The sequence below is a fragment of the Enterococcus raffinosus genome, assembly GCF_018917525.1.
In the GTDB taxonomy this organism is placed as follows: domain Bacteria; phylum Bacillota; class Bacilli; order Lactobacillales; family Enterococcaceae; genus Enterococcus_A; species Enterococcus_A raffinosus_A.
The window spans coordinates 1-57,671 of the sequence record NZ_JAHLOS010000011.1 but is presented as its reverse complement, the minus strand read 5'-3'; the positions used below and the strand labels follow the sequence as shown (position 1 = coordinate 57,671).

Here is a 57,671-nt window from a genome sequence, read left to right as displayed (position 1 = left end):
TGGAGTTTTTTAAATTGTATTGGATGAAAAATTGATTTTAACACCTGGTTTATCTAATGCAATCTCTGTTATTTCATAAACCATGCGTTCGATCAATCTTAGTATCGGTCGAATCATCTCATTTGCTTCCGCTTCTGTCAAATCGTTTTGTTGTTTGACTTGACGATCAATCACATGAATCACTTGAGAAAGAACGCCGCCGATGATAAATTCTTCGAATGGAAGAACGAATTCAATCCTTACGCCCATAATGCTATTCTCAGGTGGGTATCCAGGATCCACTGCTTCCAATGGACTGAAATTAATCAGCAATTTTTGTTTCACTACCTGATCTTTTGGAGGAATTCCGTAGTTAAAAGATTCTACGACCTCCTGATCGCGTTGTAATTTCATTTTACACCTCTCGCTCAAGTTGAAATAATGTCTTTAATAAACAGTTTACTTATTAGTAGCCTTTCCCTAATTATAGCTTTCTGCTCAGAAAATTTGTACCATTTCTTTTAAATTATTTATAAAATAAGTCGCATTAACAACTTGATTTAAATGATCCAAATCAAAAAAAACTGTCTGTACACCAGCATTATTTCCAGCTTCGATATCTAGTTTACGGTCGCCGATCATCACAGTTTTTTCAGTCTCTAACTGATATTTATCAATAAAATAGTTAATTGCACTTGGATCAGGTTTCCTTGGAAAATTCGAATCACTTCCAATGATATCAACGATAAATGGATCTAACCCATCTCTTTTTAGCAATTGCCAGGTTGAATCCACTGTGCGATGTGTCAAAATAAAATGTCTTCCACCCTTATTTTGTAATTTTTCCAAAGTCTCCTTGGTCTCAATAAAAGGAAAAGAGTTCCTATTTTTCTGTGCCTCATAAACATGATACTTTCGATCGAAATCTGGTACAGGTAAACGCCAGTCAATAATCATTTGACGGATCGATTCGGTCTTTATTTTCCGATAAACCTCTTTTTCATCTTTTTCAATCTTAAACTCCTTAAAAGTTTCCATCAACGCTTTTAACATGATTGGATACGTATCATATAACGTGCCATCAAAATCCCAAATGTAATTCATGACATACCTTTCTAAATTAATCTATTATTTTTATAAAATTTCTTTTTGTATAATTTTTAATTGTGAATCAAAAGCATAAACCATTGGCGTAGCATTAGGTATCTCAATTTGATCCACTTGATTAGTAGGAATATCTTCCAGAAATTGTACTAACGCACGTAAACTATTTCCATGTCCGCATACTAAAACAGTCTTTCCATCGAGCAAGCTCGGTGCGATTTGATCCTGCCATAAAGGAATCACTCTCTGTGATGTCATATGTAAGCTTTCTCCAGTCGGTATCAATCGTGGGTCCAAATGATTGTATCGACGATCAAAATGATTGTCTTTAGTTAGCGGAGGAACTTCATCAAAGCCTCTTCGCCATTTTTTTACTTGCTTTGCTCCAAAATGCTCTGCAATAATCTCCTTATTTTTGCCCACTAATGCGCCATAGTGACGTTCATTTAAGCGCCAGGTTTTGTATTCAGGAACAAAACTCGCTTCTGCTTCCTGTAAAATCATTTGTGCCGTTTTAATTGAACGTTTTAAAACTGATTCGAAAGCAATATCAATCAGTAATCCGTATTTCTTTATCTTATTACCAGCTGCTTTAGCTTGCTCAATTCCTTTTTCAGTCAAATCTACATCCAGCCATCCAGTCCAATAATTTTCAAAATTCGCTTCACTTTCACCATGGCGGACTAATACTAAATTCATTTTCTCACCTTCTCATTTACAAGAATATCAGAAAAAGCCTAGTTTTAAAAACTAGACCTTTTTCACGAATTGTGTATGACAATGTTTGCAGGTCACCTTGATTTTCCCTCGACCTTTTGGCGCACGCATCTTTTGTTTACACTCTGGACATTTAAAATAACGGTAAGTTCCATTTTTGCCTTTCAAGAAATCTTTCACACGAGCAAGCCACTGAATAAATTTTTGGTTTTCGTTGCTACGCGGATAAATCTTTTTCGAGCAAAAACGATAAACCACCAACACGAAAGCTGTAATTGCAAGAATATTTCCAATGTAAAACGGAATCCAACGGTCAAAAATCATCATCACAGCCCATACAATCAGTAAGGCTTTATTGATTTGATCCAATCTACCATAACGCCCGCGCATTAAATACGCGTATTTTTGATAAAACTTTGTCAATCGTTGCATCCAAATATTTCCCAATGAAATTGCTCCTTTCTAAGATTCTACTTGTTATAAATCTTTGGTCCTTTACGCATATTTTTGCGATCATTTTTAGGTGTTTCCATCTTCTCAGAACGACCGCCGCCCTGTTTCTTTTTGATTAGTTCTAGCATTTTCTCTTTTTGATTCATCTTTACACCGCCTTTACAAGAAGCGTTACTGATTCAACGTGGTATGTTTGTGGAAATAAATCTACTGGCTGAACCTTCACAGCATGATAACCAAGATCTTCATATCTTCTCAAATCTCTAGCTAACGTAGCTGGATTACAAGAAATATAAATAATTTTTTCAGGATTAACCGCAACGGATGCTTCAATAAATTTTTCATCCAACCCTTTTCGTGGTGGATCAACAAAAATCACAGAAGGCTCGATTCCTTCACGTGCCCAACGCGGCATAATCTTCTCAGCTTTACCAACTTCGTAATTAGCATTTTCAATCCCATTTTTCTTCGCATTTGCTTTCGCATCTTCGATAGCCTGCGGCACGATTTCTACACCATAAACATGTTTAACTTTTTCAGCTAAGGATAAACCGATTGTTCCGATTCCACAATAAGCATCAACTACAATGTCTTCAGCATTCAAATCAGCGAATTCAATCGCAGTTTGATATAACACCTCAGTTTGTTCTGTATTTACTTGATAGAATGATTGGGGAGAGATTTGATAAACCTTACCTAGCAAGGTATCATTGATTGTCGATTTACCAAATAAGACCTTTTCCTCTCGACCCATGATTACATTAGTCTTTTCTGGATTGATATTCTGAATAACCGAAACAACTTCCGGTAATTCTGTTTTGATCACTTCAGCAATTTCGGTTCCCTTAAAGAAACGTTCCGTTCGAGTAACTAGGGTCACCATCATTTCATGGCTATAGTGCCCTCGACGGATGACAATATGACGAATAAACCCTGTGTTTTCTCGTTCATTATAAGCCTTTACGTTAAAACGTCGTAAAATATCTCGCACTGTAATAATCGCTTGATCAATTTCAGGGTCTTGGATGTAATAATCCTCAATCGGCAATAATACATGAGAATTTTTACGATAAAAGCCTGTCATTAACTGACTATCGACTTTTTGAACTGGAATCTGAGCTTTGTTTCTATAACCAATCGGATTTTCCATTCCCAAAGTAGCCGCTACACTCAGCTCTGGTAGTTTTGCGATTGTTTTTAGAACCTTTTCCACTTGCTGCTGTTTAAAACGTAATTGATAATTGTAGGTCATATGGCTTAAAGGTGCAATACCACTTCTTAATAAATCTTGATTCTTGACTTCTTGGCGTTCCGGATTTGCGTTAAACCGTTCGATCACTTTTCCGTATCCAAATTTTTTACCAACTTTAACAGCTTTAACTGTCATTTCTTCCTCAGGTAAAGCATTTTCGATAAAAAGTGGGTATCCATCAATATGAGCTACGCCTAACCCTTCATGCGACAAGTCATCGACTGTAACGGTATATGTTTGATTTTTCTCTACTGTGGTCATGTTATTCTCCTTTAAGGCTGATTTACTTATTCTAATGAATTCTATTAGAAAAAGCAAGGCACCCCCTACTATATCTCCCTTAAGACTTTTGTAAGAATAGAAGAATTATTTTCAAAAAAAACAATCCCGCCAAATTGAAGCGAGATTGTTTTCCAAATTATTCTTCTGAGTCTTCTTCGTCTTGAATTTTCTCATATTCCTTAACGAGTTCTATGCCTGCTTCTATTTTTTCGTTATCAGGACCTAAGATAGCTGCATCATCAATCTCATCAGTGTTCGCATAAAACTCGATGTGCTGATGTAGATTTTCAAAACGCATTGGTGCATCTCCGCCGTATTCGCCATCCAAATTGATCATCATTTTCTTGTCAGTATCAATTAAGCTGGCATCTAAAAAACTGGTTTTCACGTACAAAACTTTTGAATCGTTCACGTGTTTACCACCATTCAATACTAACGTAATCAACCGGACGATTTCAAAAAGATTTGCTGTTTTTACAACAATCAGTGAAAATTTTCCATCATCCAACTTTGCATCTGGCGCAATCGTTTCAAAACCGCCGATCGAGTTCGTTAAGCCTAAGAAAAACATTGAAGCATTGCCTTCATATTCTCCACCTTCATAAACTAAACGCATTTTGGTTGGTTTGATTCGTGGGAGCATTTCTGCTCCTTTAGCTAGATATGCTAAGTATCCAAAAATACTCTTCAATTCAGAAGGAACCTCATAGGTCAACTCAGTCAGTGATCCGCCTGCTGCAATATTGATGAAGTAAGTATCAGCTGCCTTACCGATATCCATTTTAACAGTTTGCTGCTTCTGAATAACCTCAGCAGCAGCCTTAACATTGTTGCGAGGAATTTTCAATGCGCGGGCATAGTCATTGGTTGTTCCAGCTGGGATGATTGCCATTTTAGGACGTTTTTCCAATCCGGCAATTCCATTTACAACTTCATTGATGGTCCCGTCCCCACCTGCTGCGACAACTAATTCAAAACCAGCCTTTGCGGCGCGAGTCGCTTCATTTTTTGCTGAATCAGGCTCGGGAGTCGTGGCAAATGCACTTGCTTCATAACCTGCTTTTTCAATAGCATCTAAAATATCCGCCAAATTAGTGCGCATAATTTCTTTTCCAGATACTGGATTATAAATCAGTCGTGCTTTTCTCATGATCGAGCTCCCTCTAACGTTTCGCTAATTCCTCTTGAAGTAACTTGTTGACTACTCCCGGATTCGCTTTTCCTTTAGTTGCTTTCATAATTTGTCCAACTAAGAAACCAACAGCGCGATCTTTACCATTCTTAAAGTCTTCAACAGATTGTTCGTTATTATCAAGTACTTCATTGATCATTGGCAATAATTGGGCTGGATCGGAAAGCTGAACCAAACCTTTAGCTTCAACTACCTCTTTCGCGTCTCCACCATTTTGGATCAATTCACGGAAGACTTTTTTGGCGATCTTAGAGCTAATCGTACCATCTGCGATTAATGTAATCATACCTGCTAAATTATTCGGAGTTAATTTCGTATCGGCTAATTCTAGTTTTTCACTATTCAAGTAAGCAGAAACTTCACCCATCAACCAGTTAGAGGCTTGTTTTGCATCCGCGCCTTCTTTCAAAGTATCTTCAAAGAAATCAGACATTTCACGACTCATGGTTAAGACCATTGAATCATACTCTGGTAAACCTAAGTCATTCACATAACGTTCACGACGAGCTGCCGGCATTTCAGGCAATGTCTCACGAACTTTTTCAATCCACGCATCATCGATTTCGAAACGTGGAATGTCTGGTTCTGGGAAATAACGATAGTCACTTGATCCTTCTTTGACACGCATCAAGATCGTTTTGTTCGTTCCTTCATCGTAACGACGAGTTTCTTGTTGAATCGTTCCACCAGAAAGTAAAACTTTAGTTTGGCGTTGTACTTCAAAGGTCAATCCTTTTTTGACAAAACTGATCGAGTTCAAGTTTTTCAATTCCGTTTTTGTACCGAATTCTTCTTGCCCGTAAGGACGCAAAGAGATATTCGCGTCACAACGCATTGACCCTTCTTCCATCTTCACATCACTGACGCCAGTGAACTGGATGATTGAACGCAATGCTTCCAAATAGGCATTAGCTTCTTCAGGAGAACGCATGTCTGCTTCAGATACAATCTCGATCAACGGTGTTCCTTGGCGGTTTAAATCGACATAAGAGTAGCCACCGATACCATGCATATTCTTACCAGCATCTTCTTCCAAGTGAACACGTTCAATGCGAATTTTTTTCTTTTTACCATTTACATCAATTTCGATCCAACCATCGTGACCAATCGGCTCATCAAATTGTGAAATTTGATAAGCTTTTGGATTATCTGGATAGAAGTAGTTCTTGCGGTCAAAGTGCATGTTTTTAGAAACTTCACAATTTAGTGCAAGTGCTGCTTTCATTCCAAACTCGATCGCTGCTTTATTCATGACTGGTAAAACGCCTGGATAACCCCAGTCGATAATATTTGTATTCGTATTTGCTTCCGCACCAAAGTGAGCGGGCGCAGGTGAAAAGATTTTAGAGTTTGTTTTTAATTCAACATGGACCTCTAGCCCAATGACTGTCTCTAAGTTCATTATTTGTCCCCCCCTAAAATCACTGGTTTTTGCTTATGAAAATCTGTTGCTTGTTCAAAAGCGTAAGCCGCTTTATACATAGTTGATTCGTCGAAATGTTTTCCGATGATTTGTAATCCAACTGGCAACCCTTCTGAGAAACCTGCAGGAACAGACATACCTGGTAAACCAGCTAAGTTTACAGGAATAGTCAAGATGTCATTTAGATACATAGTGATAGGATCATCGATATTTTCGCCGATACCAAAGGCAACTGTTGGTGATGTTGGTCCAATGATTAAATCATAATCAGCAAAGACTTTATCGAAGTCTTGTTTGATTAAGGTCCGTACTTGTCCAGCCTTCTTGAAGTAAGCATCATAGTAACCAGCAGAAAGAGAGAATGTTCCTAACATGATCCGACGTTTAACTTCATCGCCGAAACCTTCCGTACGAGTGTTTACGTACACATCTTCCAAGTTTTGGACATCTTCTGAACGGAAACCATAACGGATACCGTCAAAACGTTGTAGATTTGAGCTTGCTTCAGAGGAAGCGATGATGTAGTACACTTCTACACCATATTTTGAATGTGGTAAGCTGACTTCTTCAACCGTCGCACCTAATGCTTTAAAGGTTTCAACGGCTTTCGTGATTGCTGCTTTAACACCAGGTTCGATTCCTTCAGCCATAAATTCTTTCGGTAAAGCAATTTTCATTCCCTTAATGTCCCCTGTTAAGCCAGCAGAAAAATCAGGAACAGAGACGCCGGCAGAAGTACCATCCTTTGGATCATAACCACTGATAGCATTCAGAGCCAAGGCGTTGTCTTTAACCGTACGCGTAAACGGTCCGATTTGGTCTAACGAAGAAGCAAATGCGATCAAGCCAAAGCGAGACACACGACCATAAGTAGGTTTCAGCCCAACAACACCGTTGAAGGCCGCTGGTTGGCGAATACTTCCGCCAGTATCACTACCTAATGAAACAGGAACTTCACCAGCAGCAACAGCTGCAGCAGAACCACCTGAAGAGCCCCCTGGAACTTTTGTTTGATTCCAAGCATTTTTTGTCGTCTTAAAATAAGAAGTCTCACTTGAGCTTCCCATTGCGAATTCATCCATGTTAAGCTTTCCAACTGGAATTAAGTCAGAGCCGTACACTTTTTCCATAACAGTTGCATCATAAATAGGATCGAAGTTTGATAAGATCTTAGATGCCGCAGTTGTCAAAAGCCCTTTCGTTACAATGTTGTCTTTGATTCCGATTGGAATACCAGCCAACGCATTGTCATCGGTAATTCCTTTCGCATCAATAGCTTTTGCCATTTCCATCGCTTTTTCTTCATTTAAAGTAATGAAAGCATCAATATCCTTTTCTGTTTCTTTGATGCGAGCAAAGGTTTCACTTGTTAAATCAGTGGCTGTAATTTCTTTTGAAACTAACAGACTGTGTAATTCTTCAATTGATTTATCGTATAATTTTTCCATTATGCACCAGCCTCTCCATTGTCAATGATAGCCGGAACCTTAATGAAGCCATCTTCGCTTTCCGGAACGTTTTTCATTAACTCATCGCGTGACCAGCCTTCATCAGCTACATCCTCACGCATGACGTTGATTGTTTCTAATACATTGGAAGTAAATGGCACACCTTCTGTATCAACTTCCCCAAGTTGTTCGACCATGTCGATTATTTTGCCTAATTGATCCGTGAAACCGGTCAATTCATCCTCTGAAAAAGAAAGCTTCGCAAGTTTCGCGACATGTTTCACTTGTTCTTCATTGATTGCCATAATATCCCTCTTTCTTTTGTCAATTTTCAATCATTTTATCATATCTCTGTTAGAATTCACGGCTTTTTCTTGAAATTTTTTGAAAAATTGTTCAATTCAAACAATTCAAGAATAAACACCGTCTAATAGATTTAACGTCTTTTATAATACCCGCTGACTAATCGAATCGTCAACAAACTTCTAGACAACTTTGCCTAATCTGTATGGCTTTCTTCAATCGCTTGGATCATTTGTTTTTCATCCCAGATTTCAATACCTAGATTTTGTGCTTTGGTCAACTTGCTCCCAGCATCTTCACCGGCGACTACTATATCGGTCTTTTTAGAAACACTACCGGTAACTTTACCACCAAGATTTTGAATTTTTTCTTTAGCGTCTTCTCTTGTATAATCAACAAGTTTGCCAGTCAAAACGACTGTTTTATCTTTAAAAGGCGATTCGATCTCTGCCAATTGGCTTGCACGAACTCCTTTGTATTCAAGGTTCACACCACGTTCAGCTAATTCCTGCATTAGTTCATGAACTTCTTCATTTTCAAAGTAAGTTACAAGACTATCTGCAATCGTTTCGCCAATCGTATTCAGATTAACAATCTCTTCTTTAGTCGCTTGACTGATCGCCTCAAGATTTCCGAAATGTTCAGCTAAAATTCCCGCTGCTTTTGCACCAACATGACGAATTCCTAAACCAAAGATCAATCGTTCGACAGAATTCTCGCGACTAGCATCAATCGCCTGCAGAATATTTTCCGCTGATTTATCTTTAATCTTATCCAAGGTTAATAATTGTTCTTTTTCCAATGCATAAAGATCTGCAACATCAGTAACCAACCCTTTATCGAACATTTGTGCCAACACACGTGGTCCGAGGCCCTCGATATTCATTGCGTTCCGAGAAACAAAATGACTCAATCCTTCTTTAATCTGTGCTGGACACTTTGGATTAATACAACGCAAAGCAACTTCTTCATCTAAATGAACGAGCTCACTGTCACAGATTGGACAATGCGTCGGTACTGGATAAGGTTCGCTGTCAACTGGTCGTTTTTCTAAAATAACTTGCGCAACTTCAGGAATAATATCCCCAGCTTTATAAACCAAAATCGTATCATTCAAACGAATATCTTTTTTCTCAATGTAATCACTATTATGAAGGCTTGCCCGTCCTACTGTTGTTCCAGCTAAACGTACTGGCTCCATAATCGCAGTAGGTGTCAACACACCAGTCCGACCAATTGTCCAGTCGATGTCTAATAGTGTCGTTTGTGCTTCTTCAGGCGGGAATTTATAGGCTGTCGCCCATCGCGGTGCCTTTACCGTAAATCCTAGCTCGTCCTGTAATGAGAACTCATTTACTTTGATGACAATTCCATCGATCTCATAGGACAAGTCATCTCTTGTTTCATGAAATTTCTCGATATATTCCCAAACCTCATCGATTGTTTCACAAACTTGGTGTTCAGGGTTTGTTCGAAATCCAAGACGAGACATTTCGTTCAATGCATGATCTTGGGTAGTTGATTCCAAGGGGCCGAAATCAGCTAGCGTATACAAAAAGGTACTTAAATTTCTTTGAGCGGCGATACGGGTATCCAGTTGACGTAAGCTCCCTGCTGCTGCATTACGCGGATTTGCAAAGACTTCTTTTCCATCTTCTTCTCGCTGCTGATTCAGTTTGATAAATGAAGCTTTCGGCATGTAGCACTCGCCACGAACCTCGATTGTTAAAGGCTCTTTTAATCGTAATGGAATTGACTTCACGGTTTTTAAATTCTCCGTGATGTTCTCGCCAACTGTGCCATCTCCGCGAGTTGCGCCTTGAACAAAAAGGCCATTTTCATACTTTAATGAGATCGACAAACCATCGATCTTTAATTCCACACAATAAGAAACCGGATGTCCGACCGCTTTCTTCACCCGTTCGTCAAAGGCGATTAATTCTTCCTTGCTAAAGACATCATTCAAACTATATAAAGGAATATCGTGAACAACTTTTTCAAAGCCCTCTAATACTTTTCCACCAACACGCTGTGTAGGTGATTCAGGCGTAATCAAGTCAGGATATTCCGTTTCGATTTCTACCAATTCTTGATATTTTTTATCGTAAACAAAATCCTCCACCGAAGGCTGATCTTGTACATAGTATTCATAGGCATATTGATTCAGTTCATCGCGGAGCTCTGCTGAACGCTTTTCCGCTGCTTGAAAGGTCATTGGTTCCAAGAAGATTCCTCCTAATTATTACTTATACTTTTTGAATTGGCGCAAAAGCCGCCAATAAACGTTTGACGCCTTGCTGTGGAAATGCAATATCTAACTCTACATCTTTTGCATTGCCGCTAACTTTCACTACTGTTCCAGTTCCCCATTTTTTATGCTGAACTTTATCGCCAGGATTCCAATTCTCATTTTCACCGCCAGATGCTGTCTTATTCGTCACTGGTTCGCGCGTTGCATGCTGGTATTTAGGCTTCATGGCATTTGGATTTGAAGTAAATGGATTGTTGTATGCACTTTTAGGTTGTGGCTGCATTCCCACAGCATTCAACAAGCTGTCATCTATTTCAGCAACAAATCGGGAAGGTTGATTGTATTGCGTTTTCCCGTAAAGTGTTCGAGAAAAAGCATTCGTTAAGTACAAGCTTTCCTCGGCGCGAGTAATACCGACGTAAGCCAAACGACGTTCTTCTTCTAGTTCTGCCTCTTCCATCAATGAACGAGAGAGTGGGAATATCTTTTCTTCCATCCCAATCAGAAAAACGATCGGAAATTCTAACCCTTTAGCTGCATGTAATGTCATCAAGGTTACTTGGGCACTCTCTTCTTGATAATCATCCAAGTCTGAAACCAAAGCTAAATCGTTTAAGAAAACAGCTAGTTTTTCTTCTGGGGCATCCGTTTCCTCATCATCCTGTGCTTCATTTCGTTTATCAAATTCCTTTGTAACTGTCCGAAATTCTTCCAAGTTCTCTAGACGTGATTCCGCTTCTAAGGTTCTCTGATTCTTTAGCTCATCTAAATATCCTGTCCGTTCTAAAACTTGATCAACTATATCTGTTACTGGTAAATAAGTTACCATTTCTTGGAATTGAGTAATCATTGTGCCAAATTCACCAATCATCCGGCCAGCCTTGCCGGAAATATTTGCCAAGTCAACATTTTGTGCCGCTTCAACCATTGACCAATCATGCATTGCAGCAAAATTTCGTAACTTCTCAACTGAAGCAGCGCCAATGCCCCGTTTTGGTGTATTGATCACTCGTTCAAAACTGACACCATCCCGGGGATTATTAATGATGTTTAAATAAGCGATGATATCTTTTATTTCTTTACGATCATAGAACTTATGACCACCAACCATTGTATAAGGCACATTGGATTTGACCAACGTATCTTCAATTACCCGTGATTGGGCATTTGTCCGATAAAGAACAGCAAAGTCATTATAACTACGATTATTAGTTTGAATTTCTTCCTTTATTTTGCTGATGATGAATTGCGCTTCGTCACGTTCGCTATCGGCACGATAATAAGTGATTTGTTCTCCAGCCTGATTATCCGTCCAAAGATTTTTATCGCGACGATTACTATTATTTTTAATGACTTGATTGGCTGCGTCTAAAATACTTTTAGTCGAACGATAATTTTGCTCTAATAAAATAACAGTTGCATCATTATAATCCTTTTCGAAATCCAAAATATTCTGCATATCGGCCCCACGCCAACCGTAAATACTTTGATCAGCATCACCGACTACGCATAGATTACGGAAACGTGCAGCCAGCATATTGACCAATGTGTATTGTGCATGGTTAGTATCTTGATACTCATCCACGTGTAAATAATGAAACTTATTCTGATAATATGTCAAAACTTCCTCATTATCTTCAAATAAGCGGATCGTGTTCATGATCAAATCATCAAAATCCATGCTTTGATTGTTGCGTAATGCTTTTTGATAAGCATCATAACAACGAGCAACGATTTCTTCAAAAAAAGAACCTTGACGTTCAGCATAAGTTTCTGGCGTCAACAATTCATTTTTTGCGTTGCTGATACTCCCTAAAATCGAACGTGGATCATATTTTTTAGGATCGATATTTAGTTCCTTTAAAATTCTTTTCATCAATGTTAATTGATCTGAGCTATCCAAAATAGTAAAGTTCCGATCATAACCAATCGCATCGACATCTCGACGCAAAATCCGTACACACATGGAGTGAAAAGTTGAAACCCAGACGTCTTCTCCGCCTTTACCTAAAATCCCATTTACCCGTTCTTTCATTTCTCGTGCTGCTTTATTAGTAAATGTGATCGCTAAGATATTCCAAGGATTCACATTTTTTTCTTCTATTAAATAAGCAATTCGATGCGTCAAGACTCGTGTCTTTCCACTTCCTGCTCCCGCCATAATCAATAACGGTCCTTCGGTATGAAGCACCGCTTCTTTTTGCTTAGGGTTTAGTCCTGCTAACAACTCCTGTTTGTTTGGCATGCAAAACGTCCTTTCTTTATTCAATCTTTTTCATTATAGCATCTCAGAAAGTTTCGCGACACTAGCAACATTTTAAAAAAGCGAATTCATTGATTCATCCTTGTATTTCTTGGAAAAGCGCGTTAAATTTAATAGGGATATGGGAGGAAATCATGAAAAACGAACATGAAATCAAACGTTTAGATAGTACAAAAGTAATTTTTATATTGAAAGGAATTCTGATCGGAGCAATTGCGGGGATTATTGTCAGTCTGTTTCGTTTACTGATAGAGAAAATGATGGAACACATCGTCATGCTTTATCTTTGGCTTCGCGGAAACCCATTTTGGGTTATTCCTTGGGCTTTAGTTATGTTGGCTTGCGCCTTTATTGTTGGCAGTTTAATTAAATCAGAACCTAATATCAAGGGAAGCGGAATTCCCCAAGTCGAAGGAACACTTCAGGGTGAGATCAAGCTAAATTGGTTTTCAGTTCTATGGAAGAAATTCGTGGGTGGCGTCCTATCAGTGGGAGCGGGATTATTTCTAGGTCGTGAAGGTCCTTCGATTCAGTTAGGTGCGATGGTCGGTCAAGGTTTCAGTGAATATACAAAGGCATCTACCTCTGAAAAAAAGATTTTTATTTCTAGTGGGGCTGCTGCGGGCTTAGGAGCTGCTTTTAATGCCCCGATTGCTGGACTGTTATTTGTGATTGAAGAGGTCCATCATCATTTTTCTCCTTTAATTTGGTTGACCTCTCTAACAGCAGCATTGACCGCTAACTTAGTTTCCTTGAATTTTTTTGGATTGAAGCCCGTTTTATTTATTGCTAATGTCCCTTCATTACCTTTGAAATACTATGGCTTATTGATTATTTTGGGAATTATTTTAGGTGTTCTGGGGTATGTGTATCAAGTCGTGCTTTTATCTTTGCCACAACTTTATAAACGCAGCCATTTGCCAGAACATCTGTATGGCATTATCCCATTTTTATTGATTATTCCAATTGCACTTTTATTCCCCCATTATTTGGGTGGCGGCAATCAAATCGTATTATCGCTTGGTGAACAAGTTTTTCCGTTGATTGTTTTAATATCTTTATTCGTTTTACGATTTATTTTTTCAATGGTCTCTTACGGCGCAAATCTTCCAGGTGGTATTTTCTTACCAATCTTGACGCTGGGTGCTTTGATCGGAGCAATTTATGGAACTGTCTTGCATCGCTGGTTCGGAATGGACCCAATGCTGATCAGAGATTTTGCTATTTTTGCGATGGCAGGATATTTTACCGCTATCGGAAAGGCACCCTTAACAGCAATTATTCTTGTGACTGAAATGGTGGGGAATATTACTCATTTAATGCCGCTAGCGGTTTGTTCTTTAACAGCATATGTCGTCAACGATTTGTTAGGTGGTAATCCTATCTATGAATCATTGCTTGAACGTTTATTAAACGGACATCTCCCAAGTATTACCGGAAATAAAACCATCATCGAATTTCCAGTGACTGCCGAAAGTACTCTTGATGGTACAATGGTTCGCGATTTTAATTGGCCAAAAGAAATGTTGTTGATTTCGATTAGACGTGGTTCTTCTGAGATACTCACTCATGGAGATACAGTCATGAAAGTCGGCGATTTGCTGATGATCCTGACAGACGAGGGTTACACTAAAAAAATTAAAAAACAGATTCGCGAACGTTCCGACGCAGCGATCGCAAAAATACAAGATAAAACAATAAAAGACTAACCATAGCTTTTTTAGAGCGTACTAAAAAAAGAAAACGAATCGTCATAAAACTCTCCATACGGAAAAGAGATATGATTGTTCGTTTTCTTTTATTTTTTATGGCTACTTAAAAAATTTAACTATGGTGACACATTCTTCTTATTAGTTATCCTCGTATTTTTTGGACCAATTTCTCATTGACATAAACAGAAACTTGTCCATCATTTACTGGGAACACACCTTGTCCATTTTCATCTAAAACTACTTTTGCATCGTTATTTCCGAGCAAGTCAACGAATGTTTCTCCCTCATGAATGGCGCTGATAGTCATTTCTTTCTCGCCGCCTTTGGCATTCGTCATAATTACGGCAGCTCCAGAGTTGCTATCGTCAAAATCACCAGTTAATGTCCAACCAATAATATCTGGGTCATCAAAATAGTCCGCCTGATTTCCAAAATTTAATTCTTCCCGTAACTTGATTAGGCTAGTCAGACCGGAGCCCACTGCATCAGCATTTTCAGTTCCGTACAGGTCACCCCAGAAAACAACAGGTGTTCCTTCATTTCTCAATAAAATCAATGAGTAGGCATGTAGCTTGAACCAGCCCTCTATCCAAGACTCCAAACTTTGCCCATGTTGAGTATCATGATTGTCAACGAAGGTAACCGCCCAGTCGGGTCGAGTCTCAATCAAGGTTCCAGCAAATATTTGCCGCATATCAAATCCGCCCATCGTTGAAGCGGCCTGAAATAGATTGAAGTGCAATGGTACATCGAACAGTGAAATCAAATTTCCTGATGAATCAAGATATTCCTGTAACTTATCCAGCTCATCAGACCAATATTCACCCACTACAAATAGCTCTTCGCCCTTTTCCTCTCTGCGATGCAACAACCAGTCAACAAACAAATCAAAACGGATATGCTTTACCGCGTCCAAGCGATAGCCATCAACATCCGTTAATTCTTGATACCATTTCCCCCACTTATCTAGTTGCTCTATCGTATCGGGATTCTCCATGTCCAGATTACATCCCATTAAATAGTCAAAGTTGCCATTCTCATCATCAACTTTCGGTTCCCAACCTTTATCTGCAAAATTAAAAATCGCATGGTCCTTTTCGCGAGCATCATAATCAACACCTGAAAAATTTTTCCAATTCCATTGATAGTCGTTGTATTTACCTTGACGACCTGGGAAAGTAAATTTCGTCCACGCTTCAATTTCTTCTTCGCCAGAACTTGGTTGTGTTCGATCATCAAATTGATATGAAACGGCTGAGACCACTTCCGTTTCGTCAGCTCCCATAAAATGATCGAAAACAATATCCGCGTAAATTTTCAAGCCAGCTTTCTTCAATGCAGTAATACTGCTTAAATATTCTTCTTTTGTACCATATTTTGTCCTAACACTGCCCTTTTGATCGAACTCACCAAGATCATAAAGATCGTAAGTTCCATAGCCGACATCATTTGCGCCTTCTGAGCCCTTATAAGCTGGCGGCATCCAAACGGCATCAATACCAAATCCACTCAATTCTTCTGCTTTTTCTGCTAGTGTTTTCCAATGGTTCCCATCATTAGGTAGATACCATTCAAAACCTTGTAAAATTGTTTGTTTTCCCATAACCTTCACCTCTTAACATCTATCATACCGAAATTAATGGGTCCTTCAAAATAAGATGAACTACATCACTATATTTAAACGCTTTTGAATGTTTTTGGATGTTTATGGTTGTATTACAAAAACAATTATGGTATTATTTCAAATGAAGGAGGATTGAAAATGCTTACAGAAGAACGACACAGAAAAATAATCGAATGGCTGGAACGCGATGGATTAGTCAAATCTCAGGATTTGATTCAATGGCTGGATTCTTCCGAATCGACTATACGTAGAGACTTGCAAGAATTAGAAAATTTAGAAATGCTAGAACGTGTTCACGGTGGTGCTAAACGTCCACAGCATCTTGAACAAGAACTAGGTATGATCGAAAAATCATCCAAAAACGTTCAGCAAAAGAAAATGATCGCTAAATACGCAGCTGAAAGCATCACTGATGGCGATGTCATTTATTTAGATGCTGGAACGACAACCTCTGAAATGATTCCTTTTCTTAAAAATCGAGCAATTACTGTTGTTACAAACTCAGTTGGTGTAGCTGCTCGTCTAGTTGAAGCCCAAATCGCGACAATTGTATTAGGCGGACGTATCAAGCTATCAACTGATGCAGTTGTTGGTTCACAAGCTTTAGAACAATTGAAACAGTATCGTTTTAACAAGGCATTTATGGGAATGAATGGGGTCCACCTAGATAGTGGTTATTCCACTCCAGATCCTGAAGAAGCTATTTTGAAAAGAGTAGCTATTCAGCAATCTGAAGAAGCATTTGTTTTAGTCGATCACAGTAAATTCAACCAGACAAGTTTCGTTAGTGTTGCTCATTTGTCGGCGGCTTCAATCCTCACCGATACCTGTCCTTTGGTTATCCATGATCAAATCACAGAACAAACTACCTTGAAGGAGGTTTCTGTATGATTTATACAGTGACACTAAACCCATCAATTGACTACATCGTCCATGTCGATCAATTAACTATTGGCGATGTTAATCGAATGAAAAGCGATTTGAAACTACCAGGAGGAAAAGGAATCAACGTTTCGCGAATTTTGAAACGCATTGATAATGATTCTACTGCTTTAGGATTTCTTGGCGGATTTACTGGACATTTTATTGAAGAATGGTTAAAAAAAGAAACTATTCAATCAAACTTCACCCCAGTTTCCGGCGATACACGAATCAATATTAAATTGAAAGCAAACGAGGAAACTGAGATCAACGGGCTAGGTCCAGTCGTTTCAACTGACGAAATGATTGAGCTGAAAAAAGTTCTAGGAGGCTTGAACTCAGAAGATATAGTGGTTCTGTCAGGGAGTAAACCCGCTAGTGTTCCAACAGGTTTTTATCAAGACCTAATTGAAATTATTAAATCACAAGGAGCTTCATTTGTTATTGATACCACTGGTGCGGATTTGATGGATGCATTAGAGAAGAAGCCTTTATTAGTCAAACCAAATAATCATGAACTGGCCGATCTATATCAAACGACTTTCACATCTGTTGAAGACATTTTTCCGTTTGGTCAACGTTTACTAGACGAAGGTGCACAGCATGCTCTAGTTTCAATGGCTGGTGATGGCGCATTATTATTTACTAACGAAGGAATATACCGTTCAAATGTACTAAAGCGGACAGTTAAGAATTCTGTTGGTGCTGGAGATTCAATGATTGCTGGGTTCGTTGGTAACTTTACCAAAACTCAAGATCCTGTCGAAGCCTTTAAATGGGGAGTTGCTTGTGGTAGTGCTACCACTTTTTCAGATGATTTAGCCACTGCAGATTTTATTCGAGAATTACTACCAGAAGTTGAGATCACCAAAGTAAAATAAATTCAGATCTCCCCTTCTGTTGAACATATTTTATAACAATTGGAGGAACTATAATGGATATTAAGGACTTATTGATCAAAGATGCCATGATTATGGATTTGCAGGCGACAACTAAAAAAGCTGCTATCGATGAAATGGTTCAAAAAATGTATGATGCTGGGCGAATTTCTGATATTAATGTTTATAAAGAAGGTATTCTAAATCGCGAGGCCCAAACTTCAACTGGTTTAGGTGATGGCATCGCAATGCCTCACGCAAAAAACAGTGCAGTTAAGGAAGCAACCGCTCTATTTGCAAAAAGTAAAAATGGCGTGGACTATGAATCACTAGATGGTCAACCCACCTACCTGTTTTTCATGATCGCTGCTCCAGAAGGTGCTAACGATACACACCTGCAAGCTTTGGCTGCCTTGTCTAGACTTTTGATCAATCCTGACTTCGTCGCTAAATTGAAAGCTGCTGAAACACCTGATCAGGTTCAGGCAACATTCGACTCAGCAGAAAAAGCAAAGAAAGCTGAAGAAAAAGCAGAAGCTCAGGCGGAGGCTGAAGAAAAAATCAAAGATACTAACCGTCGATATATCGTAGCGGTTACAGCCTGCCCTACCGGAATTGCTCATACCTATATGGCCGAAGATGCTTTGAAGAAAAAAGCAAAGGAAATGGGCGTTGATATCAAAGTAGAAACAAATGGATCTGAAGGAATCAAACATCGCCTAAGTGATGAAGATATTGCCCGAGCAGATGGCGTCATTGTAGCTGCCGATAAAAAGGTTGAAATGAATCGTTTTAATGGCAAAGAATTAGTCAATCGTCCAGTCAGTGATGGTATTCGGAAGCCAGAAGAACTCATTAACTTAGCATTAAGCGGAAAAGCTCCTGTCTATCATGGCAATAACGAAGATTCCTCAGCTACAGAAGAAAAAAGTGATAATGGTACTTTAGGTCAACGTATCTACAAGGATCTAATGAACGGTGTCTCACATATGCTGCCATTTGTAATTGGTGGCGGAATCATGATCGCTTTATCATTCATGATTGACCAATTTATGGGAGTTCCTCAATCGGAATTGGCCAACCTTGGTAATTACAACCAAATCGCTAGTTGGTTCAACCAAATCGGTGGTGCTGCATTTGGATTCATGCTTCCTGTACTTGCAGGTTTCATTGCATCGAGTATTGCTGATCGTCCTGGTTTAATCGCTGGGTTTGCCGCTGGATCGTTAGCCAATGCCGGTGGTGCTGGATTTTTAGGCGCACTAATAGGTGGTTTCTTAGCTGGGTACGTGATCATTTTCTTGAAAAAGATCTTTAAAAACTTACCTAAATCACTTGAAGGTATTAAAGCGATTCTTTTCTATCCTTTCTTTGGTTTGATGATTACTGGATTCTTAATGCTCTTAGTCAATGTTCCGATGAAGGCAATCAATGATGGGTTAAATGGCTTTCTAACTGGGTTAAGCGGATCAAATGCCATTTTACTTGGCGCCTTACTAGGTGGCATGATGGCTGTCGATTTAGGCGGTCCTATCAATAAAGCAGCCTATGTATTTGGTACAGCAACACTTGCAACAAGTGTCGCTCAAGGTGGATCAATCGTAATGGCAGCTGTTATGGCTGGTGGAATGGTTCCTCCTTTAGCCATCTTTGTTGCCACTCGTTTATTCAAAAACAAGTTCGAGAAAAGTCAAGTAGATGCAGGATTAACGAACATCGTGATGGGACTCTCATTTGTAACAGAAGGTGCCATTCCATTTGCAGCTGCCGATCCAATTCGTGTAATTCCAAGTTTCGTAGTTGGTTCAGCTTTAGCTGGCGGTTTAGTTGGTGCTGTTGGTATTAAGTTACTCGCTCCTCACGGTGGTATCTTTGTTGTTCTTTTACTAAGCCACCCACTACTTTATCTTTTGTTTATCATTATTGGGGCAATTGTTTCAGGCGTTATTTATGGTTTAGTTAAAAAACCAGTCACTAAATAAATAAAAAAGAATCCACTCTCAAAATTTCGAGAGTGGATTCTTTTCTACATCCAACGATCTTTTCTACGGGCCCTGACTGGCTGAGGTTTTGGCTTAATAGCAAAAAGGATCATTCCAATAAAGAGAACGATAATTGACAAAGGTATTTCTAGTGACGGAAGTGGCAACGCAAAAATTACTCCAACAATCAGTAAGCAACTACCCATAATCTTAATATACCTGTGATCCATAGATAACCTCTCCTTTTCGTATTCGTATGAATGAAATAATTTTCTTTAGCTACATACCAACCATCATTTTTTACCATAAAATTCAAGTTTTTCTATATTTCAAGTATGTCTAATTGATTTTTTGCTGAGACTTTCTTTTGGTCAATAAATGAAACAATTAGGTGCTTCGCTTCCTTTTCCAAAGAAAATGTCAATGAATCATTTTTACGACTAACTTGATGAATCGTCATATCTTTTAGTGCGGACTTCAACTCTTCTAAAGGAAAATCCAAAAAGGCTTTTTTCGGGATAAACAGTTGTAAAACAGCAGTATAATCCTTATAGCGCATATCCTGAATTTCAAACTCGATTGAATCACGAATATAATATTCAAAGGCTGCTAAGCCCTTGTCCAAGGTCAGCTCAGGATATAAAATATGATAATTCATCATTCGTTCACTCTCATCATCAATCCATGGAAAATAGGCCAGAGCATTTAGCCCACCTTTCATTCGATTTACGCGATATTGGTTCGTCAAAAAGTTATAAGTGCGTGTCACAAAATAGGACGCCTCACTCTTTTCTGTTGGTTGAAATTGTTCATTTTGATATTGAACAGTTTGAATCACGGTATCTTCAAAAGCAAACTCAATATAAGGCTGTTTCAATAAACCAACTCCATTAGTATAGGATAATTGTGAAATTCCTAATTGATCTCGAAATAATTGTTGAAACTTTAAGTTTGCCTCTTCTTGCCATTGAAATGGATCTTTGTATAGTTCAAAAAATACACCTGATCCTAACTCAGCTACCCGTTCAACTTGCTGAATCTCTAACAATAGTTGCTTAGCAAATAATTTTTTATAAGGAGCTCCTAAAAATAACCACCAACAAGCGGTTAAACACACTCCCTTGTAAAAAACATCGTAGCCCGGAAATGCATTACAGTCGATGACTATATCTCCATTAAGCCCTTTCATTTTTGGTAGAGCATTTGTTTCTTCCGCAGTTTCAAAAGAGCGACGTTTGGATAACTCGCTTGTATTATGATAAAGATACTCGTCGTAGGAACGAATATAGGCAAAAAATCCATGTTCTGTTAAGCGGTTTTTTAGGTAATCTAGATAGACTTTTTCCCAATAATAAAAATTCTTTTCATTGATGATATATTTTTCAAATAACGTATCGCTTAAAAGATGTAGTGTTGTTTCCTCTTCAGAATTTTTCAACTGCAGCCAGAAATCTTCCTTCATGCCAAAATTTGAAATCACCTGTTCCAATTGACTCTGATCAAATGACTGCTCTTTCCCATTAATCAACATCTTGTCTGGTTCCAGCAATAGGCGACTCATGACTAACCAATCACTTATCTTTGATTGGATGTCGGCTTGCTTCAAATCGTAAAGCTGGCTGACACTGTAAATCTTTTGATTTTTTTCCATTGCCTTCCCCTTTCTCATCACTCTATTATAATTATATCGTAAAGATTTAAAAAACCCTATGAAATTGATTACTAAGTTTTAAAAAATTGTATACTATAGTAGAATGTGATAAAACTAAAATGGAGGTGTTTAGATGGGCCTAAAATTTGAAAAAAACGATGACTTAGATAAGTTGTTTGAATCGTTCGCAGTAGATCCAGATAAGAAAGTTCAAAAAGATGAAGACATTCAAAAATTTCTAAAACCAAAAAATGAACAAACTGATAAAAAAAAGGATTAGGCTTCCTGTGCCTAATCCTTTTCTATTGCTGCTTCAATTGCTTCCCAAGCTTCTTCTTTTCCTTTTTTTGTCTCAGATGAGAAAAGAATGAATGTATCATCAGGATCAAAATCTAATTTTTTCTTGATCGCGCTAGTATGTTTATTCCATTTTCCGCGAGGAATCTTATCTGCTTTTGTCGCAACCACAATCACAGGAATATTATAGTATTTTAGAAATTCATACATTTGAATATCTTCTTTACTTGGATCATGACGAACATCTACTAAAGATACTACCGCACGCAACTGCTTGCGGCTGGTAATATAGGTTTCAATCATCTCGCCCCATTTTGCTCGTTCTGTTTTTGAAACCTTGGCATAGCCATACCCGGGTACATCAACAAAATGTAGTGCGTTTTCGATGAGATAAAAGTTTAAGGTTTGAGTTTTCCCAGGTTTCCCTGAAGTTCTCGCTAAATTCTTTCGATCAATCAAGGTATTGATAAAAGAGGATTTCCCAACATTTGATCGTCCTGCTAAAGCAATCTCTGGTAAATCAGTTTCAGGATACTGTTTTGGTGAGACCGCACTAATAACGATCTCTGCATTATGCACTTTCATTCTTTCACGCCTTTCAAAAAGGGTTCACAAATCACTTTGTGAACCCTACTTTACTAACCAGCTTTTTTCTTATTATTATGATATTCAATAATTGGTTTATCTGAGCCTTCAACAGAATCCTTCGTAACAATCACTTTTTCAATTGATTCATCAGAAGGAATATCGAACATCACATCCATCATGACATCCTCAATGATCGAGCGCAAGCCCCGAGCACCTGTATTACGTGCGATCGCTTTATCTGCAATTGCATTCAACGCATCGGCATCAAAGGACAAATCTGTATCATCATAAGAAAGCAACTTTTGATACTGCTTGACTAAAGCATTTTTCGGTTCTGTCAAAATTCGAACCAGATCCTCTGTCGTAAGTTTTTCTAACGCTGTAGTAACCGGTAAGCGTCCGATAAACTCTGGAATCAGACCGAACTTCAATAGATCCTCTGGAATAATCTGTTGCATGATACTTGCATCTTCATCAATTTTTTTATTGTTTTTACCAAAGCCAATGGTTTTTTCACCTAAACGATTTTTGACAATCGTTTCGATTCCATCGAAGGCCCCGCCAACAATAAACAAGATATTGGTTGTATCAATTTGAATAAATTCTTGATGTGGATGTTTACGTCCTCCCTGAGGCGGCACGCTAGCAACAGTTCCTTCAAGAATTTTAAGTAATGCTTGTTGAACCCCTTCTCCGGAAACATCACGAGTGATTGAAACATTTTCGCTCTTACGAGTAATCTTATCAATTTCATCGATGTAAATAATTCCTTTTTCAGCACGTTCAACATTATAATCAGCAGCCTGTAACAGCTTCAGCAAAATATTTTCAACATCTTCCCCAACATAACCAGCTTCAGTTAAGCTAGTTGCATCTGCAATAGCAAATGGAACATTTAAGGTTCTCGCCAAAGTTTGTGCTAAAAATGTTTTACCTGAACCAGTTGGTCCAATCAAACAGATATTGCTCTTTTGCAATTCAACTTCATCTAGTCCATCATTTTCAGTATTCACTCGTTTATAGTGATTGTACACCGCAACCGATAATGCTTTTTTCGCTCGATCTTGACCGATAACGTATTGGTTCAGAACATCCAACAATTCCTTCGGTTTTGGTACATCAATAAATTCACGAATAGCTTCTTCATGGAATTCTTCATCTATAATCTCTTTACAAAGGTCGATACACTCATTACAAATGTAAACTCCCGGACCCGCAACAACTTTTTTTACTTCTTCTTGGGTCTTTCCACAAAATGAACAGCGGACTGTTTCACCTGCGCCTGTGCTCTCATACATGGCTTTCACCTCTTGCTTCTTTCTCTACAAGTGTTTCCACGATTGCAGTCTTTATCTATAATAACATAAAGCATTAAAAAGACAAAGAATCCAAGTGGAAATAAAAAGGATTTCTAAAGAAAAAAAGTATGCGATAAAAAATTACCGCATACTTTAATATTTAGATAAAATAGTACACCATTAAACAAAAATCAATGTTGTTAAGGAATTATTTTTCAACAGCTGTTCCAGTCACTAACTCAACTGCTTTTTTCATCTTAATATCATGTTCTAACATATCTTCTGTTAAAACACGCTTGATTTGTTCTTCTGGCATTTGATACATTTCTGCTAAATCTTTGATCTCTTTAGCAATATCTTCTTCAGAAGCTTCAATTTTTTCTGATTCAACGATAGCTTCCATTACCAAGTTTGTTTTAACTCGGCCTTCTGCTTCGCCTTCAAATTGTGTATGAAGGTCTTCTTCAGTTGAGCCTGTTAATTGATAATACATTTCTGGAGAGATTCCTTGGCGTTGCATGTTGTTTAGGAATTCGTCCATTGAACGATGTACTTCATCATGAACCATCACGTGAGGAAGGTCAACGATTTCAGCATTTTCAACGGCTTGTTTAATAGCCGCTTCGTCTTTCGCTTCTTTCGCAGCTTCTTCTTTTTGTTTTGTTAATTCATCACGGTATTTTGCTTTTAGTTCATCTAAAGAATTCACTTCTTCATCAACATCTTTAGCAAAATCGTCGTCTAATTCAGGTAATTCCTTTGCTTTTACTTCGTGAATCGTTACTTTGAAGACTGCTTCTTTACCAGCAAGATCCTCTGCTTGATAATCTTCAGGGAAAGTAACTGTTACATCCAAACTCTCGCCTGCTTTGTGTCCAACTAATTGTTCTTCAAAGCCAGGAATAAATGAACCTGAACCCAATTCTAGAGAGTAGTTTTCACCTTTGCCGCCTTCAAATGCTTCATCTCCAACGAAACCTTCGAAATCGATAACAGTTGTGTCACCATTTTCAGCAGCTTCATCTTCTTTGATAACTAATTCAGCTTGTGCTTCTTGCTCTGATTTCAAACGTGCATCTACATCAGCTTCTGAAACTTCAACATCTTGTTTTGGCACTTCAAGTTCTTTGTAGTCGCCTAATTTCACTTCAGGTTTTACAGTAACTTCAGCTTTGATTACCCAAGCTTCACCTTTTTCCATGCTATCAACATCGATTTTTGGTTGAGAAACTGGATCAATACCGGCTTCTTTTACAGCTGCTTCATAAGCTGCTGGTAAAACGTCGTTCAATGCATCTTCGTATAACGCTTCTTCACCGTACATACGATTAAATACTTGGCGAGATACTTTTCCCTTACGGAAGCCAGGTACGTTAAGATTTTTTTTCACTTTGTTGAATGCATTTGTTAATCCTTTTTGAATCTCGGTTTGTTCAATTGAGAAAGTTAACACACCATCATTGGTGCCTGTTTTTTCAAAATTTGCAGTCAAATTTGTTCCCTCCGAATACTAATATACTTGCATTTTGCATACCATTAAATATTACACTACTGATTGTGAAATGTAAATATAAAGCTTTTACTCTAGGCATTTTTTAATGATAATCGAACATCAGTTGTTTTATCTTTTTACGCATTGTTTCAATACTATCATCAAGCAACTCAGAGCTTTCCCAGTATTCTGGACAATACTCAGATAAATAGCTATTAACCCAAGCTTGGGGTTTCATAAATGAGCCTTGCAATGGATATAAAAAGGCCATTTCCAAATTAACTTGCTCCAATATATTCGACAAAAGTATTGGATCCTCATCGCCTAAGCGCTCCTCCAGAAGAATTGAGATTTCATTTTGGAGGGTTTCATCTAACCCAGCAGTCTTTGGTGATAACTCTACTACTTCATCTAGAACTGTTAAATAACGAACTTTATCAGAAACACCTATTCGCGTTAAACTTTCAAATAAATAACTACGTACTAAGGGCGCTATTTTTGGTTCAAGCATGAACTTTTCAACTAACACTTGCAGACGTTCCTCGGGCAATTGTTTGATCTTTCTAACTGAGATCAGTTGTTCCATTGGCGACAATGACGGCAACTGACCAATCTCTGATTCAAGCTGTTTCATGACAGCCTGTTGCTGTTTTTGATAAAAAAGTTCTTGATCCTCAATACGAACCAACCAAAGATTTCTCTGTTCCTCTGTTAGCCTCTTTAGTTTTGTTGCCCGCCATAAAAATTCACGAGCTGCAAAAAAATTTTGAGAATACAATTGAATTTGCAAATAAATATCTATTGTCTCTGGCGTTTCAAGATAACTATCTGATTCCTCCTCGGAAAACTCTAAAGCCTCTGCAAAATTCCCTTGTTCCAAAGCAAGGCTGGCAATTAAGTGGTTAAGTTTAGACGAAGGATTCTCGCGATAGGCAAGTTTGTAATTTTCTAATGCTTGTAAATAGTTTCCTGCTGAAAAGGCTTCTTCAGCAAGTGTTAAATAGTAATGATCATTATTAGGAAATTCTATTGGGTTCATTCCTGTGTAAAATCCTCTCTAGCTGCAAGTAAATTTAATGTAACAACACTAGTATCTGAAAAGTAATCACCAATATGTTGTTTGTTTGGGGTAAAAATTGTTACAAGATAGCCTAACATAAAAAATGAGCCTCGCAGAATAAAACGACAAGCCCCCTCACGGACTAAAACAGTTTGCCAACTCAACTCTTCCTCTTTAAAGCAAACAACTTGAATACCAAAAATCATCTTCCCAATCGTTTGTCCGTTGTTTAATTTCGTTAACAACACAAAATACGCTATATAAATAGCAAGTGCTAGTAAACCGTAAATGCTAAATAATTCATCATTCTTTGTTAGTCCAATTAAATTTGCAGGTAATCCTAATAAGATGCCCGTAATAGCCGACACACACATTAAATCTATTAGGTATGCAAAAAAACGAATCCAAAAACCCGCATAAAAATAATCTGGATAATAATGGAATTTTGGCTTATGTTCTTTTTTCTGTTCAAGTAATCTCGTTACTGGCCCGACAGCAGGTCTCTGGTTTGTTTCTTCAACCATTCTTACTCACCTCCATAGAGGTACATTGCCTTCGGAGCTTGCGGAGTACCAACGCTTTCAACGATGTTTTTAACTAATTCTTCTTGAGATGGTTTGATTCCCTGTAGTTCTGCTAGACTATTGCCAAACCATGTATCCAAAAAATTTGTTGATCCGCTTGTATAAGAAACAACCTTCGCGTCGTTCAACCCGTTATCTTTGCGTAAGGCTTTCAATGCTTGATCTGGGTAACCGATAGCATCCACTAGTCCATTTTCAAGAGCTTGTGCTCCGTCGTAAATTCTTCCATCAGCTAATTTTCGAACATCCGCTTCATTCATATTACGCCCATCAGCGACAACTTTGACAAATCGGCCATACATACTATCCACAAAAGTTTGCAATACCTCTTTGTCCTCTTTTGTTTGCGGTCTTGATCCAGAACCGATATCCTTTAAAGCCCCACTCTTAATCGTGGCGTCACTAATTCCCAGCTTCTCCATTAGCCCTGAATAATTCATACTGGACATAATCACTCCAATAGAACCAGTCATAGTATCTTCAGTAGCAAATATTCGATCTGAATTTGCAGCAATATAGTACCCGCCACTAGCAGCTTGGCTTTCCATTGAGGCATAGATTGGAATTTTCTTCTCATTTTGCAATTCCTTTAATGCTCGAGTAATCTCGGCTGTCTCGTAAACTGAACCTCCAGGTGAATTAATCTCTAACAAAATACCCTTCACTGAAGAATCCTTTTTAATCGTAGCCAACTGCTTCATAAAAGACTCGTGATTATAACCACCAGTTGAAAACAATCCACTAGTGCCATCGTCAATAATCGTCCCTTCAACAACTAGTTTGACAATTTTTTTACTACCTGATCCAGTTTCCTCTACTTTTTCTTGAGGTTCACCAGTCCCATACAATAGTTCATTAACTTGACTAAGCTCTTTTTTACTGTCATTTTCCCGACTGATTGTTGTCGAAATCCCTGAGAATATCAGTAGCGCTACTGCAATACCAACTGCAACCCAACGTCGTTTATTCATGTATCTTCCTCCTTGACCATTGTAACGTAATAATTTTTCCAATAAAAATTAGTTCAACTCGAATGTCGTCTATCATTCATCTAAAATGTCTAGATAATAATTAACTATTTTATTATCTACCATTTTGGTGAAACATTTCATGAAAAATTGAAACGCAACACCCTTAAAACCTTTTTCAAAATGAAACGACTGAATTAGTATAGATTACGGATAATCATTACTTTTTCTGTTGGTCCTTCAGCGTTCATTTTTTCAGCTTTTTCCAATAAAGAATATCCGCCAAAAAATTCATGCGTTAAAGGATCCTCAATTTTAAAAGCCTGAGCTTCCTCAATGCTTAACGCATCTGGATTGATCTCTTGAATACTGTCCCAGCCGGTATCTAAGAAAATCTTCGTTTCATCATTAATTTCCGGATTATCAGCCAGTTGCGCTAAATATTTGCGTAACTCACCGACTGTTAGGCTTTCTGGTTGATTCATTCTATTTTCCTCCTAGTATCTTTTCTGTGAAAAGAGCTCTCACAAAAATATCGTTTTTCCAATCTAATAGTCATCACAGACAACAAAACATTTGTTGTTAAGACTACTCGATGAATAATACTTCTCTATTTTACCTTATTCTTCCTATAGATGAAACGGAGAAGATTATTTGCTTCACTTCATTATTTTTCACGAATTTCATATATACCAATTATTTTAAAATAAAAAAATGTTTGACTATACAGTGAGTTTGTATTATATTATTCATTGTTTCCGAGATTAAAACAAAAAAATCTTGAATGTACCAATAAGATAGCGCCAGACCTCTTTACAGGGGTGACGAGGAAGAAGCTAATCGAAGGATTCGGCGGGTGGCTTCAGGGTTGCTGTGCTCTACAGATCATTACAAAAACTTTATAAAAGAACAAAAAAATGGTCAGACAGCTCGGAAACATATAATGACAGGAAAGTAGGAAGACATTATGTGTGGAATCGTAGGTATTGTAGGTAATGAACAAGCAACAAGTATTTTAGTGAATGGTTTAGAGAAGCTGGAATATCGTGGGTATGACTCTGCGGGTATTTTTGTAGCTGATCAAAATGATGATTACTTAGTGAAGTCTCAAGGTCGAATTAAAGAATTGGCAGACAAAATCGGTGAGGACGTGCACGGTACAATCGGAATCGGTCATACACGCTGGGCAACTCACGGCGAACCAAGTGAAGAAAATGCCCATCCGCATACTTCACAAAGTAAACGTTTCGTGTTGGTTCATAATGGTGTGATTGAGAACTATGATGAGTTAAAACAAAAATATTTATCAGAAGACGTTTTTTATGGTGAAACGGACACTGAAATCGCTGTTCATTTGGTAGAATATTTCGCAGAACAAGGTCTTTCGACCAAAGAAGCGTTTCGCCAAGCTCTAAAAGAGATTCATGGATCTTATGCTTTCGGTTTAATCGACAAAAACGATCGTGAAACAATTTATGTTGGGAAAAATAAAAGTCCGTTATTGATCGGTCTAGGCGACGGTTTCAATGTTGTTTGCAGTGATGCAATGGCGATGCTGGAACAAACAAATCAATTTGTTGAAATCAATGATGGCGAAATGGTTATCGTCACAAAAAATCGTGTAGAAATTGAGGACGAATTTGGAAATGAAATCCAACGTGCTCCTTATGAAGCAAAAATTGATCTTTCTGATATGGAAAAAGGTACCTACCCTTACTATATGTTGAAAGAAATCGATGAGCAGCCTGCTACAATGCGTCGGATCATCAGTGAGTACACAGATGAAACAGGAACCGTCGTTATTGAAAATGAATTGCTGCAAACTTTATTAAACAGTGATCGTATTTATATTGTTGCCTGTGGTACAAGTAATAACGCTGGTTGGGCTAGTAAGCAAATTATTGAAGGCTTAGCCAACATTCCAGTTGAAATCCATTTATCAAGTGAATTTGGTTACAATATGCCTTTGCTTTCAGAGAAACCATTCTTTATTTACCTGACTCAAAGTGGTGAAACTGCGGATAGTCGTCAAGTGCTAGTTAAAACGAATGATTTGGGCTATCCTTCTTTAACGGTAACCAATGTTGCTGGATCAACTCTATCTAGAGAAGCAAGCTACACAATGCTGCTGCATGCAGGTCCAGAAATAGCTGTTGCTTCGACGAAGGCCTATACTGCTCAAATCGCAGCTTTAACCGTTTTAGCAAAAGCTGTAGGCGAGGCAAAAGAAATTACTGCTGCAAAAGAATTTGATTTAACAAAAGAACTTGGAATTGCAGCGAACGCAATGGATGTGATGATTGCAGAAAAAGCGATGATCGAGGAAATTGCAGCTGAATATTTAGCAACAACTCGAAATGCATTCTATATCGGACGTTCTGAAGATTACTATGTTTCGATGGAGGTCGCACTAAAACTAAAAGAAATTTCCTATATTCAGGCTGAAGGCTTTGCAGCTGGTGAGTTAAAGCACGGTACGATAGCATTAGTTGAAGATGGTACGCCAGTTATCGGAATTATTACTGAGGCTGTAACTGCTCCTCATACACGTGGAAATCTAAGAGAAGTGGAGAGTCGCGGAGCTCATACGTTAGTAATTTCATCTGAAGAATTAAGTAAAGATGGTGACCAAATCATTTTACCGATCGTTCATCAATTTTTACGTCCGCTTGTCTCTGTAATTCCAGGACAATTAATTGCCTATTATGCGACTTTATTGCGTGGATACGATGTTGATAAACCTCGTAACTTAGCTAAGTCTGTAACAGTTGAATAAAAAAAAAACAAGAGGGTGTGACAAAAGTAACAGTCACACCCTCTTTTACACATAAAAAGCGCCCGATTTCTTAAGTTCGGGCGCTTTTTTCTTTAGTCTAATCCGATTTCTTCACGAACCACTGCCGCGATTTTTTCGACATAGTAGTCGACTTTCTCGTCAGTCGGCGCTTCTGCCATAACTCGCAATAAAGGTTCTGTCCCTGAAGGACGAACTAAGATACGTCCGTCTCCGTTCATTTCTGCTTCTGCCTCTTCAATTGCTTGTTTGATGGCTGGTACATCCATGGCACCATACTTATCGCTGACACGAATATTCACTAATTTTTGTGGATAGATAGTTACCTCACCAGCAAGTTCTGAGAGCTTTTTGCCAGTTTGCTTCATGATGTTCAATAGTTGAACACCTGTCAGCATACCATCACCTGTTGTATTGTAGTCTAAGAACAATACGTGACCAGATTGCTCTCCGCCAAGATTGTAATCATTCTTACGCATTTCTTCAACTACATAACGGTCTCCAACCTGTGTAATTACGTCTTCCAAACCAATGTCCTCAATAGCCTTGTGGAAGCCTAAATTACTCATAACGGTTGTTACAACTGTATCTTTCTTCAATCGTTTTCGTTCGGCTAAATACTTCGCGCAGATAAACATAATACGATCTCCATCCACGATATTTCCAAGTTCATCTACCGCAATCACTCGATCGCCATCGCCATCAAAAGCCAAACCAGCATCTGCGCCCTTTTCAACAACCATTTTTGCTAAAGCTTCTGGATGTGTTGAACCAACACCCGCATTAATGTTGAGACCATTTGGAGAAGTTCCCATCGTGTAGAAATCAGTTTCCAAATCAGCAAATAAACGATTAACACTTGTTGAAGTTGCACCATTGGCAGCATCTACACAAACTGTTAAACCTGATAAATCTCCAGAAATTGTCTGCACTAAGAATTGAGAGTATTTTAACAAGCCCTCGTGGAATTCGTCTAGTGTCCCTAAACCTTCAGCAGACGGACGAGGCAATGTATCCTCTTCAGCATCAATCAACGCTTCAATCTCAGCCTCTTGTTCATCAACTAATTTAAAGCCGTCTCCGCCGAAAAATTTAATTCCGTTATCTTCCGCAGGATTGTGCGACGCAGAGATCATAACGCCTGCAGAGGCTTTTTGTAATCTTGTTAAGTAGGCAACTCCTGGCGTTGAGATAACACCAAGTTGGAAAACTTCGATACCAACAGATAATAACCCTGAAATCAAAGCTGTCTCTAATAATTCACCTGAGATACGAGTATCACGACCAACTAAGACACGTGGACGCCCTTCGCTCTCATGATGTTGACTTAAAACGTAACCGCCGCAACGGCCTAGTTTAAATGCTAATTCAGGTGTTAGCTCCTTGTTCGCGATTCCGCGTACTCCATCTGTTCCAAAATATTTACCCATTAAATTATATTTCCCTTCTTCATCTAGTTAGCTGATTGATTTGTCGACTCTTCTTGACTGCTAGTCGCTTGAGTTTCAGTGCTCGTTTCGGAAGATCTTGTATCACTTGAATCCCCCGCGGCTCCTGTTGTCGACGAACTAGAATGATTTGTACTACTTGTTTCTGAATCCTGTGATTTTTTAAATACTGGTGTTACTTGTGCGCTTACCGTTTTCGGAATAACTTGGTAATCTCCAGATATTGGGACATCAATGAATTTTTTTACCGTCCCTTGAATTTGACTTACGTTAACAGGGATACCAATACTGTCTATTTGATCAATTACTGACTGCACACCAGTAATTGTTGCCTTTGTTCGATTCAGATCAATTTTTACACTTTCAACCGATGAGGGTAAATCCCCTTCTTGAATCGGATAAAGCGAGACTTCTTTACTTGGTGTTTGAATTTCAAAATTGACCGTTACATTTTGAGGATCTGATTGAATCGGCAATACTTCACCGCTGGCATTTAAAGCCTGAACGGGAGCTTGGATACTCTCCTGATCCGAAGTAAGCTTACTACTATCTACTGAAGCGACAACACGATCGATTTCTTTCATCGTGTTTTCCCCAGTTGTGATTTCCACCTTTTCTGGTTGAGTTGATAGTTCACCAACCTTCAACCCATTATTACTGGTCGTACTGCTTAAGATCGGAGATACATCAAATTGCTTTTTAACCTTTTTCTCAATCGTAACTGAAATCTTTTCAGGTTCGATTGTTGCAAAGAGTGAACTGGATAAGTTTTTCGTTTTCAATCTAACTTCATGAGTTCCTGATCCAAGCTTGGTTAAATCAGCAACTACGCTGAAGTCGCGTGTATCAGGATCAATTTCTTTGTTCAATTGAATCCTGTTTGCACCACTTAATTTGACGGATACATTCGACGAAAATCCATGAACAAAATATTCATCAGAATCATAAACAACATTAATTGGCACATTTTGTATGGACTCTTCATAACTCGTTTCAGATGAAATCAATCTGCTGAAATTTGAACTATTCACGTTAAAAAACAAGATCAAACTAAAGAGCAAGGAGATCAACATATAAGGTATGTTGTCTTTTTTTAACTTAATTCTCATTTTTTGCCTCCTTTAGTCAAACCCTCCAAAAAGGTTTGCAAGAGACTTTTTCTCCCAACGTTTTTCTCATCTGGTAGTAATTCTCGCCGCATTACAGCCAAGTACTCTTCTTGTGACAAATCGTGTAGGAAGTCATTGCTTAACGTGATGCTGACACCACCTGTCTCTTCTGAAACGATAAAAGTCAAAGCATCGCTGACTTCACTAATACCAACTGCCGCTCGATGTCTGGTTCCAAATTCTTTTGGAATTAGCATACTGTCTGAAAGAGGCAGATAAGCAGAGGCAACTGCGATTTTTCCATCTTTGACGATAACAGCACCATCATGCAAGGGTGTATTAGGAATAAAAATATTGATCAATAACTCGCCAGTAATATCCGCATCCAAATCAATCCCGGTTTCAATATACTCATCTAGACCCGTTGAACGTTGAATTGTCACTAGAGCACCGATTTTCCGTTTTGACATGTACTGAATGGCTTTATCAAAAGCCAAAATCATCCGTTCATCATCCAGCTCTTCTTTTTTCGATGTTTTAAAGAAGGCGCTACGTCCTAAATGCTCCAAACCACGTCGAACTTCCGGCTGAAAAATAATGATTGCCGCAATAACACCATAAGTGATAATCTGGTTCATCAGCCACGATAACGTGTGCAGTCCGATCAACTCAGCAACAATCCGGATACCAATAAAGATTGCAACACCTTTAAGCAATTGAACCGCTTTTGTTCCGCGAACAAGCTCAAACAAACGATAAATCAGAAACCAAACGACAAATATATCTAAAAGGTTGACGATAATATCCCAAGTTGAAAGATTCTCAGAAAAAAAGCTAAGCCAATAATCTGGTTTGAATAATTCAATTAAACGATTAGGCATGAATAACCTCTCTTTCTATCCAAAATTCTCTACAATTATACCACAGTGGTACAGTTCTAGCATAAAATTTAAGAGAGAGTCTTAGCAAGCTAAGACTCTCGAAAATAACTATTTTTTACGTTTCTCAGCTCGTGCTGCTCGGCGTGCAGCACGTCTAGCTTCTGCTTCTGGATCAACTTTACGTTCACGTTTTTGCTTCACCTTGACTGTTTCATCAATATTTTCCAACTTAGTTCCAGCTAATTTCGCACGAATTTTTTCTTCTTGTCCGGCTAAACGTGCGTAATTATAAAAACGAGTTTGTGCATCGTTTACTGTCTTTTGGTACAGGCGTTGCGCATCATCAGGCTGCACTCTTTCCAACGCAGAAAAACGTGTTTGTTGTTTCATGAATCCGATCATTTCGTCAAAATTTGGTTTCTTATAGTCCAATGTCATCGGATTTTTGCCTTTTTCACGTTGCAGAGGATTATAACGATACAACGACCAGTATCCAGAATTAACCGCATCCTTCGCTTCTTGCAGCGTTTTACTCATTCCACCACGTAACCCGTGATTAATACATGGAGTATAGGCAATTATAAGCGAAGGCCCAGGGAATTTCTCCGCTTCTTCTAAGGCTTTGATAGTTTGCATTTGATTTGCTCCTGAAGCAATTTGAGCAACATAAACATTACCATACGTCATCGCCATCATACCTAAGTCTTTTTTAGACTGATATTTTCCACCCGCAGAAAATTTCGCAATAGCAGAAGCTGGGGTCGCTTTAGATGTTTGACCACCTGTATTAGAATAAACTTCATTATCCATTACCAAAATGTTCACGTCAACACCGCTGGCTAAAATATGATCGATCCCGCCGAAGCCGATATCATACGCCCAGCCATCGCCGCCAAACATCCACTGACTAGTTTTTACAAATAAGTCACGATTATCATAAATATCAGCAAGCTTTGGATCAGATAAATCGGCCGATTCAAGTGCCGCAGTTAGTTTTGTAGCTCTTTGCTGCGTACCTTCTGACTCAAACATGTGATCCATCCAGTCTTCCATCAGCTCGCGTAAGTCATCTGAAACATAGCCTAATACGTCATTGATTTTGTCAGCCAGTTCTTTACGCCGTGTTTGGTTCGCTAAAAACATACCATAACCATATTCCGCATTATCTTCAAACAATGAGTTCGACCAAGCAGGTCCTTGTCCTTTATCATTCGTAGTATATGGACTAACGGGAGCCGCAGCACCCCAAATAGATGAACATCCAGTTGCATTAGCGATCATCATACGATCACCAAACATTTGTGTCATTAATTTGACATAAGGCGTTTCTCCGCAGCCAGCACAAGCACCTGAGAATTCAAGCAATGGTTGATTAAATTGAGAGCCTAAAACAGAATTTGTTTTTGCAGGATTTGCCTTTTGTTTCAGAGTCATTGAGAATGCCCAGTTGATTGCTTGCTCTTTTTCCTCTTCGTAAGGCTTCATGACCAAGGCTTTACCTTTCGCCGGACAAGCCTCCACACACAAGCCGCAGCCTGTACAATCTTCAACGGAAACCTGAATACGGTATTTTTGTCCATCAGCACCACGCATCTCTCTTACAATGTACCCTTCAGGCGCTTCTTCCATTTCTTCCTCATCCGCTAAGAATGGACGAATTGCAGCGTGAGGACATACAAATGAGCATTCATTACACATGGTGCAACGATCGCTAATCCAATGAGGAACTTCTAAAGCAACACCGCGTTTTTCAAACTTTGTTGTCCCCGTTGGAATGGTTCCATCTGTCATACCATTTACAACTAAATCATTCACCGTCAAGTCATTTCCTTGTTGTGAATTTATTGGTTCAACGATTTGTTCTACATACTGAGTGACAGGTGTTTTTCGAATTTTTTCTGGAATTTCTACTTTACTCCAAGTTTCCGGTACTTGAACTTGATGTAAAAGTTCAACGGTTTGATCAATCGCAGCAATATTTTTTTCGACAATCTCTAATGATTTTCGACGATAGCTCTTATCTGCTTCCGCTTTTAAAATATCTAGTACTTCTTCAAAAGGGATGATCCCCGTTAAGCGGAAAAACGCTGTTTGCATCACTGTATTGATTCGTGAACCTAATCCAACATCCATCGCTAATTTTGCGGCATTGATGGTATAGAACTTAATATCATTTTCTGCAATATAACGTTTCATCTTAGCTGGCAGTAATCGATCAATCTGAGCATCATTCCACATTGTATTCATTAGGAAGACTCCGCCTGGCTTCAAACCTTTTAATAGATCATACGTGTGAATATAAGCTGGTGTATGACAAGCGATAAAATCTGCGCTCTCAACAAGATAAGTTGAACGGATCGGCGTATCACCAAATCGTAAATGAGAAACAGTTAACCCGCCCGATTTTTTTGAATCATAACTGAAATATCCCTGTGCGTATTTATCTGTGTGATCCCCGATAATCTTAATAGCCGATTTGTTCGCACCGACCGTTCCATCTGACCCAAATCCCCAGAATTTGGCTTGAAATGTCTTAGGATTTGTCAGGTCAATAATGCCCTTTGTTTCTAATGACATATTTGTTACATCATCAACGATACCAATCGTAAAACGTTTTTTTGCTTCTTTTTTATTCTTTGTCAATTCATTGTAAACAGCAATAATTTGATCTGGAGTCACATCCTTAGAACCTAAACCAAAACGACCGCCAATGATTTTGGGACGAACGTCCGCTTCATACATTACACCTTGAACGTCTAATAAAAGTGGTTCACCATCTGCCCCCGGCTCTTTTGAGCGATCCAATACGGCAATTGATTTAACAGTATCCGGTAGTTTTTCCAAAAAATTTTCAGTCGGGAACGGACGATATAGATGAATGTTTAGAAAGCCAACTTTACGTCCATTTGCATTTAAGTAGTCCACCGTCTGTTCAATAGTTTGCGCAACAGACCCCATAGCTACAATAACCTCTTCGGCATCTTCAGCACCATAATAGGTTACTAAGTCGTAGTTTGTTCCACGTAATTTATTAATTTCAAACATATATTTTTGGACAATTGCTGGTAACTCATCATAATGGCGATTGACTGTTTCCCGTTGTTGAAAATGTATATCTGGATTTTGATTGGTTCCGCTGATGCTAGGATGATTAGGATTCATACTACGTTTACGGAAAGCTCTTAATTTTTCTTTATCAATCAACGGTGCCAACTCTTCGTAATCGAGCACCTCGACTTTTTGAATCTCATGACTCGTTCGGAAGCCATCAAAAAAATTCATGAAAGGCAGACTACCTTCTATTGCGGCCAAATGTGCGACAGCAGATAAATCCATTACTTCTTGCACACTACTTTCTTGTAGCATCGCGAAGCCTGTTTGACGAGCTGCCATTACATCTCCGTGATCACCAAAAATATTCAACGCATTTGTCGTAACGGCACGACTAGCAACATGAAAAACGCCTGGTAATAATTCACCGGCGATTTTATACATGTTGGGAATCATCAAGAGCAATCCCTGAGAGGCAGTATAAGTTGTAGTTAAGGCACCGGTTTTCAGCGCACCATGTACGACACCCGCGGCACCGGCCTCTGATTGCATTTCCGTAATTGATACGGGTTGACCAAATATATTTTTCTTTCCTTGTGAAGCCCATTGGTCTACAAGTTCGGCCATTGTTGAGCTAGGAGTGATTGGATAAATTGCAGCTAACTCTGTGAATGCGTATGAAATATAAGCAGCAGCTGTATTTCCATCCATCGTTTTTTTCTTACGCATGTGTCTCCTCCTTTTTCAATTAACTGTTGTCACTTCTAATGTAGAAAAACAACCTATATTTCTGTAATATCTCTAAAAGATACTTTAACTCTTGAGATAATAACTTTAGAATTTTTACAACAACGGATTTATTATAAACTAACATATCTTATTTTCAAATAAGTCTTGTAGACTTTTTAACGTAATCATATGAAAAGTATTTGTTTTCTTATGAATATTCTGTACACTAATAGATGAAAGGAAGTGTTTTTTGGATGGATATTTCAGTTATTAAAGGAAAGCTGGTCAACGATTTTAATGGAATTAAAATTGGATCTGATAAAGCACCAAAACGCTTGATTGAATTTATCAATCTTCGTTGTCCCTACTGTAAACAATGGTTCGAAGAATCTTATGACGTCTTAACTCAAGCTGTAGCAGAGGGAAAAGTTCAACGCATCATCAAATTACTAGACAAGGACAAAATTAGTTTACAACGCGGCAACATTATGCATGAATATATTGATACTGATCCCAAAAAAGCATTGACTCAAATTCAATTGGCGTTCGAAACTCAATCAGTTTGGCATGACTTCGAACTCGAAGCTGTAGCGGAGTACGCTGAAAAAACACTGGGTTTCAACCAACAGGCAAACCAGATCTTGCAAAGCGAGATACGTAATGAAGCTGAGCAAGCCAATATCAAATTTGTGCCCACAATTGTTTTAGGTGAACACATATTTGACGAATCGATTGATGAGGCTACACTAAAATCATATATTGCTGAGTAAACAAAAAACCGTTTGAAACTTCAAACGGTTTTTTTACGTAAATTATCTGCAAAGTCATTGATTTTACGAATTCGATGATTAATTCCCGATTTTGAAATTGCCCCTGATGGAATCATTTCTCCTAATTCTTTTAAACTAATCTCCGGATTTTGAATTCTTAATTCTGCAATTTCCTGCAGTTTCTCAGGTAAAGACTGCAGACCGACGGTAGCTTCAATAAAATGAATATTCTCAATCTGCTTTGAAGCAGCATCAATCGTTTTATTCATATTCGCTGTCTCACAATTGACTAACCGATTGACCGAATTACGCATATCACGTACAATCCGAACATCTTCAAATTTCAACATGGAGTTTGTTGCACCAATCAACGTTAAAAAGTCGGCGATTTTCTCCGCCCCTTTTAAATACGTGATGTACCCATTTCTGCGCTCCAACGTCCGCGCATTTAGGTCGAATTGATTGAGCAAGTCACAAATATCTTGGTTATGCTCCTCATAGATCGACGAAATCTCTAAATGATAGCGACTAGTTTCTGGATTGTTAACAGAACCAGAAGCTAAAAAAGCCCCTCTTAAATATGCGCGAGTTTTTTTCTCTGATTGCTTGATCTCATTAGAAATGTGCGATTGAAACATCGCGCCATCCATAATGTCCAAATCCAATAATATTTTTTGCGTTTCTTGTTTAAGCCGTACGATATAAACATTATTTTTCTTCAGTTTCATTTTACGCCGTACCAGCAATTCGCTGCGGACACCGTAATGTTCTTTCAACAACGTAAAAATTCGACGAGCGATTGCGGCATTTTCCGTTTGAACATTCAAAACGAATTGATGATTGTTCAAGCTGAGTGACCCATTCATTCGTATCAAAGCGGCTAATTCAGCTTGCGCAAGATTTTTTTGGACCGCCAGACCCGTTAATTCCTTTTTTACCTCTGCTGCAAAAGACATGGCGAGCCCTCCTTACTTCTACTTTAATTAAATTTTCGCTCCAAAAACAATTCGGAACAATTCGTCAACAACCTTATCACCATCATGGAAAACACCGCCATCACGTAATTTCAAGAAATCAGTGGAAACGACTCGACAGCCTTGTTCTCTTAAGCCGTTAAAATCGTGAGTCACTTGTACTAAATACTCATCATAGATTTCAGGATCCATATACCCCTCTGGTACATGCTCCGTGTTAACTAAGACGGTATCAATAAAATTGCTCTCAAGATGTTTGTGCAAAACACGAATATGATCTGCATCACTAAAGTGTTCAGTCTCACCTTTTTGAGTCATGATATTGCAGATGTAGACCACTTCCGCGTTTGTCGTACGAACGGCCTCACCTAATTCTTCAATCATCAGATTAGGTAAAATACTCGTAAATAATGACCCTGGACCTAGCACGACCATATCCGCTTCATTGATCGCATTGACAACTTTACGAGCCGCGTGAACAGCCTTTTCTCCGCTTTTATCAGTGACGTAAACCTTTTCGATATTCTTGCGATCAATCGCGATTTTTGACTCTCCCACTGCACTGGTTCCATCGTCAAAATCAGCGTGCAACACTAGCGGCATCTCTGATGAAGGATAAATATGTCCATCAACATGCATCATCATAGAAAGTAATTGAATCGCCTCATAAGTACTATTGCGCATTTCTGACAACGCAGCAATTAATAGATTGCCAATTGTATGATTAGCTAGAAATTTATCACTTTCATGGAAGCGATATTGAAATAGATCTTCATACAGTTTCGGCATGTCAGATAACGCTGCTAGTACATTTCGTAGGTCTCCAGGAGGTGCCATGTCAATCGAATCGCGCAGTTCACCGCTGCTTCCTCCATCATCGGCCACCGTGACAACCGCTGTGATATCCGCACTTTGATTGCGCAAGCTTTTCAAAATAACTGGAAGGCCCGTTCCGCCGCCTATTACGACGATCTTAGGTTTGCGGATACGATATGTTTTCATTTTCATGAACGATTCACCGTCTCTTTCCGCTTGTCCTTATCGCGATGGGTAATATTGACTTTATAATCAGCATCCTTAATCGCCTTACCTACCCGTTCAGTCAATGCAACCGAACGATGTTGTCCCCCCGTACAGCCAATCGCAATTGTTAAAGAGCTTTTTCCTTCTTTGATGTAGCCTGGTAAAATATCCATGATTAATCGTACAAAATTCGAATAAAAGCTTTCTGTTTCGGGAAACGACATGACATAATCATAAACAGGCTTATCTAATCCAGTTTGCGGTCGTAATTCTGGGATATAGTGCGGATTTGGTAAGAAGCGAACATCCATCACGATATCCGCATCAATCGGCAACCCATACTTGAAGCCAAATGAAACAACCTCCACATGGAAGCCTAAATCATCCTGCTGTTTAAACGATTGATTAATTTTTTCACGTAATTGACGCGGAGTTAAATCAGTCGTGTCGATCATTAATGTTGCACGATTTTTTAAATCTTCCAAGATTGCTCGTTCCTTACGAATTCCCTCAGTGATCATGCCTTCCATCGCAAGTGGATGTGCACGACGGGTCTCCTTGTATCGAGAGACTAATTCCTCATCAGAACAATCTAAAAATAAAATACTGGTATCAATAAAGCCTGTATTCTCAATTTCTACCAGCATATTTTGAATATCTTCGAAAAATGACCGTGAACGCAAATCAACCACTAGGGCGATTTTTGTTACCTTTCCCGATTCACGGATCAACTCCCAAAATTTCGGAATCAAACCTGGAGGCATGTTATCAACGCAAAAATACCCCATGTCTTCAAAGCTTTGAATTGCTACGGTTTTCCCCGCTCCGCTCATACCAGTAATAACAACTAAATGTAAACTCTCAGTCATTTGTGCCGCTCCTTTCTTGTTTAAGGAAATTATTTCAATATGATCTATCAGGCTGCATAACTAAATAGATCTACAAATGAATACTCTTATTTTTATATGTGCGTTAAAAAAAGGCAAAAATCCCTTTGCCTTCTCAAAAATTATAACATTCCTGGCGTGTCTTTGCTACTTTTTTGTAATTCTTTAACTTTTCGTAATACACTTAATTAGGAAAAAAGTAAGGTCATAGTCAATAAATTTTGTTTCCAATTCAAATTGAAATAAATAAAAAACTGTTCCAGTCTCGAATTGCGAGCTTAGAACAGATTTTTTCAACAGTTTCAGTGCTTCCTATTTGGAAGATCTGTTTTTTAATGCTAGTTCAATTGTTCGATCTGCTAAAATTGATTGAGCATCTATGACAGAATATGGCACGTCTTTTGTCAATTCTTGAACTAAAGAAAGTTCTGTACAGCCTAAAATAGCATTTTGACATCCATGTTTTTCAAAGACGTCCGAAAGAATTTCCAAGTATAATTCACTATTAATAAAGTCATTTTCCTTCACATCATGATAAATCAGATGATTGACCTTGTCTTGCAACTCTTTTTCAGGGACCAGAACCTCATATCCCTTAACTTCCAGTTCGCTTTGATAAACTTTAGCGGACATAGTTCCAGCAGTAGCCAGAACAGCAATTTTATCCCCTTTTCGATGATTCTTCGTTACTTCATTGACAGCTTCTCGCGGCATATGCAATAGGGGAATCTTCGTTGCACCTTGCAATTGCTCGAAAAAATAATGAGCAGTGTTACAGGTCAAGACGATAAAATCTGGCTGTAATAAATTTTGTTTCTCGATATCATCTAGCAGAAAAGGTAGGGGATTGGCTGCCTTATTATCTAAAATGTAAGCAGTTCGGTCGGGAACTGTCGCATGATTGAACATGACGTAATTTAGATATTCTTGATCGTTATGAGCCTGAGTCCGTTGATTAAGAATTCGAATGAAACTCTCCGTTGCCATCGTTCCCATACCGCCAAGTATACTAAAGAAATTTTCCATGTTTATCCTTCTTTCTCTTTAAAGAATAAATCAAAACGGCCTTTATATTGGCTAAACATATATTTCATTAATACCCATCGCATCAAGGACATATCTTTCTTGTAAAAGACAGTGGTCCCCCATTGATCTTTTTTAATCATTTCTAGGGCTTTCTCTTTATCAGCATTGTTGCGAGCATATTTTTCAAAAACACTCTTAGGGACACCCATCCATAATTTTGAATTAGCTGGTTCAGCTTTGCCGTAAATTGTTTCGTCAAAAGGTTTTTCAAAAACACGATCCTCTGTTACATATTGGGCTAAGTTGAAGCCGTTTAATGTCACAAAGAAACTGCTACGCCCTTGACGTAAGTTGATTTCGAATAACTTATACTCACCATCTCGCGGATCATATTTCATATCGAAGTTAGCAAATCCAGTATAATCGATTTTTTCTAAAAAGCTCTTGATGGTTTGATAGATTTTTTCATTGTATTCAGGCATGATCGCAACGTAATTTCCGATTGCTTCAGGAGAAGGATCTTCTAGCAATGGATGCCCCAAACACATCATTCGAACTTGATGATTTTGATCCACATAGGCGTTCAATACTCGCATATTGCTATCGTCACCTGGGATGAAATCTTGGGCAATCATCTCACTTGTGTAGCCTGCTTGATAAATTCGTTCAATAATCGTATCGAATTCGTCACGTGTATCTAGGATAAAGGCCTTTTTACGTCCTTCAAAATCAATTGATAACCACTCGACACTATTAGCAGGTTTCAAGGCTACTGGAAAGTCAAACGGCAAATCTTGTTTCAATTTTCCCGCTTCAAGCATATCCTCTGTAATAATGAAGGTTTTTGGATAAGGTAAATCATACTTTTCACAGATTTCATAGAAGCTAACTTTACTGATTAAACGTTGCAACAAGTCAAAATCAATATAAGGGCAAATAAACCATTCAGAAAGCTCTTCTTTGTGTTGTGAAACCAATTCTGCATACCCATCCCCACAGGCAATCAGCAAATATTTTGTTTCGGGATCATTATAGGTGGTTTTTCCTAATTCGCGCATTTTATCCATGAACACAGGATCTTTATCAAATCCCGGTACGACATGAACATTCACGATTTTACTATATTTTGTCGGCGCCAACTGTAAGCCAGCATATGCCTCAGAAACGATTCCATACGCTTCATGGAAAGAACGAGACATTCCATATACATTGATGTCGCTCCCTAATAAGATTGGTACAAATTTTTGTTTTTCATTCATATTCTCTTACACCTTCTCATTCTAAATCAACGATAATCATACCATAAAGAAAAATGCAAGCAAAGGAGAATCCTTTACCTGCATTAAGCTTTATCAGTTACTTATTTTTTAAGAACGCGTTTTAAATAATGTCCGGTGTAACTCTCCGGTACTTCTGCAATTTCTTCCGGTGTACCTGTAGCTAAAACAGTACCACCACCATCGCCGCCTTCTGGTCCCAGATCAATGACATAGTCGGCCGACTTAATCACATCTAAGTTATGTTCAATTACCAGAACTGTGTTACCAGCGTCAACGAAGCGTTCAAGCACCTTCAATAAACGTGCAATATCATCTGTATGCAACCCAGTAGTAGGCTCATCTAGGATATAAAAATTCTTCCCATTCGAATTCTTGTGCAGTTCGCTGGCAAGCTTCATCCGTTGCGCTTCACCACCAGATAGTGTTGTTGCTGGTTGACCCATGGTGACATAACCTAAACCAACATCAACAATTGTTTGCAATTTGCGATGAATTTTAGGTATATGCTTGAAGAACTCAACCGCATCTTCGACAGTCATTTCTAAAATATCTGCAATATTCTTACCTTTGTAGTGAACTTCCAGCGTTTCTGAGTTGTAGCGTTTGCCATGACAAACTTCACAAGGGACATACACATCTGGTAAAAAATGCATTTCAATCTTGATAATTCCATCCCCACGACAAGCTTCACAACGGCCTCCCTTAACATTAAAACTGAACCGTCCCTTTTTATAGCCGCGAATCTTTGCTTCATTTGTTTGAGCAAACAGATCACGAATGTCATCAAACACACTCGTATAGGTTGCCGGATTACTTCTTGGCGTCCGCCCAATCGGACTTTGATCAATATCAACTAATTTTTCAATATTATTGTAACCAGTAATTTTCTTGAATTTACCTGGTTTATTGGAGTTACGATTGAGTTTTTGCGCTAGTGCTTTCTTTAATATTTGATTAACCAGAGTTGATTTTCCCGAACCAGAAACGCCTGTAACTGCGACAAATTTGCCTAGCGGAAACTCTGCATCAATATTTTTCAAATTGTTCTCAGCAGCACCAGTAACTTTGATCTTTTTACCATTCCCTTTTCGGCGTTCTTTAGGCACAGCAATTTCTCGTTTGCCGGATAGGTATTGTCCAGTTAAAGATTTTGGATTCTCTTCAACTTCTTTGGGCGTGCCGGCAGCTACGATTTCTCCACCTTGATCACCTGCACCTGGTCCCACATCGATTAGATAATCCGCAGCTCGCATGGTGTCTTCGTCATGTTCCACAACAATCAACGTATTTCCAAGATCACGCATTTTCTTCAACGATTCAATTAGACGGTCATTATCTCGCTGATGCAAACCAATTGAAGGCTCATCTAAAATATAAAGCACACCAGATAAATTTGAACCAATTTGAGTGGCCAATCGAATTCGTTGCGCTTCTCCTCCAGACAATGTTCCAGAAGCACGACTTAAGGTCAGATAATCCAGACCAACGTTTCGCAAAAAGCTTAGCCGATCCTTGATTTCTTTCAAAATGGGTTTAGCGATAACTTTTTCTTGTTCGCTCAAAGCAACTGTTTCGAAAAAGTCTAGTGCGCTATTAATTGAATCTTCACTCACCTGTCCAATATTCGTTTCATTGATCTGAACTGACAAGGCTTGAGGGTTCAAACGATAACCATGACAAGTTTGACAGGTCAACTCAGTCATATACAAACGCATTTGATCTCTAGTGAAATCACTATTTGTTTCAGCGTATCGACGATTAATATTGTTGATAATTCCTTCAAATGGCACCTCTACGTCACGAACACCGCCAAAATCATTTTCATAATGGAAATGGAAGTTCTCACCGTTGGAGCCATTCAAAATAATATCCTGATGTTCCTTCGGTAAATCTTCAAAAGGTGTATCCATGTCGATGCCAAAGCTCAAGCAGGCCTGTTCCAACATTTGTGGATAGTATTGCGAGCTGATTGGATTCCAAGGGATCAAGGCGCCTTGACGTAATGTCTTACTTTGATCAGGAATCACTAGATCCATATCGACTTCTAGTTTAACTCCTAAACCATCACAATCTGGACAAGCGCCAAATGGTGCGTTGAATGAAAACAGACGAGGTTCAAGCTCGCCAACAGTAAAGCCACAATAAGGACAAGCGTAATGTTCACTGAACAGCATTTCTTTTTCACCGATCACATCAACAATCGCATAACCCTCTGCTAAACGTAAAGCCGCTTCAAAAGAATCAAACAAGCGCGAGCGGATGCCATCTTTTACGACGATCCGGTCGACGATAATTTCGATATCATGCTTTTTATTTTTGGTTAGTTCAGGAGCTTCGGTTACATCATATAATTCACCATCAACACGCATGCGGACGTAACCTTCCCGTTGAATCATTTCAAAAACTTTTTTATGCTGCCCTTTTTTCTTAGCAACTACGGGAGCCAGAATTTGAATTTTCGTCCGTTCGGGTAATTCTAAAACTTTATCAACCATTTGCTCCACTGACTGTGAAGTGATTTCAATATGATCATTAGGACAAATTGGATGACCTACACGGGCATAAAGCAATCGTAAATAATCATTGATTTCAGTTACAGTACCAACAGTCGATCGAGGATTCTTACTTGTTGTCTTTTGATCGATAGAAATCGCTGGGCTTAAGCCATCAATACTATCAACATCCGGCTTATCCATTTGTCCTAAGAATTGACGGGCGTATGCAGATAGACTCTCTACATAGCGACGTTGACCTTCGGCGTATAACGTATCGAAAGCCAATGAACTCTTCCCAGAACCAGATAAACCAGTAACAACCACCATTTTGTCACGAGGAATCGTGACATCTACGTTTTTCAAATTATGAGCACGCGCTCCGTGAATAACTATCTTATCATTTGCCATTTATATCTCCTATTTCATTGTTATACTGTAATCAATTTCTCTAAACATTTATTTTCACGCTTATGCTCTCCTGCTAATTAAACTGGAACAAGATTAGCAGAGTCAGCAAAGCGGAATCAGAATACTCTTACAAACTAGATTTGTCTATTCTGCTGCTTTTAACTCTAGAATCGTATCTCGTAAGGTTGCAGCAGTTTCGAAGTCTAGTGTCTTAGCGGCTTCACGCATTTCGTCTTCCATTTTAGCGATAAGTTCTTTTCGTTCTGATTTAGAAAGATCTTCAAATGAAGTAGCGTCATATGTCTCAGTATCATCTGCGACTTTACTGATCGAGATCAGATCACGGATCTCTTTAATGATCGTCTTCGGTTCGATTCCATGTTCTTCATTATACTGTTCCTGAATACTGCGTCGACGTGAGGTCTCGTCCATCGCTCGCTGCATCGAATCCGTCACTTTATCAGCATACATAATAACTTTACCTTCTGAGTTACGGGCAGCACGACCTATCGTTTGGACGAGCGACCGCTCACTTCGCAAGAATCCTTCTTTATCCGCATCCAAAATCGCGACTAAGGATACTTCTGGTACATCTAGACCTTCTCGCAGCAAATTGATTCCCACAAGAACATCAAATTTACCTAACCGTAAATCACGAATAATTTCAGTCCGCTCCAGCGTCTTAATATCACTATGAAGATACTTAACTTTAATTCCTAATTCTTTGAAGTAATCCGTCAAATCCTCTGACATTTTCTTCGTTAAGGTCGTGACAAAGACACGCTCATTTCGTTCAGAACGCTCATTAATTTCACCAACAAGATCATCGATTTGCCCCATAATCGGTCGTACTTCAATGACTGGGTCTAATAGACCAGTTGGACGAATAATTTGCTCAATCACTGTATCCGTTTCTTCATGTTCATAAGGACCTGGTGTTGCTGAGACATAAACGATTTGATTGACACGTTCTTCAAACTCATTTAATTGCAGCGGCCGATTATCTAAAGCGGATGGTAAGCGAAAGCCATAATCAACGAGCATTTGCTTTCGAGCGCGGTCACCATTATACATCCCGCGAACCTGAGGCATTGTCACATGAGATTCATCAACTACAAGTAAAAAATCCTCAGGGAAGAAGTCAATTAATGTATAAGGTGGCTCTCCTTCTTTACGTCCATCCATATGACGAGAATAATTTTCGATTCCTGAGGTATAACCCATTTCTCGCAACATTTCGATATCATAATTTGTTCGTTGTTCTAAACGCTGAGCTTCTAGTAATTTATTATCATTACGTAAAACTTCCAAACGCTCCTCTAATTCCTTCTGAATATTGCTGATGGCTACTTCCATATGCCCCTCATTCGTTAAGAAATGGGTAGCTGGGAAAATTGCGACATGCTCAGTTTCTCCAGTAATCTCTCCAGTTAGTGCGTCGACTTCACGGATGCGCTCGATTTCATCACCGAAAAACTCCACACGTAAAGCACGCTCGTCACGTGATGCGGGGAATATTTCCACAACATCACCACGAACGCGAAAACGACCACGCTGAAAATCGATATCGTTTCGTTCGAATTGAATATCGATCAAATTTCGCAACAGTTGATTTCGATCCATTTCCATTCCCACTCGCAGCGAAACCACTTGCTCTAAATATTCCTTCGGCGAACCTAAACCAAAGATACAAGAAACCGACGCGACTACAATCACATCATTTCGTTCTAACAAAGCACTAGTTGCCGAGTGACGCAGCTTATCGATTTCATCATTAATACTCGAATCCTTTTCAATATAAGTATCACTAGAAGGTACATATGCCTCTGGTTGATAGTAATCGTAATAGCTGACAAAATACTCCACCGCGTTGTTAGGAAAGAATTCCTTAAACTCACCATATAATTGTCCCGCCAATGTCTTGTTGTGGGCAATAATCAAGGTTGGTTTATTGACTTCTTTAATGACATTAGAAATTGTATATGTTTTCCCAGTACCGGTAGCTCCTAAAAGTATTTGTGCTTTTTTTCCATCGACGATTCCTTCGGCTAATTGTTTGATGGCCTCAGGCTGATCGCCAGCAGGCTGATATTTTGAATGAAGATCGAACGTGTTGTCCGTTACTCTTTCAATCATACAAAAATCCCCCTTTTTCTATTAAATAAACAAAGATTTTCCATTTCAAAATTATAGCATACCGAACATATTTTCGCCATTTTTTATTCTTGCCATAAAAAGTTCTTAAGAACTCTAATGTCAGATTTCCTTACATTTCATGTTATAAAAATTTTGCTTTTTTTCTATCCAACAATGAACCCTCTTGTGTTTTATCCTTAAACTAACATATAATAAACAAATGATAAGTATATAGGAGGATTATTATGAGAAAAAACAAATTAATTCCATTCGTCGTTTTTTTGATGGCAAGTATTTTTACACTTGGCTTTGCCAATAAGAGTGACGCCGCGGAAAAGACATATAAAATCGGAACGGACTTAACATTCGCGCCTTTCGAATTTCAAAATTCCGATGGCGAATACATAGGAATTGACGTGGATTTAATCAATCAAATCGCCAAAGATCAAAATTTCAAAGTGGATTTACGTCCCTTAGGATTTGACAGCTCAATTCAAGGAGTACAATCAGATCAGTTAGATGGTATGATTGCTGGAATGAGCATCACAGATGAACGTAAGAAGACCTTTGATTTTTCTGAACCGTATTTTGACAGTGGAATCCAAATGGCTGTCAAGAATGACAACAAAGATATCAAGGATTACAAAGACTTAAAAGGAAAGACCGTTTCTGCAAAAATTGGAACAGAAAGTGCGACTTTCTTAGAGCAGAATAAAGACAAATATGGTTATGAAATTAAACTATATGAAGCGGCTGACGCAATGTATAATGCTTTGACAAATGGAAATTCTGTAGCAATTTTCGACGACTACCCCGTGTTAGGTTACGCTGTAACTAACGGACAGCCATTTAAGTTAGTTGGCGATCCTGAAAAAGGCAGTTCTTATGGTTTCGCTGTGAAAAAAGGCGAGAACAAGGAACTACTGAAGAAATTTAACCAAGGACTGAAAGATTTAAAGAAAGATGGCAGCTATGATAAAATCGTTGCTAAGTATATTTCGACTGGATCTGGTGATCAAGCCGCTGCTTCGGAAGAAATGAAAAAAGTCGAACCGAAAAAAGATGTCTACGTGGTCGCAAGCGATTCTGCTTTCGCCCCCTTTGAGTACAAAGACAGTGATGGTGAATATAAGGGTATCGATGTCGATTTGCTGAAACGGGCAGCTGAACTGCAAGGCTTTAAATTAGATATGAAATTTATCGGCTTCTCTTCTGCTATGCAGGCTTTAGAATCTGGTCAAGCTGATGGCATGATTGCTGGGATGACTATTACAGATGAACGTAAGGCCAACTATGATTTCTCCGATCCTTACTTCCAAAGCGGCATTCAATTAGCTGTCGCAAAAGACAACAAGGATATCAAGTCTTATAAAGATTTAAAGGATAAAACTGTTGGCGCTAAAGTTGGAACCGAAAGCGCTGATTTTTTAGAAGCACACAAGAAAGAATATGGATACAAAGTCAAGAGCTTCGATGCTGCCGATCAATTATATGATGCATTGAAGGTGGGATCAATCGATGCCATGATGGATGACTACCCTGTAATTGGTTATGCCGTGAATCAAGGACAAAACTTAAAAACACCGATCAAACGTGAAATTGGCGGAGAATACGGTTTTGCTGTTAAAAAGGGGCAAAACGCTGAGCTTCGTGAAATGTTCACTGAGGCTTTGAAAGAAATGAAGCGTACTGGTGAATACGATGAAATTGTGAATAAATACATTGGTGCTGAAAAGGAAGAGAAAAAAGATGCTGTGGATGAATCAACAATCACCGGCTTATTAAAAAACAACTATAAATCATTGTTGGATGGTTTATGGAAGACGATCGTTTTAGCTTTAGTCTCATTTGCTCTCGCATTGGTATTAGGAGTAATCTTCGGATTGTTCCGTGTCTCACCTGTTCGTGGGCTACGCACTTTTGCAGGTATTTATATCGACATTATTCGTGGTATTCCAATGATGGTATTAGCCTTCTTTATTTTCTTTGGCTTACCTGGGATTACAGGCATCAAAATTCCTGATTTCGCAGCTGGGATTATTACTTTAACCTTGAACGCAAGTGCATACATCGCGGAAATCGTTCGTGGTGGTATCAATGCTGTTCCAGTTGGGCAAATGGAGGCTTCACGAAGCTTGGGTCTATCCTACAATCGAACCATGCAAAAAATTATTTTACCGCAGGCTGTGAAAATTATGATTCCTTCTTTCATCAATCAGTTTGTCATCAGTTTGAAAGATACAACAATCATTTCTGCAATCGGTGTGGTAGAATTACTGCAAACTGGTAAGATCATTGTAGCTCGAACCACACAAAGTTCTTACGTTTACTTGATTATTGCGATTATGTACTTGATCTTAATCACGATCTTGACTAAGTTAGCGAACCGTTTAGAAAAGAAGGTGAAATAGATGGAAAAAACGATGGATAACAAAATTGTCGTCAATCATTTAGTTAAAAAGTTCGGTGAGAATACCGTTTTAAATGACTTAAACATTACTATCAGCGAGGGTGAAGTGGTCTGCATCATCGGACCATCTGGCTCTGGGAAAAGTACTTTCTTGCGTTGCATGAATCACTTAGAGGAACCCACTTCTGGTGAAATTATTATTGACGGACAAGATTTGACAGATAAACATACAGATATCAATTTGGTACGCCAACATATTGGAATGGTATTTCAACATTTCAACTTGTTCCCTCACCTGACTGTTTTAGAAAATATCACTTTAGCCCCTCTTGATTTAAAGGGAGAAACGAAAGAATCTGCTGAAAAGCGCGGCGTTGAATTATTAACACAAGTTGGATTGGAAGAAAAGAAAAATGATTATCCAGACAGCCTTTCAGGTGGACAAAAACAGCGTGTGGCAATTGCTCGCGCATTAGCAATGAATCCTGACGTCATGCTGTTTGATGAACCTACTTCGGCTCTTGACCCGGAAATGGTTGGTGACGTACTAAAAGTTATGAAGGATTTAGCCTTACAAGGGATGACCATGGTGATCGTTACCCACGAAATGGGCTTCGCCAAAGAAGTGGCTGACCGTGTGATCTTTACAGATGGCGGGAAAATATTAGAAGATGGTACTCCAGAACAAGTCTTTAATAATCCTCACAACCCAAGAACGCAAGATTTCTTGAATAAAGTCTTGAATATCTAATACAAAACCCGTGAAATCATTAGATTTCACGGGTTTTTCTAAATGTCAGTAAATTTTTGTAAACATCCGTTTGTGTGGCTGGTGATTGACTGCGAATGATTCCATCTTCTGGTGAAAAAGCAAGTTCAGTAACTTTTTTTAACTCTTCAGCTGCTGGGAAAATTGACAGATCCTCATAAAAAATCGGCAGTGCTAATTTTCCAAATAACGTTTGATAGCGTGCAAGCTCTTCTTCTCGTCCCTCAATCCGCAATTGCTGCAAAGTAGTCAATGCGATGATTTGACCATGGCTTCCCTTTATCTCTCTTCCCCACAGACTGACCACCGCATTATGCAGTGCATGAGCAATACTTAATCCACCTGATTCAAATCCGATTCCGCTCAGTAATGTATTCGCTTCAACTACAGCTTCGAAGGCTGGTGTGATCGTATGTTTTTCATTTGCCTCCACTGCCTCTTCAGCAAATTCAAGCAATACCTCACGACATTTTTCCGCAATTGCTTCAGCTGCCAATGTTGGCGCAGCACCTAATGTATTCACACCAAAATTTTCACGAACTGTTCGTGCTTCAATGGAAGTCGATAACCCATCGGCGATACCTGCGGTCAAAAAATGAACCGGACTATTGATCAAAATTGCTGTGTCGACCAATACAAGATCTGGGCCTTTAGTATAATAAGAATACTTTTCAAAATAACCGTCACGATAGTTGACCGAGATGCGTGATGTTGGCGCATCTGTTGAAGCAGACGTAGGAATGACAATACAAGGATAATTGGATTCAAAAGCGAGAGCTTTTCCTAAATCAATTGCCCGACCGCCGCCTAAAGCAATAATGTAATCGAACGCTTCACTTGGTCGCTCTTCTTCTACTAACCACACGGAAATTTTTCCACCTAGCTTCATTAGCTTTTGACATAACTGCTCTCCCAGCAATTGATAAACAAAACCATCGGTCACGATTAAGCCTTTTTGACCAAAAGCTAGAATATCTTCTAAATGATTCCACAGAACATTTTCTCCCTGACGATAGGTCATGGGACTAACAAACACTTTTTCCATAGCTTCTCCTTCTTATTCCATTTAGAAATATCATAGCAATCTAATAAAACAGGTGCAAGTTGAGTTTTAAAGAACACAAAAAACACGTAACGACAAGCGCTACGTGTTAGTCAAATCTAATTATGCTTCGATTTCAGTTACGATACCTGAACCAACGGTACGTCCACCTTCACGAATAGAGAAAGTTGTTCCTTTTTCTACCGCAATTGGGTGAATCAATTCAACATCGATTGTAACGTTATCACCAGGCATAACCATTTCAGTTCCTTCTGGCAAAGCGATGTTTCCGGTAACGTCAGTTGTACGGAAGTAGAATTGAGGACGATAGTTGTTGAAGAATGGCGTATGACGTCCACCTTCTTCTTTCGTCAATACATAAACTTCTGCACTGAATTTTGTATGTGGTGTGATTGAACCTGGTTTAGCTAAGACTTGACCACGCTCGATTTCATCACGTGTAATCCCACGTAATAGAACCCCAACGTTATCGCCAGCTTCCCCATAATCCAATGTTTTACGGAACATCTCAAGTCCAGTTACGACTGCTTTTTGAACTTCAGGTTTGATCCCGATGATTTCAACTTCGTCGCCGACTTTGACTTCACCACGGTCGATACGACCAGACGCTACAGTCCCACGACCAGTGATAGAAAATACATCTTCGACTGGTAGCAAGAATGGTTTGTCAGTATCACGTTCTGGAGTTGGGATGTATTCGTCAACTGTATCCATTAAATCAAGGATTACTTGTTCTTGTTCAGGATCGCCTTCTAATGCTTTCAAAGCCGAACCTTTAAGAACTGGAATATCATCACCAGGGAAACCATATTCAGAAAGTAATTCACGTACTTCCATTTCTACTAAATCAATCAATTCCTCATCGTCGACTAAGTCAACTTTGTTTAAGAATACGATTAAATGTTTAACACCCACTTGGCGTGATAACAAAATGTGTTCACGTGTTTGCGGCATTGGACCATCAGTAGCTGATACTACTAGGATTGCACCATCCATTTGAGCAGCACCGGTGATCATGTTTTTGACATAGTCCGCGTGTCCTGGAGCATCAATATGAGCATAGTGGCGTTTTTCAGTTTCATATTCAACGTGCGCAGTGTTAATGGTAATTCCACGTTCACGTTCTTCGGGTGCAGCATCGATACTAGCATAGTCTTGAGGGTTTGCTAGACCTTTCTTACCTAATACCGTTGTGATTGCTGCCGTTAAAGTTGTTTTCCCATGGTCGACGTGACCGATGGTACCAATATTAACGTGTGGTTTACTTCTATCGTAATGTTCTTTTGCCATAATAAACAAACCTCCTAATAAGTGTAAAAATTCTTACGAATATAGTGTAAAACATTTTGGGTTAAATGAAAAAGATTTACACTTATTTACTTTTTGTAAGTAACTATCCGAGATCATAATACATCAGAATTGGTCAAACTCCAAATAATATGTTTCGACATTTATCTAAAAATGAGAATTACTAGAAAATATCCAGAAAAACAAAGAGTTTCAATAAGGTCTACTTTCAAGAAAATTGTTAAGTTATAATTAGGTTGAATAAATGTACAGAAGTAAAAAAGACTGGTTTAATAGAATTGGCTTTTTTGATGAGAGGACTTTGAAGAGAAATAATGAATGGAGGATATTCATGGAAAATTTTCAAGAAAAACTAGCTCAACTTCCAACTGAAATAAAAAGAGCTTGGAGTGTTGGCTTTGTTTTTGTTAAGGAAAATGATCACTACTGGCATTTTCCAGCAAGACAATGGAGCGAACAACAGATTCAAGACTATTTTTTTAATCGTTACGGAAAAACGAGTACTTTTAAACTTTATCCTGAACTGAAGCTAAAACACTTAGCCGTAGATGGTCTGCCCGCACTTTTGGTGGTCATTCCTTATGAACCTGGAAAGGAAAATAATTGATATGGTTTTATTAAAACTGAATTCTGTCAGTTATCAAAGTGACCAACGAATCATTTTAGATCAGATTTCTTTGATAGTAGAACAAGGAGCTTTCTTAACGATTTCGGGCCCTTCAGGTGGAGGAAAAAGTACATTACTTCGATTGATCGCTTCATTGTTAACTCCAACCAGTGGCGAAATTCTTTTTCAGGGAAAGCCTCAGCAACAATATGACTATACCGAATATCGGCAACAAGTCTCCTATTGTTTTCAGCAGCCCGCATTATTTGGTGAAACGGTATTGGACAATTTAACTCTGCCTTATACAATTAGAGACCTCACTCCTGATCAAACGCAAATGCTTGAACATCTCCAAATGGTAGATCTGCCAAAAGAATATTTGACAAAAAATATCTCTGAATTATCAGGCGGTGAGCGGCAACGAGTAGCTCTGATTCGGAATATTTTATTTTTACCACAGATTTTGCTGTTAGATGAGGTGACAACGGGACTTGATGAACAAACAAAAACGGTTATTCATCGATTGATCAAAGATATTCAACAAAAAGGCTGTACTATCTTACAGGTAACTCATGATGAAGCAGAGATTCAAGCAGCAGAAAAATTACTGATTATCCAAGGAGGGAAACTCAAACAATGAATCAATTAGCCGTGAATGACCTTTCTTTAGTTTTGGCTTTTGCACTGGTACTGATTGCTGTTGCTATTAGTGCTAAAGAAAAACTGAATCTTTCCAAAGACATTTTTTTTAGTATTATTCGTGCCATTATTCAACTAGTTATTGTCGGGTATTTGTTGAAATATATTTTCCAGGTCAATAACAATTTTTTAACGATTGCAATGAGTCTCTTTATTGTGTTTAACGCTGCTTGGAATGCGCATAAGAGAAATCCCAGTCTTCGTAAAAAATATCTTCATTCACTAGCAGCAATTTTTATTAGTACTTATATCACTCTTGGTGTATTGATTTTCGCTGGAGCTATTAAGTTTATTCCTTCTCAAATCGTTCCTATCACTGGAATGATCGCGAGTAATTCAATGGTAGCAATCGGGTTATGCTACAGAGCTTTGAATACTCAGTTTCATGACTTGAGACAACAGGTATTAGAGAAATTGGCTCTCGGAGCTTCAATCAAATTAGCCTCCAAGCCAATCCTGCAACAAAGTATCAAAACCGCCATGCAGCCTACCATCGATTCCGCAAAAACAGTTGGTCTTGTTAGTTTACCAGGAATGATGTCCGGTTTGATTTTCGCTGGTTTAGATCCCGTGCATGCCATCAAATATCAAATTATGGTTACCTTCATGTTATTATCGGCGACTAGTCTCGGATCAATCATCGGTGGTTATACGGCTTATAAGAACTATTTCAATTCCAATCATCAATTAACCCTATAAAAAAAGGAACTCCGAAAATTATCTGGTTCTTTCTCAAGTTTGGTTAAAGCCACAAAAAAGCAAGTACATTCGTACCTGCTTTTTTGTGGCTATTTGTACTGTTTAGATATTTCTCGTCTTATACTATAGTTAGAAAGAGGGTCTTTAGAATGAACTACACCGAACTAACCCAGTGCTCTTTTTTGTTGGATGAAGACCATTTTATCTATGATACCTCGGAAGATTCTGAAACAGTCCATTTGTTCATTAAGTCAAAACCTCATGAATGTTCCTGTCCTACTTGTGGCACGTTGTGTCGAACCTTAACTGCGACATATCAACGAACACTTCAAGATACGCCAATCCATGGTAAACAAACATTTCTTCACGCCAACCTTTACAAATATAGTTGCTCAAATCCTGAGTGCTCCAGACAGGTCTTTACTGAAGCTCTTCCTTTTGCCCGTTCTTCTCAAGTTCGAACCGATGCCCTCAATACCTTTATTTTAGGTGTGGCAATCTTTTTGAGCAATGAATGTGCTAGTAAAGTATTAGCTCTCTTAGGTGTCTCAGTGAGCAATGATACCATTCAACGACTGTATGATCGATTGGTATTCGAAGATCGACCAAACGTCGAAGCAATAGGGATCGATGATGTAGCCATAAGAAAAGGGCAGACTTATGCCACAGCTATCTACGATATGCAAGACCATCAGCTGCTTGCCCTCCTTGAGGGGCGGACAGCCGCTACATTAAAAGAATGGTTAGCCCACCATAAAAAAATTCAATTCGTAGCCCGCGATCGCGCCAACGCCTACGCTAAAGCCATTACTGACATCCTTCCCGATTGTGTACAAGTGGCTGATCGCTTTCATTTACTTCAAAATTTGATCACGCATCTAAAAGAAATCTTTTCCTCCCAGCTCCCCAAGACCCTTTTCTTCCACGAAGGCCGCTTATTAGATCGAGACCCCAAGAAGGTTTACGTTGAAAGAACACCGGATTCAGTCTACTTAGCCAAGTTGTCTTACGATAATTCTGTTCCAAGAGAGCCAGATGGTTCAGAGATTGTTTTTGATAATAAAAAACGCGATCTAAGTAGCTCACAATACCAAAAACAGGCGGAAAGTCGCCGAGAAAAACAACAGTTGATTCGTACCATTCAAAGGTATTGGGCAAAAACAAAGAAAAAGGTTCCTTTTCATTTAGCCCATCAATTTAACATTCATCCAATCACACTAAAGAAATATCTTCAAATGACAGAAGAAGACCTCTGTCAGATGGATCAGCCGAGAAACTATAAAAAACGAAAAACAGTTATGGATGATTACTTAAATATTATTTTCAAAATGATGCAAGATGGTCACCCGGATGACATTATTTACTTTTATCTCCGATACAGCG

48 protein-coding genes are annotated in these 57,671 nt (G+C 38.7%); 13 read left to right on the top strand and 35 right to left on the bottom strand.

Annotated elements, in window-relative coordinates; genetic code table 11:
• Positions 1–9: 9 nt before the first annotated feature.
• The 12 genes from KQI58_RS09310 to pcrA all read right to left on the bottom strand — a co-directional run bounded on the left by KQI58_RS09310 (position 10) and on the right by pcrA (position 12,649).
• Positions 10–393 (bottom strand): DUF1149 family protein, encoded by a 384-nt coding sequence (locus tag KQI58_RS09310; RefSeq protein ID WP_216408536.1) that lies wholly within the window; start codon positions 391–393, stop codon positions 10–12.
• Between the two features lie 84 nt (positions 394–477).
• Positions 478–1,083, bottom strand: a complete 606-nt coding sequence (locus KQI58_RS09305; RefSeq protein ID WP_216408534.1) for an HAD-IA family hydrolase — start codon at positions 1,081–1,083, stop codon at positions 478–480.
• A gap of 30 nt (positions 1,084–1,113) precedes the next feature.
• Positions 1,114–1,782: a 2,3-bisphosphoglycerate-dependent phosphoglycerate mutase gene (locus tag KQI58_RS09300; RefSeq protein WP_216408531.1), complete on the bottom strand. Its 669-nt coding sequence runs from the start codon at positions 1,780–1,782 to the stop codon at positions 1,114–1,116.
• Positions 1,783–1,833: 51 nt separating this feature from the next.
• A complete protein-coding gene (locus KQI58_RS09295) occupies positions 1,834–2,247 on the bottom strand; it encodes a hypothetical protein (protein WP_253295867.1) in 414 nt (137 codons plus the stop codon).
• 23 nt (positions 2,248–2,270) lie between these two features.
• Positions 2,271–2,399, bottom strand: coding sequence for a hypothetical protein (locus KQI58_RS22995; protein ID WP_010739029.1), 129 nt, complete (start codon positions 2,397–2,399; stop codon positions 2,271–2,273).
• Between the two features lie 2 nt (positions 2,400–2,401).
• Positions 2,402–3,766, bottom strand: coding sequence for a 23S rRNA (uracil(1939)-C(5))-methyltransferase RlmD (gene rlmD, locus KQI58_RS09290; RefSeq protein WP_216408529.1), 1,365 nt, complete (start codon positions 3,764–3,766; stop codon positions 2,402–2,404).
• A gap of 157 nt (positions 3,767–3,923) precedes the next feature.
• Positions 3,924–4,937 (bottom strand): diacylglycerol kinase, encoded by a 1,014-nt coding sequence (locus KQI58_RS09285; RefSeq protein WP_216408527.1) that lies wholly within the window; start codon positions 4,935–4,937, stop codon positions 3,924–3,926.
• Positions 4,938–4,950: 13 nt separating this feature from the next.
• The gene (gene gatB / locus KQI58_RS09280; protein WP_216408525.1) at positions 4,951–6,381 is read right to left on the bottom strand and encodes an Asp-tRNA(Asn)/Glu-tRNA(Gln) amidotransferase subunit GatB; all 1,431 of its coding nucleotides are present in this window, start codon (positions 6,379–6,381) and stop codon (positions 4,951–4,953) included.
• Positions 6,381–7,850: an Asp-tRNA(Asn)/Glu-tRNA(Gln) amidotransferase subunit GatA gene (gene gatA / locus KQI58_RS09275; protein ID WP_216408523.1), complete on the bottom strand. Its 1,470-nt coding sequence runs from the start codon at positions 7,848–7,850 to the stop codon at positions 6,381–6,383. The genes gatB and gatA overlap by 1 nt, the downstream gene beginning before the upstream one ends.
• A complete protein-coding gene (gatC, locus tag KQI58_RS09270) occupies positions 7,850–8,155 on the bottom strand; it encodes an Asp-tRNA(Asn)/Glu-tRNA(Gln) amidotransferase subunit GatC (protein ID WP_216408521.1) in 306 nt (101 codons plus the stop codon). The genes gatA and gatC overlap by 1 nt, the downstream gene beginning before the upstream one ends.
• 194 nt (positions 8,156–8,349) lie before the next feature.
• Positions 8,350–10,368 carry an NAD-dependent DNA ligase LigA gene (ligA, locus tag KQI58_RS09265; protein ID WP_253295870.1) on the bottom strand — a complete coding sequence of 673 codons (2,019 nt, stop codon included), beginning with the start codon at positions 10,366–10,368 and terminating at the stop codon, positions 8,350–8,352.
• A gap of 31 nt (positions 10,369–10,399) precedes the next feature.
• Complete coding sequence (pcrA, locus tag KQI58_RS09260) at positions 10,400–12,649, bottom strand: DNA helicase PcrA (protein ID WP_216408519.1); 2,250 nt, start codon at positions 12,647–12,649, stop codon at positions 10,400–10,402.
• A gap of 152 nt (positions 12,650–12,801) precedes the next feature.
• On the opposite strand from pcrA, the gene KQI58_RS09255 reads away from it, so the two are divergent.
• Positions 12,802–14,376 (top strand): ClC family H(+)/Cl(-) exchange transporter, encoded by a 1,575-nt coding sequence (locus KQI58_RS09255; RefSeq protein ID WP_216408517.1) that lies wholly within the window; start codon positions 12,802–12,804, stop codon positions 14,374–14,376.
• A gap of 145 nt (positions 14,377–14,521) precedes the next feature.
• Here the strand turns inward: KQI58_RS09255 and KQI58_RS09250 are convergent, their stop codons facing one another.
• Entirely contained in the window at positions 14,522–15,982 is a 1,461-nt protein-coding gene (locus KQI58_RS09250) for an alpha-amylase (protein ID WP_216408515.1), read from the bottom strand.
• Between the two features lie 159 nt (positions 15,983–16,141).
• On the opposite strand from KQI58_RS09250, the gene KQI58_RS09245 reads away from it, so the two are divergent.
• Genes KQI58_RS09245 through KQI58_RS09235 form a run of 3 tightly spaced genes read left to right on the top strand, consistent with a single transcriptional unit; the run spans position 16,142 to position 19,784 of the window.
• Positions 16,142–16,894, top strand: coding sequence for a DeoR/GlpR family DNA-binding transcription regulator (locus tag KQI58_RS09245; RefSeq protein ID WP_216408513.1), 753 nt, complete (start codon positions 16,142–16,144; stop codon positions 16,892–16,894).
• Complete coding sequence (gene pfkB / locus KQI58_RS09240) at positions 16,891–17,805, top strand: 1-phosphofructokinase (RefSeq protein ID WP_216408511.1); 915 nt, start codon at positions 16,891–16,893, stop codon at positions 17,803–17,805. The genes KQI58_RS09245 and pfkB overlap by 4 nt, the downstream gene beginning before the upstream one ends.
• Before the next feature lie 53 nt (positions 17,806–17,858).
• Positions 17,859–19,784, top strand: a complete 1,926-nt coding sequence (locus tag KQI58_RS09235) for a PTS fructose transporter subunit IIABC (protein WP_216408509.1) — start codon at positions 17,859–17,861, stop codon at positions 19,782–19,784.
• A gap of 44 nt (positions 19,785–19,828) precedes the next feature.
• Here the strand turns inward: KQI58_RS09235 and KQI58_RS09230 are convergent, their stop codons facing one another.
• The gene (locus KQI58_RS09230) at positions 19,829–20,014 is read right to left on the bottom strand and encodes a hypothetical protein (protein WP_216408507.1); all 186 of its coding nucleotides are present in this window, start codon (positions 20,012–20,014) and stop codon (positions 19,829–19,831) included.
• Between the two features lie 92 nt (positions 20,015–20,106).
• On the bottom strand, positions 20,107–21,435 hold the full coding sequence (locus KQI58_RS09225) for a hypothetical protein (RefSeq protein WP_216408504.1): 1,329 nt from the start codon (positions 21,433–21,435) through the stop codon (positions 20,107–20,109).
• A 133-nt stretch (positions 21,436–21,568) separates the two neighbouring features.
• Between KQI58_RS09225 and KQI58_RS09220 the strand changes: the two genes are divergently transcribed.
• On the top strand, positions 21,569–21,715 hold the full coding sequence (locus tag KQI58_RS09220) for an SPJ_0845 family protein (RefSeq protein WP_216408502.1): 147 nt from the start codon (positions 21,569–21,571) through the stop codon (positions 21,713–21,715).
• Positions 21,716–21,726: 11 nt separating this feature from the next.
• Here KQI58_RS09220 and yihA read toward each other — a convergent pair whose 3' ends face one another.
• The 7 genes from yihA to KQI58_RS09185 form a co-directional block, all read right to left on the bottom strand.
• Positions 21,727–22,317, bottom strand: coding sequence for a ribosome biogenesis GTP-binding protein YihA/YsxC (yihA, locus tag KQI58_RS09215; RefSeq protein ID WP_216408500.1), 591 nt, complete (start codon positions 22,315–22,317; stop codon positions 21,727–21,729).
• A 53-nt stretch (positions 22,318–22,370) separates the two neighbouring features.
• Positions 22,371–23,618, bottom strand: a complete 1,248-nt coding sequence (gene clpX / locus KQI58_RS09210; protein ID WP_216408497.1) for an ATP-dependent Clp protease ATP-binding subunit ClpX — start codon at positions 23,616–23,618, stop codon at positions 22,371–22,373.
• A 208-nt stretch (positions 23,619–23,826) separates the two neighbouring features.
• Positions 23,827–25,110 (bottom strand): trigger factor, encoded by a 1,284-nt coding sequence (gene tig / locus KQI58_RS09205; protein ID WP_216408495.1) that lies wholly within the window; start codon positions 25,108–25,110, stop codon positions 23,827–23,829.
• Between the two features lie 103 nt (positions 25,111–25,213).
• Positions 25,214–26,149 carry a tetratricopeptide repeat protein gene (locus KQI58_RS09200; protein WP_216408493.1) on the bottom strand — a complete coding sequence of 312 codons (936 nt, stop codon included), beginning with the start codon at positions 26,147–26,149 and terminating at the stop codon, positions 25,214–25,216.
• On the bottom strand, positions 26,146–26,694 hold the full coding sequence (locus KQI58_RS09195) for an RDD family protein (RefSeq protein ID WP_216408491.1): 549 nt from the start codon (positions 26,692–26,694) through the stop codon (positions 26,146–26,148). Before KQI58_RS09195 ends, KQI58_RS09200 begins: the two co-directional genes overlap by 4 nt.
• 2 nt (positions 26,695–26,696) lie before the next feature.
• Entirely contained in the window at positions 26,697–27,725 is a 1,029-nt protein-coding gene (sppA, locus tag KQI58_RS09190; RefSeq protein WP_216408489.1) for a signal peptide peptidase SppA, read from the bottom strand.
• A 194-nt stretch (positions 27,726–27,919) separates the two neighbouring features.
• Positions 27,920–28,207, bottom strand: a complete 288-nt coding sequence (locus KQI58_RS09185; protein WP_216408487.1) for a hypothetical protein — start codon at positions 28,205–28,207, stop codon at positions 27,920–27,922.
• A gap of 482 nt (positions 28,208–28,689) precedes the next feature.
• On the opposite strand from KQI58_RS09185, the gene glmS reads away from it, so the two are divergent.
• A complete protein-coding gene (gene glmS / locus KQI58_RS09180; protein WP_216408485.1) occupies positions 28,690–30,498 on the top strand; it encodes a glutamine--fructose-6-phosphate transaminase (isomerizing) in 1,809 nt (602 codons plus the stop codon).
• A gap of 92 nt (positions 30,499–30,590) precedes the next feature.
• Here glmS and glmM read toward each other — a convergent pair whose 3' ends face one another.
• The 4 genes from glmM to nifJ all read right to left on the bottom strand — a co-directional run bounded on the left by glmM (position 30,591) and on the right by nifJ (position 37,734).
• Positions 30,591–31,946, bottom strand: coding sequence for a phosphoglucosamine mutase (glmM, locus tag KQI58_RS09175; protein WP_216408483.1), 1,356 nt, complete (start codon positions 31,944–31,946; stop codon positions 30,591–30,593).
• A gap of 23 nt (positions 31,947–31,969) precedes the next feature.
• Positions 31,970–33,073: a CdaR family protein gene (locus KQI58_RS09170; RefSeq protein WP_216408481.1), complete on the bottom strand. Its 1,104-nt coding sequence runs from the start codon at positions 33,071–33,073 to the stop codon at positions 31,970–31,972.
• Positions 33,070–33,954 (bottom strand): diadenylate cyclase CdaA, encoded by an 885-nt coding sequence (gene cdaA, locus KQI58_RS09165; RefSeq protein WP_216408478.1) that lies wholly within the window; start codon positions 33,952–33,954, stop codon positions 33,070–33,072. The genes KQI58_RS09170 and cdaA overlap by 4 nt, the downstream gene beginning before the upstream one ends.
• Positions 33,955–34,062: 108 nt before the next feature.
• The gene (nifJ, locus tag KQI58_RS09160; RefSeq protein WP_216408476.1) at positions 34,063–37,734 is read right to left on the bottom strand and encodes a pyruvate:ferredoxin (flavodoxin) oxidoreductase; all 3,672 of its coding nucleotides are present in this window, start codon (positions 37,732–37,734) and stop codon (positions 34,063–34,065) included.
• Between the two features lie 254 nt (positions 37,735–37,988).
• Here nifJ and KQI58_RS09155 point away from each other — a divergent pair, with 254 nt between their 5' ends.
• Positions 37,989–38,504: a thioredoxin domain-containing protein gene (locus KQI58_RS09155; RefSeq protein WP_216408474.1), complete on the top strand. Its 516-nt coding sequence runs from the start codon at positions 37,989–37,991 to the stop codon at positions 38,502–38,504.
• Positions 38,505–38,524: 20 nt separating this feature from the next.
• Here the strand turns inward: KQI58_RS09155 and whiA are convergent, their stop codons facing one another.
• The 7 genes from whiA to uvrB form a co-directional block, all read right to left on the bottom strand.
• Positions 38,525–39,460: a DNA-binding protein WhiA gene (gene whiA / locus KQI58_RS09150; protein ID WP_016179186.1), complete on the bottom strand. Its 936-nt coding sequence runs from the start codon at positions 39,458–39,460 to the stop codon at positions 38,525–38,527.
• Positions 39,461–39,487: 27 nt separating this feature from the next.
• Positions 39,488–40,486: a gluconeogenesis factor YvcK family protein gene (locus KQI58_RS09145; RefSeq protein ID WP_216408472.1), complete on the bottom strand. Its 999-nt coding sequence runs from the start codon at positions 40,484–40,486 to the stop codon at positions 39,488–39,490.
• Positions 40,483–41,370 carry an RNase adapter RapZ gene (gene rapZ, locus KQI58_RS09140; RefSeq protein WP_216408470.1) on the bottom strand — a complete coding sequence of 296 codons (888 nt, stop codon included), beginning with the start codon at positions 41,368–41,370 and terminating at the stop codon, positions 40,483–40,485. The genes KQI58_RS09145 and rapZ overlap by 4 nt, the downstream gene beginning before the upstream one ends.
• Positions 41,371–41,700: 330 nt before the next feature.
• Positions 41,701–42,414 carry an amino acid racemase gene (locus KQI58_RS09135; protein ID WP_216408468.1) on the bottom strand — a complete coding sequence of 238 codons (714 nt, stop codon included), beginning with the start codon at positions 42,412–42,414 and terminating at the stop codon, positions 41,701–41,703.
• Positions 42,415–42,416: 2 nt separating this feature from the next.
• Positions 42,417–43,673, bottom strand: a complete 1,257-nt coding sequence (locus KQI58_RS09130; RefSeq protein ID WP_216408466.1) for a carboxylate--amine ligase — start codon at positions 43,671–43,673, stop codon at positions 42,417–42,419.
• A gap of 101 nt (positions 43,674–43,774) precedes the next feature.
• Positions 43,775–46,597: an excinuclease ABC subunit UvrA gene (uvrA, locus tag KQI58_RS09125; RefSeq protein WP_216408464.1), complete on the bottom strand. Its 2,823-nt coding sequence runs from the start codon at positions 46,595–46,597 to the stop codon at positions 43,775–43,777.
• Positions 46,598–46,741: 144 nt separating this feature from the next.
• Positions 46,742–48,733 (bottom strand): excinuclease ABC subunit UvrB, encoded by a 1,992-nt coding sequence (gene uvrB, locus KQI58_RS09120; protein WP_216408462.1) that lies wholly within the window; start codon positions 48,731–48,733, stop codon positions 46,742–46,744.
• Between the two features lie 245 nt (positions 48,734–48,978).
• On the opposite strand from uvrB, the gene KQI58_RS09115 reads away from it, so the two are divergent.
• A complete protein-coding gene (locus KQI58_RS09115) occupies positions 48,979–51,144 on the top strand; it encodes an amino acid ABC transporter substrate-binding protein/permease (protein WP_127978995.1) in 2,166 nt (721 codons plus the stop codon).
• 12 nt (positions 51,145–51,156) lie between these two features.
• Positions 51,157–51,894 carry an amino acid ABC transporter ATP-binding protein gene (locus tag KQI58_RS09110; RefSeq protein ID WP_216408613.1) on the top strand — a complete coding sequence of 246 codons (738 nt, stop codon included), beginning with the start codon at positions 51,157–51,159 and terminating at the stop codon, positions 51,892–51,894.
• A 19-nt stretch (positions 51,895–51,913) separates the two neighbouring features.
• Here KQI58_RS09110 and KQI58_RS09105 read toward each other — a convergent pair whose 3' ends face one another.
• Both KQI58_RS09105 and tuf read right to left on the bottom strand, forming a co-directional pair.
• Positions 51,914–52,957 carry a glycerol dehydrogenase gene (locus tag KQI58_RS09105; RefSeq protein WP_216408459.1) on the bottom strand — a complete coding sequence of 348 codons (1,044 nt, stop codon included), beginning with the start codon at positions 52,955–52,957 and terminating at the stop codon, positions 51,914–51,916.
• 120 nt (positions 52,958–53,077) lie between these two features.
• Complete coding sequence (tuf, locus tag KQI58_RS09100; protein WP_102871141.1) at positions 53,078–54,265, bottom strand: elongation factor Tu; 1,188 nt, start codon at positions 54,263–54,265, stop codon at positions 53,078–53,080.
• 349 nt (positions 54,266–54,614) lie between these two features.
• On the opposite strand from tuf, the gene KQI58_RS09095 reads away from it, so the two are divergent.
• The 4 genes from KQI58_RS09095 to KQI58_RS09080 all read left to right on the top strand — a co-directional run.
• Positions 54,615–54,890 (top strand): cytochrome c-type biogenesis protein CcmH, encoded by a 276-nt coding sequence (locus KQI58_RS09095; protein ID WP_216408458.1) that lies wholly within the window; start codon positions 54,615–54,617, stop codon positions 54,888–54,890.
• Between the two features lies 1 nt (position 54,891).
• Positions 54,892–55,530: an ABC transporter ATP-binding protein gene (locus KQI58_RS09090; RefSeq protein ID WP_216408455.1), complete on the top strand. Its 639-nt coding sequence runs from the start codon at positions 54,892–54,894 to the stop codon at positions 55,528–55,530.
• The gene (locus KQI58_RS09085) at positions 55,527–56,288 is read left to right on the top strand and encodes an ABC transporter permease (protein ID WP_216408453.1); all 762 of its coding nucleotides are present in this window, start codon (positions 55,527–55,529) and stop codon (positions 56,286–56,288) included. Before KQI58_RS09090 ends, KQI58_RS09085 begins: the two co-directional genes overlap by 4 nt.
• A 149-nt stretch (positions 56,289–56,437) precedes the next feature.
• On the top strand, positions 56,438–57,671 hold a 1,234-nt coding region (locus KQI58_RS09080), incomplete at its 3' end, for an ISL3 family transposase (protein ID WP_216408451.1).

Bases quoted from the DNA above. Each gene is read 5' to 3' on its own strand.
- KQI58_RS09220 (WP_216408502.1), top strand. From the start codon at position 21,569: ATGGGCCTAAAATTTGAAAAAAACGATGACTTAGATAAGTTGTTTGAA.
- tuf (WP_102871141.1), bottom strand. From the start codon at position 54,265: ATGGCAAAAGAACATTACGATAGAAGTAAACCACACGTTAATATTGGT.
- KQI58_RS09225 (WP_216408504.1), bottom strand. From the start codon at position 21,435: ATGGAAAAAAATCAAAAGATTTACAGTGTCAGCCAGCTTTACGATTTG.
- KQI58_RS09115 (WP_127978995.1), top strand. From the start codon at position 48,979: ATGAGAAAAAACAAATTAATTCCATTCGTCGTTTTTTTGATGGCAAGT.
- KQI58_RS09285 (WP_216408527.1), bottom strand. From the start codon at position 4,937: ATGAGAAAAGCACGACTGATTTATAATCCAGTATCTGGAAAAGAAATT.
- ligA (WP_253295870.1), bottom strand. From the start codon at position 10,368: ATGACCTTTCAAGCAGCGGAAAAGCGTTCAGCAGAGCTCCGCGATGAA.
- whiA (WP_016179186.1), bottom strand. From the start codon at position 39,460: ATGTCTTTTGCAGCAGAGGTAAAAAAGGAATTAACGGGTCTGGCGGTC.
- KQI58_RS09195 (WP_216408491.1), bottom strand. From the start codon at position 26,694: ATGGTTGAAGAAACAAACCAGAGACCTGCTGTCGGGCCAGTAACGAGA.
- KQI58_RS22995 (WP_010739029.1), bottom strand. From the start codon at position 2,399: ATGAATCAAAAAGAGAAAATGCTAGAACTAATCAAAAAGAAACAGGGC.
- KQI58_RS09110 (WP_216408613.1), top strand. From the start codon at position 51,157: ATGGATAACAAAATTGTCGTCAATCATTTAGTTAAAAAGTTCGGTGAG.
- cdaA (WP_216408478.1), bottom strand. From the start codon at position 33,954: ATGCCTAATCGTTTAATTGAATTATTCAAACCAGATTATTGGCTTAGC.
- KQI58_RS09130 (WP_216408466.1), bottom strand. From the start codon at position 43,673: ATGAATGAAAAACAAAAATTTGTACCAATCTTATTAGGGAGCGACATC.
- KQI58_RS09310 (WP_216408536.1), bottom strand. From the start codon at position 393: ATGAAATTACAACGCGATCAGGAGGTCGTAGAATCTTTTAACTACGGA.
- pcrA (WP_216408519.1), bottom strand. From the start codon at position 12,649: ATGCCAAACAAACAGGAGTTGTTAGCAGGACTAAACCCTAAGCAAAAA.
- KQI58_RS09095 (WP_216408458.1), top strand. From the start codon at position 54,615: ATGGAAAATTTTCAAGAAAAACTAGCTCAACTTCCAACTGAAATAAAA.
- pfkB (WP_216408511.1), top strand. From the start codon at position 16,891: ATGATTTATACAGTGACACTAAACCCATCAATTGACTACATCGTCCAT.
- clpX (WP_216408497.1), bottom strand. From the start codon at position 23,618: ATGTATGAGAGCACAGGCGCAGGTGAAACAGTCCGCTGTTCATTTTGT.
- KQI58_RS09245 (WP_216408513.1), top strand. From the start codon at position 16,142: ATGCTTACAGAAGAACGACACAGAAAAATAATCGAATGGCTGGAACGC.
- KQI58_RS09085 (WP_216408453.1), top strand. From the start codon at position 55,527: ATGAATCAATTAGCCGTGAATGACCTTTCTTTAGTTTTGGCTTTTGCA.
- KQI58_RS09155 (WP_216408474.1), top strand. From the start codon at position 37,989: ATGGATATTTCAGTTATTAAAGGAAAGCTGGTCAACGATTTTAATGGA.
- KQI58_RS09250 (WP_216408515.1), bottom strand. From the start codon at position 15,982: ATGGGAAAACAAACAATTTTACAAGGTTTTGAATGGTATCTACCTAAT.
- glmM (WP_216408483.1), bottom strand. From the start codon at position 31,946: ATGGGTAAATATTTTGGAACAGATGGAGTACGCGGAATCGCGAACAAG.
- KQI58_RS09145 (WP_216408472.1), bottom strand. From the start codon at position 40,486: ATGAAAATGAAAACATATCGTATCCGCAAACCTAAGATCGTCGTAATA.
- KQI58_RS09305 (WP_216408534.1), bottom strand. From the start codon at position 1,083: ATGAATTACATTTGGGATTTTGATGGCACGTTATATGATACGTATCCA.
- KQI58_RS09105 (WP_216408459.1), bottom strand. From the start codon at position 52,957: ATGGAAAAAGTGTTTGTTAGTCCCATGACCTATCGTCAGGGAGAAAAT.
- KQI58_RS09135 (WP_216408468.1), bottom strand. From the start codon at position 42,414: ATGGAAAATTTCTTTAGTATACTTGGCGGTATGGGAACGATGGCAACG.
- gatC (WP_216408521.1), bottom strand. From the start codon at position 8,155: ATGGCAATCAATGAAGAACAAGTGAAACATGTCGCGAAACTTGCGAAG.
- sppA (WP_216408489.1), bottom strand. From the start codon at position 27,725: ATGAATAAACGACGTTGGGTTGCAGTTGGTATTGCAGTAGCGCTACTG.
- KQI58_RS09235 (WP_216408509.1), top strand. From the start codon at position 17,859: ATGGATATTAAGGACTTATTGATCAAAGATGCCATGATTATGGATTTG.
- nifJ (WP_216408476.1), bottom strand. From the start codon at position 37,734: ATGCGTAAGAAAAAAACGATGGATGGAAATACAGCTGCTGCTTATATT.
- gatB (WP_216408525.1), bottom strand. From the start codon at position 6,381: ATGAACTTAGAGACAGTCATTGGGCTAGAGGTCCATGTTGAATTAAAA.
- KQI58_RS09255 (WP_216408517.1), top strand. From the start codon at position 12,802: ATGAAAAACGAACATGAAATCAAACGTTTAGATAGTACAAAAGTAATT.
- KQI58_RS09230 (WP_216408507.1), bottom strand. From the start codon at position 20,014: ATGGATCACAGGTATATTAAGATTATGGGTAGTTGCTTACTGATTGTT.
- gatA (WP_216408523.1), bottom strand. From the start codon at position 7,850: ATGGAAAAATTATACGATAAATCAATTGAAGAATTACACAGTCTGTTA.
- uvrB (WP_216408462.1), bottom strand. From the start codon at position 48,733: ATGATTGAAAGAGTAACGGACAACACGTTCGATCTTCATTCAAAATAT.
- KQI58_RS09090 (WP_216408455.1), top strand. From the start codon at position 54,892: ATGGTTTTATTAAAACTGAATTCTGTCAGTTATCAAAGTGACCAACGA.
- KQI58_RS09300 (WP_216408531.1), bottom strand. From the start codon at position 1,782: ATGAATTTAGTATTAGTCCGCCATGGTGAAAGTGAAGCGAATTTTGAA.
- yihA (WP_216408500.1), bottom strand. From the start codon at position 22,317: ATGAAAGTGCATAATGCAGAGATCGTTATTAGTGCGGTCTCACCAAAA.
- glmS (WP_216408485.1), top strand. From the start codon at position 28,690: ATGTGTGGAATCGTAGGTATTGTAGGTAATGAACAAGCAACAAGTATT.
- KQI58_RS09200 (WP_216408493.1), bottom strand. From the start codon at position 26,149: ATGAACCCAATAGAATTTCCTAATAATGATCATTACTATTTAACACTT.
- KQI58_RS09185 (WP_216408487.1), bottom strand. From the start codon at position 28,207: ATGAATCAACCAGAAAGCCTAACAGTCGGTGAGTTACGCAAATATTTA.
- rlmD (WP_216408529.1), bottom strand. From the start codon at position 3,766: ATGACCACAGTAGAGAAAAATCAAACATATACCGTTACAGTCGATGAC.
- KQI58_RS09170 (WP_216408481.1), bottom strand. From the start codon at position 33,073: ATGAGAATTAAGTTAAAAAAAGACAACATACCTTATATGTTGATCTCC.
- rapZ (WP_216408470.1), bottom strand. From the start codon at position 41,370: ATGACTGAGAGTTTACATTTAGTTGTTATTACTGGTATGAGCGGAGCG.
- uvrA (WP_216408464.1), bottom strand. From the start codon at position 46,597: ATGGCAAATGATAAGATAGTTATTCACGGAGCGCGTGCTCATAATTTG.